Origin of the sequence: Reinekea marinisedimentorum, from assembly GCF_004341165.1 — a bacterium.
In the GTDB taxonomy this organism is placed as follows: domain Bacteria; phylum Pseudomonadota; class Gammaproteobacteria; order Pseudomonadales; family Natronospirillaceae; genus Reinekea; species Reinekea marinisedimentorum.
The window spans coordinates 1-44,963 of record NZ_SLZR01000024.1; the positions used below are offsets into that span (position 1 = coordinate 1).

Sequence of the window (44,963 nt, forward strand, 5' to 3'; positions counted from 1 at the left end):
TACCGCCAGCGTTCAATCTGAGCCATGATCAAACTCTTCAGTTTAAAAACTATATCTGCATTATTAAGACAACACAGAAAATCTGAGTTCGAACATTCGCTTCTTATCAAACCTAATGTTTTGACAGTCGCTTGTGTTCGATTATTTATCGACTCACAAGCGCCCACACGAATTACTTCTAAATTATTTGTTTTAAAGATCTCGACAGCGGCGCTTTAGGCTTGTCGTTTAAGAGGCGCGTATTCTACAGCGATTCTCCTCAGTGTCAACCGTTATTTTGAATTTTTTCTTTTAAAATCAGTCACTTACAAACTTTAAAAGGATCCAGAACTTCGGCCTTCCCTGCTACTGCGTGAGCAGCAAGGAGCGCGTATACTACGCTCTTTTTTAACTCTGTCAACCAATCTTTTTAGCTTTCTTATTCATAAAATCAACACCCGGTTCATTTTATGAAAAGCACCAATCGATTGGCCTACCCCATCTGCCCCAGCAGCGAGGAGCGCGCATATTAAGGATATTTCGAATCCCGTCAACACCTTTTTCAATAAAACCCGGAAGTATTATGTTGCGCTGCGCTTTTGTACCGGGTTCCGTGATGTCAACGATCTATAGATGCGTTCAGCCAATAACAAGAACAGCAGCGCGCCATAAACCAGGACTTCATCAATAGTCCCACGAGACTGCATCCAAAGGTGAACCAGAGCACCGAATGCCGCAACATAAACGAAGCGGTGTATCACCAACCACCATTTTTTAAGCCTTTTAATGACAGCCTTTGGCGATGTAATCGCCAAAACCATCAATACCAACCAAACCGCCATACCTATATAGATAAATGGACGACTGATCAGATCTTCCACCAGCAGTTGCCAATCAAACTGAATCCAACCCGATACATAGATCGCCAAATGCAGACTTGCATAGTAGAAGGAATAAAGCCCGAGCATCCGTCGGTACCGCGCAAGACGCTTAACCTTGAGCCGACGCAACGGCGAACAGGCCAGAGTGATAAGCAAAAACCTGAGAGACCACTCCCCAGTTTCAGCCAGCAAGACCTCAACAGGATCGATCCCCAAAGAGCGCGGATTGATAAAATACACTAACAGCAGATACAGGGATGGACTGGCACATGCAATAAACACCAGCCACCAGCTCAACTTTCTGTTCATGATCAAATATATTCAGACAGGTTCATATCTTTGTAGAGGTCGGCCACCTCTGTATAGCCGTTAAACATTTGCGTCGGGATACGTTCAATCTTACCACCGGCACCGATTCGGCGTTCTCTGGCCTGACTCCAGCGCGGGTGTGGCTGACCGGGGTTCACATTACTGTAGAAGCCATACTCCCTCGGATTTGCCAGATTCCAGGTAGTGGCGGGCTGCTCTTCGGTAAACCTGATACGAACGATGGATTTGATACTCTTAAAGCCATATTTCCAAGGCACCACCAACCTGATCGGCGCACCGTTTTGAGCAGGAACGGGTTCGCCGTACATGCCGACAGCCATAAAGGCTAAAGGATGCATGGCCTCATCGATACGTAAACCTTCGATATAAGGCCATTCGATCGTTGAAAATCGACCTTTCTGGCCACGGAGCTCTTCTGGCCGAACAATGGACTCAAAGGCGACATACTTTGCTTTACTGGTCGGCTGAAAGGATGCCAAAAGGGTCTTCAGTTCAATACCCGTCCAGGGAATGACCATCGACCAGGCTTCCACACAGCGCAGCCGATAGATTCGCTCTTCCAGTGAGCGGCTGCTGATCAGATCTTCAAGGGAGAGTTTACCCGGCTTTTCGCACTCGCCGCTTACTTCGATTTCCCAGGGGTACGGATTAAACTCGTGCGCATAGCGGGATGGGTCTTCTTTGGCGGTACCGAACTCGTAAAAGTTGTTGTAGCTCTTGGCATCGTAGGCGTCGGTAATCGGGTCATCTGCCTTCACACTGCGATAGACAGTAGAGCGAACCTTCTTATCCAGCCAGGCCGGCGGTGGCACATTCTGATCTGCAGAGAATGCCACCTTTGGAGCCGATGCCGCGATGGCAGCAAGCCCCAAGCCTTTCATTATTTGCCTTCGGTTCAGAAAGGCTTCTTTAGGTGTAACGTTCTGTTCTTTTTCTGAAAATCGGTAAGACATTTTGGCCGGCTCCAAGCAATTCGGTTGTACCAGCTCTGACCATCCAATCAGGCAGAAGTTTCTGTTTTTTGTTTTTTGAGTTTAACGAAACGCCACAACTCCATAACCGGACCATGCAGCGCGTAGGTAAAGGCAAAGCCGAACAGAACCCGTGCAGGGTCCAGCGCGACCAATGCAAAAACCAAGACAATGGCCAATAATGCAAAGAACGGAACCCGCCGCTGAGCACTGATATCCTTAAAGGAAAAGTAGCGCACCGGGCTGACCATCATAATCCCGATCAAAGGAGTCAGTATAACCATCAGCCAGGAAAGCTGATCACCACTGATACCGAACTTCTCCATCGACCAGATGGTTGACCAAATAACAGCGGCACCGGCCGGGCTGGCCAGGCCAATAAAGTACTTCTTATCGACCTTGCCTATTTGGGTATTAAAACGCGCCAACCGCAATGCCGCACCAGCCACGTAGATGAAGGCCGCGATCCAACCGACCTTATCGAGCCCCTGCAATGACCATTGAAATGCCAGCAAAGCCGGAGCCAGACCAAAGGCCATAACATCCGACATGCTGTCGTACTGGGCTCCGAATTCTGACTGAGTATGAGTCATACGAGCGACGCGCCCATCGGCACCGTCCAGCAATTGGGCAACAAAAATGGCGACACAGGCGGAAATGAAATTTCCATTCATTGACGCAATTATCGAGAAAAAACCGGCAAATAAGGCACTGGTCGTCAGCAGATTAGGAATCAGATAAACGCCACGTCGGGTAGAGCTTTCTATCGGTTCAGCACTAGCGGGTTCACTTTTGTGCAGCGGTTCAATACTCATTGAGATGCTTCCTGATGAAGGGCTTGCGCCGTTTTCCAAAATGCATTGACTAACGGATCCTGAAGGCGGCGGTTCAATACGCATATGCCGACATCGAAGGGCTGTAACGGTCTTTCGACATCCAGAACCCGGATTTTATCTTTCAGCGGGCTGTTTTCGATCACCAGGCGTGGTACCACACCCACACCTAAGCCCAGCCCCACCATGGCAACTATAGCCTCATGGCCGGCAACCTGTGCGTAAATATTCGGTTTAATGCTCTGACTGCGGAACCACTGATCCAGACGCTTTCTCGCCAGGCCGAATTCAGCCATTACAAAGGGCACCTGCCCCCAGGGCACCGGTGCCTGCGTCAACAACGCATCAACCGGGCCATCGCTGTTTGGTACGATAAATTCCAGCGGCGTATGCACCAGTGATTTAAACAAGAGCGGGTTGGGCAGTTGATCCGGCAATGGGGCAACGGCCAAGTCGGCCTCATCGTCCATTACCTTTTGAATGGCCTGAGCGGCATCTCCGGTTTCCAGGATTACCTCAATATTCGGGAACTCACGTCGAAAGATGGTGAGCAGATCCGACATAAAGGAATAGGTCGCTGTCACTGAACAATACAGGCGAATCTGGCCGGTTAATTCGACAGGGTTATTCTTAAGGCGGTGCTTTAGATCCTGCCAGTGGGCCAACGTCGCCTCGGCAAATTCACGGAACTGCCGGCCTGCCTGAGTGAGTACAACGGTGCGGTTGTCACGCTCGAACAGTGTCGCTCCCAGTTCATCTTCCAGGCGCGCAATGCTGCGGCTCAAAGTCGACGGGCTCACATGCATGGCTTCGGATGTTTTGCCGTAATGCAGCGTCTGAGATAGATGTATAAACTGGCGTAAAGCTCGTAGATCCATAAGAGTCCTCCTGAAGGCCCCAGATTATGGCACGATCGCCTTAATGTTGCAGCATTTGCAACGCTATTTCCCCTTTTAATCAAATCAGGTTGAAAACACGAAACTGCGCCAGAGCCCGCAACGGCAGGGGTGTAATCCAAACGTTACGCTTACTCACTTTTCGCAACACTTGGTTGCCAACAATTCATTTTAAGCAATAAGGCTCATTCGCTAGACTGCACTCCAACCGTGGCAGGTGCCACTCCCTTATTTTGAAAGGTAACGACATGAGCAACTATTTCAACACCCTGAATTTACGTGAGCAACTGGCTCAATTAGGACAATGCCGCTTTATGGATCGCAGCGAATTCGCTGATGAATGTGAAGCACTGAAAGGCAAGAAAGTTGTCATCGTAGGTTGTGGCGCTCAGGGCCTGAACCAGGGTCTGAATATGCGCGACTCCGGTCTGGATGTTTCATACGCTCTGCGTCAGGCGGCGATTGATGAAAAGCGTCAGTCTTTCAAAAATGCTTCAGAGAACGGCTTTAACGTTGGTTCTTATGAAGACCTAATTCCAACTGCTGACCTGGTTGTTAACCTGACACCGGACAAGCAGCACACTAACGTCGTCAGCACGGTTATGCCGCTGATGAAAGAAGGCGCGGCTCTGGGTTACTCACACGGCTTCAACATTGTTGAAGAAGGCCTGCAGGTTCGTAAAGACCTGACCGTTGTTATGGTTGCACCGAAGTGCCCGGGTACTGAGGTTCGTGAAGAGTACAAGCGTGGCTTCGGCGTTCCGACTCTGATTGCTGTTCACCCTGAAAACGATCCACAAGGCGAAGGTCTGGCCATTGCTAAAGCCTGGGCGGCAGCGACTGGCGGTCACCGTGCCGGCTGCCTGCAGAGCTCATTCGTTGCTGAAGTTAAATCGGATCTGATGGGCGAGCAAACCATTCTGTGTGGCATGCTGCAGGCCGGTTCTATTCTGTGCTTCGACAAGATGGTTGCTGATGGTATTGATGCAACCTATGCAGCTAAGCTGGTTCAGTACGGATGGGAAACCATCACCGAAGCGCTGAAGCTGGGCGGCATCACCAACATGATGGATCGTCTGGACAACCCTTCCAAGCTGCGTGCATTCGAACTTTCAGAAGAACTGAAAGTCATCATGCGTCCACTGTTCCGCAAGCACCAGGATGACATCATCAGCGGTCACTTCTCTGCAACTATGATGGCTGACTGGGCAGCAAATGATAAAGACCTGCTGGGCTGGCGTGAAGAAACCGGCGAAACGGCCTTTGAAAAAGCCGCTCCGGTTGAGAACGACCTGGATGAGCAGGAATACTTCGATAACGGTATCCTGATGGTTGCCATGGTTAAATCCGGTGTTGAACTGGCATTCGAAACCATGGTTGAGAGCGGCATTATCGAAGAGAGTGCTTATTACGAGTCTCTGCATGAGCTGCCATTGATTGCCAACACCATTGCCCGTAAGAAGCTGTACGAAATGAACGTGGTCATCAGTGACACCGCAGAATACGGCAACTACCTGTTCGCCAACGCTGCTGTGCCTCTGCTGGCTGAAACCATAATGCCTAAAGTCACTACCGAGGTGATTGGTAAAGGCCTGGATGTTAAATCTAATTCTGTGGATAACGTAGCACTGGTGAGTGCCAATGAAGCCATCCGTAACCACCCGATTGAATACATCGGTGAAGAGCTGCGCGGCTACATGACTGACATGAAGCGTATCGTTGAAGTGTCTTAATTAAGCGCTCCGCAAGCGCAATAGAGCCCGCCAGAGTGCGGGCTTTTTAATGCCTGAAGCTTTCGCTACTTATTCAGCAAACGCTCATTGGCTCGGGAAAGCTGCTGCGCCATGGTTTCCATCGTGGCGATGACCAGATCTGGACGGGTTTCAATTAACGAGCGGAAATTTTCGTAAGATACCTTAACTGCCGTGCAAGGCCCATCTGCAACAACCGTTGCAGTGCGGTGCGTTTTCAACAGCATGGCCTGCAAACCGAGAATCTCGTTTTCCCGCGCGACACCAACCACCTTTCCATCGACCAGCACCCTGGCTCGACCCTCGATCAGGGTATAGACCGAATCAGCAATCACGCCCTGCGAGATAATGGCCTCGCCATCCTGAAAGAATTCGAATCCGGGCACCGGGTCTGCGCTTAAGCCGGCACTGAATGCGGCCAGCTCGAGCATGAGATCACTAAACCCAAAGATAAACTCAGGCTGGTTTGCAGCGGGTATATCCGACCAGAGCCAGACCTCCAGCTCCAATGGTGACTCCTGAACCCAGCGGAACAGACTGCCGGGGTAGGCCAGCCAGCAATCGCCGGGTTCAAGCGCCAGCAGGCATTCATCCCCCCGGAATAACGACAGGCTGCCACCCAATACCCGCACCAGAGCCCACTGCTCAATCGGCAACGCTTCCAGAGAATTCTCGGCCACCGAATAGGATTGCGAAGCGATACCGTCAAGGCCGTTCAATGCAAAAAGCTGGCGTGCCTGCGCTCGCAGCAGCCAATTCTCGGGGAGCTGGGTATCTAAAATCATGTTACTGCCTTTCTAAAAAAACGGATCTGAGCCGGTTACAGTATGGATTGCCGCAACTAATCTCAAACCTATTGATCAAATAATTCTAATCTTGATTATGGTTCAGTTACGGGTAATTACCATGCATATTCAAATTGGCTTGCCGTGCACCGCGGAGCCCTGGTGTGACATTGCCGCCTGGGCCATTCTGATAATCGCCGTGGTGTTAATAGCCGGCCTGATCGTGGCGGTGATTCGGGAAGTGAGAGCAAACAGAAAATAAAAAAGGGCTCAACATGAGCCCTTGATAGCGGTCACCTTCAGGTGGGTTTTAAAGGCTTAACACCTTATCACCGCGGGCAACACCGGAAACACCGGTGCGGGCCACTTCCAGAATGGTCGTGCCGGCCAGCGCTTCAATAAAGGCGTCCAGCTTGCCTTCATCGCCGGTCACCATAATGGTGTAGGTCAGCGGCGAAACATCGATAATTTGTGCGCGGAAAATATCTGCGCTGCGTTTCACCTCTTCGCGCTGGGCGCCGGTTGCCCGAACCTTCACCAGCATCAGGCCGCGCTCAACGTGCTCGCCATCGGAAAGATCAACCACCTTAACCACCTCAACCAGCTTATTCAGCTGTTTGGTGATTTGCTCGATGACCTGCTCATCGCCGCGGGTAACCAGCGTTAATCGCGACAGTGATTCATCATCGGTAGGGGCAACGTTCAAAGAGTCGATGTTGTAGCCACGCTGAGCGAACAGACCCACCAAACGGGCAAGTGCACCAGACTCATTTTCCATTAGAACTGAAAGAATATGTCTCATTAGGTACGCTCCGTTTTGCTCAAGAACATGTCACACATAGAACCATTAGGCACCTGCATCGGGTACACGTGTTCTTCCGGATCAATCCGTACGTCAATGAATACAACGCGATCTCTGATCTCCATTGCTTCCTTCAGTTTGTCTTCCAGCTCTTCAGCCTTATTCACCACAATACCGACGTGGCCATAGCTTTCAGCCAGTTTGGCGAAATCTGGCAGGGAGTCGAGATAGGAGTGCGAATAACGCGATTCGTAGTTCATGTCCTGCCACTGGCGAACCATGCCCAGGTAGCCGTTGTTCAGACACAGAATCTTCACCGGCAAACCATACTGCTTACAGGTGGACAGCTCCTGAATATTCATCTGAATAGAGCCTTCACCGGTCACACAGAAAACGTGATCCTCCGGAAAGTTCAGCTGCACGCCCATGGCCGCCGGCAAACCGAAGCCCATAGTCCCCAGGCCACCGGAGTTAATCCAGCGGTTTGGCTTATCGAACTTGTAGTACTGAGCGGCGAACATCTGATGCTGGCCAACATCGGAACAAACGTAAGCGTCACCCTGAGTGACCTTATGCAGCGTTTCGATGACATATTGAGGCTTCATCTTTTCAGAATCATCGGTACGGTAACGGCCACCGTGGCGCGCGCGCCACTGTTCAATCTGCTGCCACCACTGGTCGATCGCTTCATCATCCATCGACTGGCTGGACTGCTCTATCTGCTCAATCATTTCAGTCAAAACAGAACGGACCGGGCCTACGATCGGCAGATCGGCCATCACGGTTTTGGAGATTGACGTTGGGTCGATATCGATGTGAATCAGCTTGGCGTCCGGGCAGAACTTGCTGGTGTTGTTGGTGCAGCGGTCGTCCAGGCGTGCGCCGATACAAACAATGACATCGGCATTGTGCATCGCCATGTTGGATTCATAGCTGCCGTGCATACCCAGCATACCGATGAACTGCGGGTCGGTACCCGGAAAGCCACCCAAGCCCATCAGGGTGTTGGTGACCGGCAAGTTCAGCGCTTTCGCAAACTTGGTGAGTTGCTCAGAGGCCTTACCAAGAATGACCCCGCCACCGGCATAAACCACCGGCTTCTTGGCTTGCATGATCATGTTCACGGCTTTTCGGATCTGACCGCTGTGCCCTTTCTTAACCGGGTTGTAAGAACGCATCTTGACGCGATCCGGATAAGCGTAAGGGAATTTTTCGTTCGGCATGGTCATGTCTTTGGGTATATCGATCACAACCGGACCGGGACGACCACTTTCAGCGATGTAGAACGCCTTTTTGATCATCGCGGGGATGTCTGCTGGGTTTTTAACCTGCATGTTGTGCTTAACCACCGGACGTGACAGACCCACCATGTCGGTTTCCTGGAAGGCATCACCGCCGATCAGGTGGCTCATTACCTGGCCAGTAATACAGACCATTGGAATTGAATCCATGTACGCCGTTGCAATGCCGGTAATGGCGTTGGTGGCACCCGGGCCGGAGGTCACCAGGACAACACCGGCTTTGCCGGTCGCTCGCGCGTAAGCATCGGCCATGTGCGTTGCAGCCTGCTCGTGACGAACAAGAATATGTTTGATTTTCGATTGTTGATGCAATGCATCGTAGATATGCAGTACCGAACCGCCGGGGTAGCCGTAGACGTACTCAACACCTTCGTCGTGTAAAGCACGACACAACATTTCGCCACCAGACAGCATTTCTGGCTGTTGCGCAGATTTAGACATTTTTATAAGACCTTTGCTTGAGTTCAGGAACGCGTCGCTTTAAAAGCTTATCTTCAGCCTGTATTCGAATGTTTGGCCCGGTAAGGCCAGACACCAACACAACCGACCGTTCAGGGGATTCTCCCGCTGACTCCGACGCCGATATTGCTGCCCGAGACTACTTAGTTGCATGGACTGGTCGAAAAGACCAGAGTTCATCAGGCATTTTACGCTCTGGTTAAAGAATGTCCAGTTGTTATCCAGTGTTTTATTTTTTGATATGAGGTTTTTTAAATGCTGTGGCAAAACCCGGCTTACAATTGGGTAGTTTCATTATTTCTGTTCGAGAACTCGCGGTGCTCAGACACCCTCACAGAAATAATGAAACTACCCAATCGCAATCCTGACCGCCTGAAATCCCTTATATACTGCCGGTAATATTGGATAGATTTACGACTGAACTAAAGAAGCCCTGTAGGTCGGCCTTTAGGCCGACATTGTCGGGCTAAAGCCCGACCTACACTACCCGATTCAAGCCTTGCGGAAATCAATCTGCTCCCCATCCATATAAGCCTCAATCTTATCGCCGTGCGCAAAGTCACCGCGCAACAGGGCTTCAGCCAACGGATTTTCGAGCTTGCGCTGAATGGCCCGCTTTAACGGGCGCGCACCGTAAACAGGGTCAAAGCCAGCTTCACTGATGCTATCCATCACCGCCGAGCTGATCTCCAGCCCCATATCCATCTCTTCAAGCCGCTCATGCAGCTGCCCCATCTGGATTTCCGCAATGCCACGAATTTGATCGGAAGCCAGTGGGTGGAAGACAACCACCTCATCCAGGCGGTTGATAAATTCCGGGCGGAAGAATGAGCTGACGACATCCATCACCGCCAGCTTCATTTCATCATAATCGTCCTGGCCGGCCTGGGTTTGTATCTGGTCGGAGCCGAGGTTGGATGTCATGACAATGACGGTATTGCGGAAATCAACTGTTCTGCCCTGGCCATCGGTCAGGCGTCCGTCTTCCAGCACCTGCAGCAAAATATTGAAGACATCGGCGTGGGCCTTTTCCACCTCATCGAGCAGCACCACCGAATAAGGGCGGCGACGCACGGCTTCGGTCAGATAACCGCCCTCTTCATAACCAACATAACCCGGAGGCGCGCCGATCAGGCGGGCAACCGAGTGCTTTTCCATAAACTCTGACATATCAATACGCACCATGGCATCGACAGTATCAAACAGAAAGTGCGCCAGCGTTTTACACAACTCGGTCTTACCCACACCGGTTGGGCCAAGGAACAGAAATGAGCCGTTCGGCCGTTTGGGGTCAGACAGGCCCGATCGCGAGCGGCGAATCGCATTGGACACAGCGGCTACGGCCTCGTTCTGACCGATCAGCCGGGCATGCAGTACCGTTTCCATAGCCAATAGTTTTTCACGCTCACCCTCGAGCATTTTTTCAATCGGGATACCGGTCCAGCGGGAAATGACTCTGGCAATGGATTCATCCGTCACTTTATTCTGCAACAGCTTCATGTCCATCATTTCAGCCTGACTGGCCATATCGAGCTGGCGTTCCAGTTCCGGAATTTTGCCGTACTGCAGCTCAGACATGCCGGTTAAATCACCGGCGCGACGGGCCGCTTCCAGCTCAACCCGGGCCTGTTCGAGCTGCTCTTTGACATGCTGCGAGCCCTGCACGGCAGCCTTTTCACTGACCCAGACCTCTTCAAGATCGGTATATTCACGCTCTGCCAGATCGATGGCTTGTTCAAGCTTGGAGAGTGTCGCGTTCGCGGATGCGCTGTTTTCTTTCTTCAGTGCTTCAGCCTCTATCTTCAGCTGAATTAGGCGCCGTTCAAGAATATCCATCGACTCGGGCTTGGAATCGATCTCCATGCGAATGCGGCTGGCGGCTTCATCGATCAGGTCGATGGCTTTATCCGGCAGCTTACGGTCAGAAATGTAGCGCTGTGAAAACTTAACCGCCGCAATAATGGCACCATCGGTAATCATAACCCCGTGATGCACTTCATAGCGCTCTTTCAGCCCCCGCAGGATAGCAACACTGTCTTCTTCGTTCGGCTCGGAAACAAACACCTTCTGGAAGCGGCGCTCCAGCGCACCGTCTTTTTCAATGTACTGGCGGTATTCATCCAGTGTGGTCGCGCCGACGCAGTGCAGTTCGCCGCGCGCCAGCGCCGGCTTGAGCATGTTACCGGCGTCCATTGCGCCATCGGTTTTGCCGGCGCCGACCATGGTATGCAGCTCATCGATAAACAGTATGATCTGCCCTTCCTGCTTGGCCAGCTCATTGAGCACCGCTTTCAGGCGCTCTTCAAATTCACCGCGATACTTGGCTCCGGCCAGTAATGCACCCAAATCCAACGAAAGCACACGCTTGTTCTTCAGCCCTTCAGGCACCTCGCCATTGATGATGCGCTGGGCCAGCCCCTCAACAATGGCTGTTTTACCGACGCCGGGCTCACCAATGAGCACCGGGTTGTTCTTGCGACGGCGCTGCAGAACCTGAATGGTGCGGCGAATTTCATCATCACGCCCAATCACCGGGTCGAGCTTGCCCAGCTCGGCACGCTCGGTGAGATCCACGGTGTATTTATCGAGTGACTGACGGGTTTCTTCCGCCTCGGCGCTGCTGACCGGCTGGCCGTTGCGCACCAGATCAATGGCGGCCAGCAGGGTTTCTTCAGTTACACCGCACTGGGTCAGTAAACTGCCCACTCTGGAACGGTCTTTGAGCATGGCGAGCAGCACCAGCTCGCTGGAAATAAACTGATCTTTGCGCTGCTGTGAAAGCTTATCCGCGCGGTTGAGCACACGACCCAGATCGTTGGACATATGCACATCGTCATCAGCACCGCTGATCTTGGGTACGGCATTGAGCAGTTTTTCAGCGCTGTCACGCAGTTCAAACAGGCGCGCGCCGGCATTTTGCAACAGTGTAGCGACGGAGGCGTTCTTTTGGTTTAGAAGTGCCAGCAGCAGGTGAACCGGCTCAATAAAGCTGTTGTCATTCCCTAACGCGACGGATTGAGCATCGGAAAGCGCCAATTGCAGGCTACTGGTTAATCGATCAATACGCATGTTACTACCTCGAAATCTGATCTTTTACTGAGAAAAATCGGGATATGCCCGGTGAATCAAGTTCCTTTTATTTCACTGTTTGCTGCGACCCTCTTTATCCACGTCAGATTTAAAGTACCCGTCGCCTATTCAGTCAACCAAATAAGATTGGCCATGCGACCGGTTTGACCATCACGCCGATACGAGTAAAAACGCTCAGCCTGAGCATACGAGCATAGCCCGGATAAATGAACCGTCCGCACACCCAAATGTGTCAGCTGAGCCAGGGCCAAGCCGGGCAAATCACAGGAATACTTACCCGGCACCTGGCGCGGTATAAAGAATGTCTGATGATCGACCCAACCGGCGAAGGCATTGTAGACGTCTTCACCGACTTCGAAATAAGGCTGAGAAATCGCCGGACCGATGCCACAACTGACGGACGACGGATCATCGAACCGCTTCAGCGTTTCCGCCAGAATACCATCCGCCAGGCCACGCCAGCCGGCATGAGCGATGGCAACCTTTTGACCATCCTGCTGCCAGAAAAACACCGGCAGGCAATCGGCAGTCATCACGCAGCAGGCCTGATTTGGCTCTGTGGAGTAGCTGCCATCCTGCCCGCAGCCAGGGTCGGCCTCGGCTACCGGCACAACCGTGGTGCTGTGGGTTTGATTCAGCCAACAAATGTTCGGCTGCCCCTTCAGCAGGGCGTTTAACCGCGCCCGGTTAGCCTCGACATTCTCTGCAGCATCGCCAGCATGACGGCCCAGGTTCATGCTGTTAAATGGCTCAGCACTGACGCCTTCAAGCCGGTCAGACCAACCGGCACAGACGCCCTCTGGCAATGGCCAGTCAGCGTACTGAAAACTCAAAAGTCGTCTCCGGAGCCGAACAGTTCAAGCTCATCCTGCATCACTTCCAGCAGCTGCTGAAAATCTTCGGGCAGGTCGACTTCCCAATCCATCATTTCCTGAGTGGCCGGATGAATCAGCTCCAGATAACCGGCATGCAGTGCCTGGCGTCTGAACCCCTTCAGGCACTCCATCACTTCCGGAGAAACCCCCTTCGGCAAACGCGAACGGCCGGCATACAGCGGGTCACCCACCAGCGGGTAGCCGATGTGCGAAAGGTGCACACGAATCTGATGGGTACGGCCGGTCTCCAGCTTACAGCGAACCAGCGTGTGATTACGGAAGCGCTGCTCAACCCGATAGTGCGTTACCGAATCGCGGCCCATACCTTCCGGCGCGACCGCCATCTTGGTGCGATGCTTGGGGTGCCGGTCAATGGGGGCATCGACCACACCGCCGCCGGTCATAATACCCATGCACACGGCCAGGTATTCCCGGCCCATGCTTCGGTCCTGCAACTGCGCAGACAAACTGGTCTGTGCCGGCAGGTTGCGAGCGACCACCATCAAACCGGTGGTGTCCTTATCAAGCCGGTGAACAATGCCGGCGCGCGGTACCGAGGCCAGCTCCGGGAAGCGGTACAGCAAGCCGTTAAGCACCGTTCCGGAAGGTGTGCCGGCGCCTGGATGAACCACCAGCCCGGCAGGCTTGTTGATGACGATGATGTCGTCATCCTGGTAGACCACATCGAGCTCAACAGGCTCGGCCTCCCATCGCTCTTCAGCCTGCAGAACGGCATCCAGCAGCAGTGTTTCCCCCCCAACGAGCTTATCTTTGGTTTTTTTGGTTTGACCATTGACGGTCAGGCTGCCGTCTTTAATCCAGCCCTGAATTCTGGAACGTGAATAATCACTGAACAGCTCAGCGGCGACCTGATCAAACCTCTTGTTGCCCATTTCAAATGGGACAATTTGCGTTTCCTTGATGGAATCGGATGCATCTGTCATTGGTGGTGGGAGTTTCCTGTGGTTACAATAGCGGCCATTTTACTGATTTAACGAGATTTCGCATGCCATCAATGTTGTTTGCCACTAAATATCGTCCACTTCTTACCTCCGTACTCGCACTGACGCTGCTGGCAGGCTGCGCGAACCTTAACAATAAACCGCTGGATACCGAGGAAGCCTACTACCAGTCGGCGCGAAATTATCTGGCTAAATCAAACAACACCATGGCGATTGAAAAGCTGAAAGAGCTGCAGGAGAAGTACCCGTTTGGCCAGTATGCGCGCGCGTCTTCACTTGATTTGATGTATGCCTATTACCAATCCGGCGATTACTCTACCGCCCTGATTGAAGCCGACCGCTTTACCCGCCTGAATCCGGATCACCCGGATGTTGATTACGCGGCCTTTATCCGCGCGCTGAGCTATTTTGAGCTGTACATGGAAAACCGCGGCTACTTCAAGCGTACCGACCCATCCATGCGCTCCCCAGCTCAGGGGCAGAAGGCATTTACCGCTCTGGATAACTTCCTCAGGCAATACCCGGGCAGTGAGCACCGCGAAGAGATCCTTTCAGCAATGGTCGTGCTGAAAGACTCTCTGGCCCGTCACGAACTGATTGCAGCCGATTACTATGTACGCAAGGGTGCCTGGATTGCAGCGGCGGAACGTGCCCGCGCCATTGTCGATCATTATCCGGGGGTCAGCTCCGCCGGCGATGCGCTGGTCATTCTGATAGAGGCTTACGATAAGCTCGACCAACCGGCGGATCATGAAATCGCCATGAGCCGGTTGCAGCAGCAGTTTCCGGAACACAGCGTTTTCGCCAGTGGTGAGTATGTTTCGCCAAAATGGCGGGAAGACCGCTGGTGGGTAAAATTCTTCACCCTCGGTCTGGCCAGCTAAAGGCCGGCTAAAGAAACCTGCGCTGCATCAGCAGGCGCAGGTCATGGCAGATTTAATAATCTCGTTCAGTTCATCCGGCTTATTCACACAATAGTGTGCGCCGCTTTCCTTCAGCTTCTGCTCCGTGCTGTAACCCCATAACACACCGATCGTAGTCATATTATGGTGTCGACCGGCTTCGATATCGTAGTGGGTATCACCAATCATGACCGAATTGCCCGGCTCAATGCCTTCTGCTTTGATCAGCTCCGCGAGCAGCTCATCTTTATTCGCCAGACGGCCATCCAGCATTGAGCCATATATGCCCGTGAAATAGGGCTTCAGACCCGACGCTACGATAATGTGCTCAGCAAAGCCCTGAAACTTGGCCGTCGCCAGATAATGCGTTGCACCCACCGACTTAAAATGCGCCAGTGCCTGCTCAATGCCATCAAACACCGGGCTCTCATGCATCATCTGTTTGTAGGCAGCACGGTAGTGCTCCACCGCCGAGGCGATCAGCTCTTTGTCGTCGGTATCCAGCAACACACCCATCGAGTAGCTCAGGCTGGGGCCGATAAACGGGTTCATCTCTTCCAGCGGTCTGGGCGGCAGACCAAAATGCTCAACGGTGCGGTTCATACAGGCGGCAACAATCGGCATTGAATCGACGACGGTACCGTCAAGGTCCCAAAGAATATTTATCAAAGATCAGACTCCTGGTTTCCATCCATGGGTAATTGGGTAGCGACGGTCGCGCCCAAAACCCCGTTTACTGATACGAACACCCTCCGGTGCCTGGCGGCGTTTGTATTCGTTGATATCAATCAAACGAATAACACGGCGGGCGACTTCTTCATCGAAACCGGCTGCAACAATGGTTTCCAGACTTTCATCATGCTCTACGTAGCGCTCAATTAACTCATCGAGGATATCGTAAGGCGGCAGGCTGTCTTCATCGAGCTGATCGGGTGCCAATTCGGCCGACGGCGGACGGGTAATGACCCGCTCCGGAATCACCAGACCCTGTTCATTACGCCAGCGCGATAGCCGATAAACCCAGGTTTTAGGAACATCTTTCAGGGCGTTATAGCCGCCACACATATCACCGTACAGGGTGGCATAGCCAACGGCCATCTCACTCTTGTTGCCGGTCGTCAGCACCATGTAACCCAATTTATTCGACAGCGCCATCAGGAACAGGCCACGCATCCGCGCCTGCATGTTTTGTTCAGTAACATCGGCGCCCTTGCCGTCAAAGGCAGGCGTCAGCACACTCAACGCTGATTCAAAGGGCTCGCCGATGGGCAGTAACTGGTAGCGAATACCCAGATTGGCAGCCTCTGCTTCGGCATCTTCAATCGACATCTTGGCGGTGTACTGGTAAGGCATCATCACGCCCATTACACGATCAGCACCCAGCGCATCCACGGCTATCGCGGCACTTAACGCCGAGTCGATACCGCCTGACATGCCCAATATGACACCGGGGAACCCATTGCGGTTGACGTAATCGGCCAGACCCACCTTCAGCGCCTCATAAAGGGCGGCTTCAATACTCGGCTCTTCAGCAAACTGCCCATCCTGAACCAGCCACTGGCCATCGACCTGCTGTAATTCGACGGTTTGCGTGGCTTCCTCGAATAACGGCAGGGTAGCCGCCAGGCTGGCATCCGGGTTTACGACGAATGAACCGCCATCGAATACCAGTTCATCCTGGCCCCCGATATGATTGACATAGAGCGTGGTCATCGGCCATTGCTTAACGATGTGTTCAACCTGCGCGTGACGCTCTTTGCTGCGGTCGATGGAATAGGGGCTGCCATTAATATTCAGGTTAATCTGGGCACCGGCTTCATAGGCGCGGCGTGCCGGGCCGTCGTACCAGATATCCTCACAGATGCTCAAAGCTATCTGCGCACCCTTGAATTCAAAGACGCAGGTTTCAGCGCCCTTCTGAAAATAGCGCTTTTCATCAAATACCTGATAGTTGGGCAGGTGTTGCTTGCGGTAATCGGCTATGACCTGACCGTGATCCACAACCATGGCTTTGTTATACAGCTTGCCATCTTCCCGCTGCGGATAACCAAAGACGATCGCGATGGGCAGTTTAGCTGCGAAAATTTGCCTAAGCGCATCACTGACACGCTTTCCCAGGCTGGGGCGTAACAGCAAATCTTCAGGCGGATAGCCGGTTAAGGTTAATTCAGGGAATACAACGATATCGGCGTTTGTATCGATTGCTTGCTGTGCAAACTGCAGAATTTTTTGAACGTTGCCATCAATATCACCGACTGGAAACCGGTGCTGAACGAGGCTGACCCGAATACTCATAAGTTACCTTTCCATACACATTAGCGCTATTGTGAGGGCGATAGGCATGCATAACAAGCCTTGCCCCATTAACAGCCCTACATCCAATGTTTATACTGTAAAAACTTCTCAAATTGACCGGACATTATGCCTTTTAACTTCACCAACGTGACGCATCGCGCTGAACAGCTGCTTTTTTGGTTTGGCATCTATCGACTGATATTAGCATCTGGTCTGTTGGTTCTGGCATTAATACCTGATGCTGCGATGGATGTATTCCCATGGGTACATCAGGAATCGCTGCAGCTGGCGACAGTTTCTTACTTGGTTCTGGCCATTCTCGGGCTGCTCTTCTCTGTTAATGAGCAAATAGCCAAGTCCTCCGTCACCACATTGCTGATCACCGATATTCTGGTGATGGCCTTTATTCTGCGCTATTGCGGTGGTGTCGACAGCGGACTGGGCAGCCTGATTTTAATCACCGTCGGTATCGGTGGCATGCTGCTGCCTGCCCGGCAGAGCTTTATGACCGCATCCGCCGCCGCCATTGCGGTGGTCTACACCGAGCTGCTGCCAATGCCTCAGCACCTCGGCAAAGACCTGGTACAGGCTGCCTTGCTCGGCGTGGCCTATTTCGTTGTCACCGCCCTGCTGCAGTACGTTGGCCACCGGGTGAAAACCTCTGAACAGCTGGCCCGGGCGCAGGCCGACACCATTTTAGACCTGCGCCATCTGAACGAGCTGATTGTGCAGCGCATGCGCACCGGCATTATCGTGATCACCTACGATGGCGCTATACGTCTGCTGAATGACTCCGCACGCTACCTGCTCAATATCGAAGAAAAACGCCCCTTCTGGCTGAACAAGGAAATGCACCAGAGGCTGGAAGACTGGAAGATCAACAACGACATGATGGTCCCCCCTTATCAGGCCAGCAATGAGCTGCCAGTGGTCTCAATAAACTTTGCAAAACTGCAACCGACGGAGTTCGCCGACATCATCCTCTTCCTCGAAGACAACGGGAAAATGACCCAGCAGGTTCAGCAGCTTAAACTGGCATCTTTGGGCCGTCTGACGGCCTCCATTGCCCATGAAATCCGCAACCCGCTTGGGGCCATCTCTCATGCATCCCAGTTACTGGAAGAAGCTCCGGGCCTCGATCCAGCCGATAAAAGGCTGCTATCCATTATTAATAACCATTCGCAGCGGGTAAACTCGATCATTCAAACCATTCTGGATCTTTCGCGAAAACGTCAGCCCTGTGTGGACAATATACGGTTAAGCGAATTTGTATCCCTATGCTTAAATGAACGCGAACTTCAAATTGAGCAGAACAACGAAAAGATTGAAGTCAACCTGATCAAAGACTGCTCTGCCGAGTTCGATATCAATCAGATCAAGCAGGTTCTGCACAACCTGATCGAAAATGGCCTGCGCTACAGCGAACTGAAAACCGGAGAACGGACGCTGCATATTGAGATCAATCAACACGACGACAACAAGCAATACTATATCGATATACTGGATGACGGCCCCGGCGTCGCGGAAGATCAGATTAAAAACCTGTTTGAACCCTTTTACACCACAGAAAACAGCGGCACCGGGTTAGGCCTTTATATTGCCAAAGAACTGTGTGACGCCAACCGTCTGTTACTGTCTTATGTTTCCAATAGATCCGGCGGTTGCTTCCGGATGCTGATGTCTCATGCGATTAGCCATCCTATAGATGAATAACGAAATAAAGGAATGAGTTTTCATGTCTAATGCACAGAAAGTTTTAATTATTGATGACGAACCGGACATTCGGGAGCTGCTGGAAATAACACTGATGCGAATGGGTGTTGAAAGCTTCAGTGCCTATGATGTGCAATCGGCCCTCAAGTCGCTCAACAAAAACGATGTCGATTTAATCTTAACCGACATGCGCTTACCGGATGGAGACGGCTTGCAGATTGTTCGCCATGTTGCAGAGAAAAAACCGGACACCCCCATAGCCGTGATAACGGCACACGGCAGCATGGACCTTGCCATTGAATCGCTGAAAGCCGGTGCCTTTGACTTCGTCTCTAAGCCCATCGACATCCACAAGCTAAGAGATCTGATCAACCAGGCTCTGAAAGTTAAGCAGGAATCTACCCAGCCCGAAGCCAGTGAATCCGAGCAAAGCAAACCGCTGATCCTCGGCAAATCTGAACCGATGATCATGCTGGAAAAGAAAATTCGGAAATTGGCGGTCAGCCAGGCGCCGGTCTTTATTCATGGTGAATCCGGTACGGGTAAAGAGCTTGTCGCCCGGCAGATACACAAACTCGGCCCGCGCCGGAGCTTCCCGTTTGTGCCGGTAAACTGCGGTGCTATTCCTTCAGAACTGATGGAAAGCGAATTCTTTGGTCACAAAAAAGGCTCATTCACCGGAGCCAGTGAAGACAAACAGGGCTTTTTTCAAGCAGCCGATGGCGGAACGCTGTTCCTTGATGAAGTAGCAGATTTACCGTTGGCAATGCAGGTAAAACTGCTGCGCGCCATACAGGAAAAAAAGGTTCGGCCGATCGGTTCGCAACATGAAATCAATGTTGACGTGCGTATTTTAAGCGCCACCCATAAAAATCTGGAAAACTTGGTTGAGGAAGGGCTGTTCCGGCAAGACCTTTTCTATCGAATCAATGTGATCAGCCTGCTTATTCCACCGCTGCGCAACCGTAACTCCGACATCCCGCTGTTGTGCGGCCGAATTTTGAGCCGCATCGCAGATACCTATCAGCTTCCCGCCGCTAAGCTCGATGCTAAAGCCAAAAAGGCTTTAGACCTGTATGCATTCCCCGGCAATGTTCGCGAGCTTGAAAACATTCTTGAACGCGCATTTGCCATGTGCGAAGAAGACACCATCACTGAAGAAGACTTAAACCTGAACGAAAGCTCCAGCTCCAGTATCTCTCCACTGCCGAGCACCAATATTTCTTCCCGGCCTGAGGGCGTCTCTCTGGAAGACTACCTGATGGATATTGAACGAAACGTAGTTGAACAGGCACTGGAAGAAACCCGCTGGAACCGAACCGCCGCAGCTAAAAAACTGGGGATCACCTTCCGCGCTTTGCGTTATCGGCTTAAAAAGCTCGGGCTGGACTGATGTATTTTTAAAATTATGTGATGCAGGTCTTAAAACCCGATAGACCTAATAGTGATTAAAATTTAAATTAAAGGTGAATTCACTGTGCAAAGGATTGCATATGAAATACCTGAAGGGATTTACCCTCACCGAACTTGTGTTCACTCTTGCCGCACTGGCCATTGTTGCCACGGCTGCGGCACCGGCATTTTCTGACATGAAACGATTAATAGAGGCCGACTCTGAAAAGAACCGTTGGGTACGGCTGTTAAACTATGGCCGCTCGGTTTCCCGAACAGAGAATACACGAGTCATTCTGTGCCCGATGATTAATGACAGCTGCGTGTCCGATACCTCAGCAACCTGGGTGCTATTTACCGACCCGGATAAATCAAAATCTCTGGAGATTGCAGATGGCGAGGTTGTATTACGGGAGTACGAACCGAAGGAAGAGTCAACATTCGGGTATTACTCTGCAGGCGTACCTTACTTCCGGTTTGGCAGTGAAAACAGCGAAATTTATCAGGGGATGATGGAGAGTTTTACTATCTGTACCTTTGGCGAGCTGGATGAAACGGCCTGGCATATGACGGTCAATATTATTGGTCGGGTAAAAGTCTACAACGAACGTGATAGCTCGGGTGCACCATTAAGGTTAAGTAACGGGGCTTGGGTGAATGCTACTTGCGATGCATGAAAGAAGGCTGGGCTGCGTCTGCAGCCCTAGGCATATGCTCTGCTTTACCAGCAACTTCCACCGTCATCATCACCTTTTGCACCTGTACTCGAATAGGTAAACGTACCACAGGTGTCACCATCCATATAGCCACCGGTAACGGGTGTGGCGCTCACTGTAAAAAATGATGAGGACAAGTTAGTCGATTCTATCGCCAGCGTATAAATGGCAGTGCCTCCTTCCAGAGGCACCTGATCCGAAAAGTTAACCGGGGTTCCAGCATCCGGGGTTGACGTCCCACAGTCAGTTACAGCTGTTTCGCCAGTGTCAGCTAAATCACAATAACTGTTATTTATTGAATACATTCTTTCCATATTTTGCGCAAAGGCTATGAGCGCTCCTTTTGCGTCAGCACGATGCGCTTTTCTGACATGGTTGGTGTAAGCGGGTATCGCCGTCGCTGCTAAAATACCCAATATGGCGATTACAATAACCACTTCAACCAGGGTGAATCCACTTCCAAGTTTTTTCATAATAGTTCTTCTGTTGTCACTTCTATTCGTGAATTAGCTCGTTAACTTCATCTGCTTTCGATTCATCTTCAAGTATCTCGATCTTTGATACTATCCATTGCTTCTCAGCACCGACAACATCATATGTTAACAACAACCAATCACCTTCCCTTAAGCCACCAATAAATAGTCGCTCATCTTCATTTCCATAGGTCTGTACAACTGTGTAGGTTGTCGTCATAAACTCCATATCGTCTGCAACAAACGTATTATCGTACGTAAAACTATAGAACTGAACAACCAGCTGATCAGCCAGAGAAAAACTGCTCACTAGTGCAGCGCTGAGCAAAATAGCAGTACTAAATAATTTCATATTATAACCCTCAATTAACCGATACCTTAAAGCTCACGCCACATCCAGCGTCCCGTTGGTACATCAGGGCTTCGAGCAAAAACACTGGAACCATCTGGATCCGGATAACATATCTCAGAACCATCAGCTAATTGCAGGCAAGGCGGAGCAGCTAGCATATCGAAGTTTGATCGCCCGCTACTCACCGTAATCCCATAACTGTCGGTAAGCAGGTAATCTTTGTCATCAACGACGTTATCGCCATTAACATCAATAACAGGAGTAACATGACGCGAGCCTGTATTTGCCACTACCTCCATATACCAGCTGTCACCGCCATCTTTACATGGATCATCACTAGGTATTGTAGAAATGAACAGCACACTGTCATCCCGTAGAATTGGATTAGCCACAACACGCTCACCGTAAAGCGTCGTGCTTCCTCCTTCCGTGTTGTACAAGTCCATATACCATCCCAGATGTGTATCTGGCAGTCCGTCATTATCTGCATCTTCCGGTAAATCAGTACCGCTATGCCATTCGATAGCGTAATTTGTTGAGACTCGCTGTTTATCAACTATCAATTCGCCATTGGCGGTATAGTCCACACCGTCCTCTTTTTCCTCAATAATCTTTTGTTGCAATAAATGCTCACGATCGAAAACTTCAAAGTCAGCGTTACTAAGCATCCTGTCCCATACGGAATAAAATGTTTGCATACTCTTATTATTATTATCACTGTCTAAGAAATAAGTTCCGGTACCGAAATAGATTTGGTATTCCGTTGCAGCATCATTAAAGCCTACCGCTGGCTTAACGGTTATGGGCTGACGGTTTGTCGTATCACAGTCATCCTCGCTACAGGCAGTAAACAATGGTGTGTTTACGCTTCCTGTTGTATAGGCAACATCCCAATTAATAGGATCATCATCAGTAAGATCGAACTTCCACAGGTTACCTTCAAGATCACCTGCATACACGTAATCGGCTATATAATCACCATCAACATCCAATGTACTGGGGCTGGATAATCCATTAGGCGTAGCTAAATCATTTACACCGGTATCTATCTTCTTAATCAAAACACCCGTTTCAAGCTCGACTATATATAAAACAGGCGTACCGCCACCTATGGTTCCGTCCGGCTGTGTGTTGTTATATCCATTGCCGAAAATAGCCACCCACTTATCGTTGTTGAGCTTAGCGATGGTGGGCTGGCTATATGTATAGCCAAGATCATCATCACCTAACTTATTGCCACTAGAATCAACAACACTACTGTCATCACCAAATTCCCAGAGCACCGTTGTCGCGGCTGTTGATTCTGTTCCTTTAAACTTATCCGGGTCGGTTATGTCAATTGCGTAGATACCCTGCCCACCAGCTCTTAACCCACCGACTAAAACGGTATGCCACTCACTATCAAAATAGGCATCGCCAATATAGGGGGTTCCATCAACAAAGTAAGCATGGCTATAGGTGGTATCGTCGGATAAATACTCCAAATTCTCATGAACCATAGAAGGCACATAAGCGAACAGTTCTTTACCAAAATTCGCTGAGTCGGTTGAATCTACATTAAATGCATGCAACATACCGTCGTTTGCGCCAACATACAGCATTGGGGTTCGATAGAAGTTAATACCTGCGGCATCTGTCGTATTGTTAGTTGCATCACCGTCCGGGTCTAAACGAAATGCACTGTAGTTGCTACCTTCGAAACCATCCGGATACAGAAATTGAGGGTTTGCTACGTACTGAACTGCAGAGTGCACAATATCTCCCAGGTAATTTCCTGTATCAATGCCCTCCAGCGAAATTTCTGCCGTTCTTGAGCGATAGGTACCGTTAGTTTCACCGGTTGTATCACCGCGAATGTATTCAACTAAACCTTCGCTACCCAAAGTGGTTTGCTGAGCAGTGCTTAAATCACTCCACTTAAAAGGCGTACCAGCGAGGTTTGAATCATGCCAGGTGACGATATTTCGCTGGGTGTGCGAAGGGATTATTGAAGCCGTCACTGCATTAGTTGTATCCAAAGTGCCGTCTGAGTTAATAGGAAAACCCTTAACTCCTCCGTTCCAGTTTGCGCTGTTGAATAGCGCTGTATACAAGTAAGTTGTGGTGGTAATCGAGCCAGTACTCACACTTGCTGAGGATAGGGCTTCATCACGACTTTCCGCATCGGCGACTGCATCTTTCAGCGTATCGATTAACTCATCTGGATCCTGCGCATTAAGATATAGACCGCGACCATTGACTGCGGTATGGAACATATCGTCGATTTTCGTAGCATCACTGCTTGGATTTGGCCACCCAGTGAAACTTGGGTTTGTATCATTGGTAGCGTCAGCATCTGTATTGACCGTTTTTAAATGATCCAAATAACCGCCAAAATCTCCGTACGACTCTTTATCGTTTGATGTTCCATCATCTTCTGGTAAGGCATCCCATGCTGCATACAGTGCGGTAGAGTCCACTGTACCAGTGACACCAAACGCTACTGTATAGGTAACCATATGCTGGTTGTCATTCTCATCTATATATTCAAATGTATCTACTTCATCGTCTAAATTGCTATCTAGGTCTGTTTCATAATAATACATGGCAATATCTGCTAACGTATCGTCGTAAGTATCAGCATACCCCCCTCCATCAAAGTTAGTATCGCCGTTACCATCCTCATTATCATTCCAGCCGGTACCTACTGTTGAAGGCATACTGCCGTTTCGATAACCGTCAGTCATTAAAATAGTGAAATTCTGTTGGCAACTCCCACCGTCTGCGTCGCTTAAAATTGGGCTCGAATATCCACTTAACGTCCCTTTATAGTACTGCCCTGCACGATTTAACGCTTTCCTCAAGGGAGTGCTACTACTAGACTGAATCTTGAATACAGCTTCCATTAGAGCATCTTTATTATCGTCAGCATCCGAATTAATAGGTGTAGAGATATTATCAACATCAGCTATTTCTGTTAGCTGACCACTGTTTCTATTAATCGTGTCCAGCCCCATACGAGCAGTAGAATCTTCAATAATCTCGGAAAGTGCCTTTTTAGTAATTAGCTCACGGCTACGGTAATAAGAGTACCAGTTGGCATAATTGGTTTGGGTGTTTGTCTCGGTAGTACTGGTAACCGGCAAGTCCTTTACTTTGACCATCCAGATTCGTAAAAAATCATTCTCAGAAATTGAATTACCACCACCTAAATTAACTGTGCTGTTAATTTCTCCTCTATCTGGACATTCAAGCTCACTTTCAAATTCAAACTCGCCGGTGTCATATGAGCCATTGCCATTCAGGTCAACCCAACCGTCATATTCCCCATTACCATTCAAGTCGATGAAGCCATCAAATATATTATCACCGTCCTGATCGAGAAAGGTATCGATGTTGCCATCACCATCTATATCGTAATAAAGATCAGCATAACCATCCTGGTTGTGGTCATACCATGGAAAATACCCAACAACTTTGTCTGACCCATTATCATAAGTCAGATTCCTTCTCCCTACAGAAGTAGATGAGTAATAAGGGTCATAACGAGCACTTGTCGGGGTCTGATTACCATAGGCAACGTCGGCATCATCCTCTCCCGCCCAGGGCGTATAAGTCTTATCAGGGTTATAGGCTAAAGTATTAACACCTCGGCAAGCCATTAGCACTTGGTTATTCGCGTCTATATCTACGTAACTGTTATCACCCGTAGATAACGAAGATAAATTATAATCACTGCTACTGGCGCCACCCTCAGATATAACCCATTTCCAAGCCATAGACCCAGAGTCATCAATCACAAAATAGAAATTAGACTGCACACTACTCTGCAGTGACAGCGGAATATCAGAAATGCTTAATGTTGCGCCTGCAGCAACACCGCTGAGCGACGCAAATGCGGTCACCTTAAGCAATCGCAATAACATTTGAGCTTTACCAGGCTTAAATACAGTGTTCATAATTTAATACCTTCTTGAATAAAGTGATTGCAAAAGCACACTAGTATTGCGGCCACCCTTTGCAATTGATGTCACCCTGTAAACAATTTTACAGTCGCTAATTGTTGGGTCTGCAACTTCATCGCAGACCTGTTCATATTCTTCTATGACGTAATAAGGCTGTGAGTCGACGGTGGTCAGGCTTGTTGAAGCCAGTGTTCCGCCGTTACTGGAAAACCATGAATAGTTTTTACCATCCCACCAGGTTGGCGACCCACTACTGATGGTATCGACATTAACAATGGAGCCAGATGATAGAGAGGAGACTGGCGTTGGATAAGCAACCAGAGCGGCAATCGCTGCTTCTCCTGCACGCAACCCGGCTTCAGCCGCCTGAAAGGTTACGTTTCTGTCTAACAGGTTACCGGCCATTCTCTCCTCAACAACAGAAGACTCCATTACCGCGACACCCAATATCGTGAGAATGACGAGGATAACCAGAGCAACGATAAGTACCGCACCCTTCTGCTTTTTTTGAACTGAATAACTTAGTTGCTTCATCATCAATTCATCCTGTTACGTAATACAACGGTCGATTCAAATACTGCGCGGTAACGCCCGTCACCCAAGGTAATACTGGTATTATCGAAGTTAACACTTTGAGAGTTGGCATCCATATTCAGTGCAGCGCCTTCTGTCGTTGTTCCGGAAACCGCAAGTACACTAATCTTCACCGCAGTGATGTCTGCCTCGTCACCTGCTGTAACAATTGATGCAATATCAGCGTAATAATCTGGGACCATATCTGTTCCCGTATCAACACCGTACTCAAACTGTATACTTTCAATACCTCCTATAACCGTTTGAGCGCCGTTACCATTTACCTGAACGGTAAGGTTGTCATTTGCTTCATCCACGGTAAACGAAAGGTGTTGAAGCTTTGCAATCGTGCTTCTGACGTCCGTTCTCTTAAATGTTGTATCTCGCATCGTATCGTTTAAAGTTACCGTATTCGTTGATGAATCGATGCTGGATACATAACCAATATCTGCGACTTCGCAATTGCTCACCATCACATAATCTGGGCTGCTTGTACTCACTGAAAAATCGTTAGTTGTCGAAGTTACCAAGCTCGATGTTGTAGGAACACTGGAAACAACATATTCGTCTGTCGTCAAATGCAAAAGTGAAAGCCTGTCTGTGCTACCTACCGACGTTGAAGTTGAAGCAGTTGCGCCGTTAGAGCTGGCTACCCAGTTTGGGGCAGTGGTCCCGGTAGTAAAGGCGGCCGTTTGAATCGCATTGAAATCAGAGAAGCCACTCATAAGTGACTGAACATCCTCTGTTTCAGTACTAGCGGATGGTAAACACCCGTAACTTCCGGAACTTCGAATAGCCTCAGAAATAAACTCAAGCGCAAATCGACCTGATTCTTGTACCCGAATCATAGACTCCGACAAATTGTAAGCTTGCCTGTTAGCAGTAAAAACCTGAATAATCCCACCGATAATTACCAGTGATAAAGCTACCGCAACGAGCAGCTCAACAAGACTCAATCCTTTTTGCTTAGACATAATTAAATCCTGAAATCTGTAAATAAGATTGCGTCATCACCATCATCAACGCTATCTCCATCCACATCGATTGACGCGTCAATTCGATCCTGGTTAGTTCTGAAATCCGGCCATTTTATAATCAACTGAAAATTCACTTCATCTGAGCTTGTCAAGGTAGCACGACTGCCAGTTAGCACATTTCCCAACCTTGTTTCCCAGGCAGACATTTGCATGTTTGCCATTTCAGTTGTAGTGCAGGCGGAGGCGGTAGTATCGCATGCGTTAGTTGCCGTAAAGGATGCGGTTGAATCTGTATCTATACTTATGGCACTGAAGAAAGCATTCTCAGCCTCTTCCGGGTTAGAACGAACGATATCAATCAATTCATAAGAGAGCTGTGCAGCATAAGAGCGATGCATTGCACTTTGGGTAGTCGTTAACCCCATCGTCTGGGTCGTAGCGATACCCAGCAAACCAACAGAAAAGATGAGTATTGAGACCAGCACTTCGATCATCGTAGCGCCGCTCTGAACAGATGCCCGGGGTAAGTTTAAAAAATATTTATTCATGGGCAAGTACCTGTTGTAGTCGATGTTCCACCAAATGCACTAACAACAGAAAATTCTCTTATCAAGCTCTCCCCGGTTGGGCAGGAGTCTGGCGTCAGTGTTAACTTCATCGATGTGAAACTAGATGTACTGTAAGGGTCTTCGACTGCGGCACCGTTATCATAAAATGTGTAGCCGGAAGCTGATCCAGTCAAACTAAAGTCATCGGACACCCCTTCCCAAATGCGAAGAAGCGTATCGCCATCGGATGTTTCATACACGATGTCATTATCTGTATCAGTAAAGACAATCCAACCACCCGACCAGTCAGTACCTGTTGCACAGTCATCCAGCGATGAATTAGCAACACATATGCTCACGCCTTCCTGCCGGGTTCCAGCCTCGGTTCGCGCAAAACTATAACCTGCTCGAATTTTTGATAAGTTACTGTCAATCCTTGAACTGCGAATCACATTATTAAAAGACGGTGCCGCAGCCATGGTAATGATGGCCAGAATCACCAGCGTCACCATAAGCTCAACAATGGTAAAACCACGAACGCTTTTCATATAAGCCTCACGAAATTTCGTATTACTAATTGTATGCGAGTAAAAATGAGAAGAATGACCGTTAGGATAAACGGTCAGGAGGGGATGACAAAAGGCTTACATTGCCAACAGAACGAGAAGTGGGTCAAAGTTCAGCCCACATCTGTCAGACGAAGCTCTTTAGGAATAGAGAAAGTGATGTTTTCCTGAACACCGTCCAACTCTATCAGTTGATTGGCACCCATTGCGCGCAGGCCCTGAATAACCTGCTGAACCAGTTCGTCCGGTGCAGATGCGCCTGCGGTCAGACCGATGCTTTTGGCATTCTTAAACCACTGTTTTTCCAGCTGGTCGACATGATCCACCAAATAAGCACTGCAGCCCATGCGTTCAGAAAGCTCACGCAGGCGATTGCTGTTCGAAGAATTTGGCGATCCGACAACGATGACCACATCACATTCAACCGCCAGCTTTTTCACTGCATCCTGTCGGTTTTGCGTGGCGTAGCAGATGTCGTTTTTCTTCGGTCCCTGTATGTCAGGGAACTTCTCTCTCAGTGCATCGATGATGCGCGAGGTGTCGTCCATGGACAGCGTCGTCTGAGTCACGTAAGCCAACTGAGAAGGATCAACCGGCGCCAGCGCGTCAACATCGGCTTCATCTTCAACGAGGTAGATCGCGCCGCCATTGCTGCTGTCGTACTGCCCCATGGTACCTTCAACCTCTGGATGGCCGCGATGACCAATCAGTACGCATTCCATACCGTCTTTGGAATAGCGGGCCACCTCCAGGTGCACCTTGGTCACCAGCGGGCAGGTTGCGTCGTAAACATTGAGACCACGGTCGGCTGCTTCTTTGCGCACCGCCTGGGAAACACCATGTGCAGAAAAGATCACCCAGTTGTTATCCGGCACCTCATCGAGCTCGTCGACAAAGATAGCGCCACGACTTTTTAAATCTTCAACCACGAACTTATTGTGAACCACCTCATGACGCACATACAGCGGCGCGCCATGGACTTCCAGTGCGCGGTTGACGATATCAATCGCCCGGTCAACACCGGCACAAAAGCCTCGCGGGTTAGCCAGCTTAATGTCCATTGCTTGCGGCCTCTACGGAAATAATTTCCACTTCAAAATCCAGGTGCTTACCGGCCAGCGGATGATTGAAATCGACGACGACCTCTTCACCTGCAATCTCGGTGATAACGCCCGGCAGTTCAGAGCCGCTGGCATCCTGAAACGAAACGACCGTACCCGGCTCAACCTGACCGGCCTGAGCAAACTGCGCGGCCTTAAACTTCTGCCGGTTAGACGGATTTACCTGACCAAAGGCATCTTCCGGCGGCACCCGAACTGTGCGCTTATCACCGGCAGACAAGCCCAGCAGATGCTTTTCAAAACCTTCCGGCAGGTTGCCATCACCTATCGATAAAACGGCCGGCGATTTTTCAAAGTTGCTGTCGACTTCCTGCCCGTCTTCCAGCCTTAACGCAAAATGCAGTGTAACTTTTGAATTTTCATGGATATGCATCATTGCTGTTCCTTCCTATAGTAAAAAGCCCGCTGACGCGGGCTTTCAATTAAGCTAACGCGGCTTAGGCATACTCGCGTGTTTCACCGTCACCGGCAACGTTTTCTACGCAGCGACCACACAGTTCAGGATGCTCTTCATGGGTACCGACATCTTCACGCTGATGCCAGCAGCGCGCACATTTGGCATGCTCAGACTTTTTAACCAGCACTTTCAGGCCGGCCAGATCGGTCGCCACAGACTGCTCCGGTGCCTCGGCAATATCAGCCAGATCAGCACTGCTGGTAATGGTGACAAAGCGCAATTCATCACCCAGCTTGGTCAGCAGACTCTTGAGCTCGGCATCGCAATACAGCGTCACTTCCGCGGTTAAAGCACCGCCAACCTTGCCGTCATTACGCGCCTGTTCCAGCACCTTATTAACGCCGTCTTTGGCTTTCTGAACCATCAGCCAATAGTCGGCATTCATCGCTTCGCCGTCACCAAAGCCTTGCAGGCCCTGATACCAGGTTTCAGTGAAGACGGTTTCCTGCTTCTGGCCCGGTACATACTGCCACAGCTCATCGGCAGTGAAGCTCAGAATTGGCGCAATCCAGCGAACCAACGCCTGCAGCACATGGTACAGCGCGGTCTGTGCGGAACGGCGTGCCAATGAATCTTCCTGCGTGGTGTACTGACGGTCTTTGATGATATCCAGATAGAAGCCGCCCATATCCAACGCGCAGAAGTGGTGAATCTTCTGAACCGCCTGTACGAAGTGGTAGTTATCAAACAGGTCGGAGATTTCGTTCTGCACCACCAGTGCGCGGTCTACTGCCCAGCGGTCGAGCGCCAGCATGTCGCTGTTGGCGACCATGTTCTCAGCCGGGTCGAAGCCATTCAGGTTAGAGACCATGAAACGCGCCGTATTACGGATGCGACGGTAAGAGTCCGCCGTACGCTTAAGAATATCTTTCGAGAAGGCCATGTCGCCGGAGTAATCCGTACTCGCCACCCATAAACGCAGAATATCCGCGCCAAACTGGTTGAACACTTCCTGCGGCTCCATACCGTTGCCCAGCGATTTGGACATCTTGTAGCCTTTCTCGTCGACTACGAAGCCATGAGTCAGTACTTGCTTATAGGGTGCAGTACCGTTCATCGCCACGGCAGTCTTCAATGACGACTGGAACCAGCCACGGTGCTGGTCTGAGCCTTCCAGGTACATATCGGCCGGGTACTGACCCAGCTCTTCGCGCTTGCGCAGAACGGTGGCGTGGGTGGTACCGGAGTCAAACCAAACATCTAAAGTGTCGTTGGTTTTCTCGTAGTCATCGGCATCGTCAATCACGGTGGAAAGATCGAAGTCGTACCACGCATCCATACCGGATTTTTCAACTTCCAGCGCGACCGCTTCGATGATCTTCGGCAATTCCGGGTGCAGCTCACCGGTCTCTTTATGCACAACAAAGGTGATTGGCGTGCCCCAGGTACGCTGACGGGAAATACACCAGTCTGGCGACTGACCAACCATCGCTTCGATGCGGTTTTGGCCCCAGCCCGGCACCCAGCGAACGCCCTGTATGGCTTCCATCGCCTGAGCTTTCAGGCCCTTTTCTTCCATGCTGATAAACCATTGCGGTGTAGCGCGGTAAATCAGCGGTGTTTTGGTACGCCAGCAGTGCGCATAGGAGTGCGTCAGTTTGCCTTCGCTGAGCAGGTTGCCATGCTCTTTCACCACTGCGATCACCTTCGGATCGACCTTATACACATGCTCACCAGCGAACAGCTCGACATTATTGCGGAACACGCCCTTATCGTTCAGCGGGTTCAGCGTTTCGATGCCGTATTTGTTACAGACGATAAAGTCGTCCATACCGTGGTCGGGCGCGGTGTGCACACAGCCGGTACCGGCATCCAGTGTGACGTGATCGCCATTCAGTACCGGGATTTCACGCTCATAGAACGGATGCGAGAACTTCAGGTTTTCGAGCACAGAGCCCGGGAATTCAGCCAGCGTTTCACCCAGCACTATACCGGAGCGCTCTGCGAAGCTTTCAGCCAGTTCTTCGGCAATAATGATGCGCTTTTTCGTGCCTTCATGGTCGACCTGCTTCAGCACGTAGTTGATCTCTGCGCCCACAGTAATCGCCATCGATGATGGCAGCGTCCACGGCGTTGTTGTCCAGATAACTGCATGAACCGCGCCTTCACCGGCATCGGCCCCCAGTGCACTCAGCACGGCTGCATCATCGATGGTCGGGTAGGCAACGTCGATGCTGAACGAGGTTTTATCCTGATACTCAACCTCAGCTTCGGCCAAAGCAGAACCACCCACCACACTCCAGTAAACCGGCTTAAAGCCACGCACCAGATGGCCGGATTCGGCAATTTTACCTAAGGCGCGGATGGTATCGGCCTCGGTCTGATATTCCATAGTCAGGTAAGGATGTTCCCAGTCGCCAAACACGCCCATGCGCAGAAACTCTTCGCGCTGACCTTCAACCTGCTTGTGCGCATATTCGCGGCACTTGGCGCGGAACTCTTTGAAGTCGACCTTATCACCGGCGCGGCCGATCATGGTTTCAACCTTGTGCTCAATCGGCAGGCCGTGGCAATCCCAACCGGGGATATAGGGCGCATCGTAGCCGATGAAGCTTTTCGACTTCATGATGATGTCTTTAAGGATTTTGTTGACGGCATGGCCTAAGTGCAACGAGCCGTTCGCATACGGCGGGCCATCGTGCAGAATGAACTTGTCACGACCCTGACTTGCTTCGCGAATCTTCTTGTAAATACCGTTTTCCTGCCATTGCTGCAGCATTTTCGGTTCACGTTTTGCCAGGTCCCCGCGCATCGGGAACTCGGTATGAGGCAGATTCAGAGTAGATTTATAATCAGTCATCGAGTCAGTTCACTTCCGTCGTTTGCTCAAACCATTGGTTTGCCGCATTAATGTCACGCTGAATTTGGTCTTTCAGCGCGTCAAGGTTATCAAATGTTTGTATACCACGCAGCCGCTTGTGCAGGCGGATACAGAGGCGCTGCCCATACAGAACAGCATTAAAATCAAAAAAATTCACTTCCAGCCAAAAGCGGTAATCCTGCACCGTGGGTTTCGGCCCCAAATTCGCCACGCCATACAGGGTGCGGCCATTCACCTCTGAAGACACTGCAAAGACACCATCAATCGGCAGCTTTTTATGCGGCAGTAAAAAATTTGCCGTTGGCACACCGATATTCCGGCCCAGCTGGCGGCCATAGATCACTCTGCCGGTCAGGCTGTATGGCTCCCCGAGGAATTGCTCGGCCGCGGCAAAGTCTTCGCTTTCCAACAGCTGACGAATATGAGTACTGCTGACCCGAACCTGGCCAATGCAGTGCGAGGGCATGTCGGCAACCTCAAAGGCATACTGACGTAAAAAGCCGATATTGCCCTTACGGTCGGCACCAAAACGGAAGTCATCACCTACCTGAATCCAACGGGCATTAAGGGCATCGATCAGAACTTTCTGAACAAATTCGCTCGCAGTTAACGAGCGAATGCGGTCATTAAAGGGCAGTACAACGAGGTGATCGACACCCAGCGCTTCCAGACGGCGGGCTTTGTCCGCCAGCGACGACAAGCGCGCCGGGGCCTCACCGGGTGCCAGGAACTCTCTGGGTTGCGGCTCAAATGTCACCACAACCGAGCACAGGCCTTCTTTTCTGGCCTTTGCTGTCAGCTGCTGAATAATCTGCTGGTGGCCGACATGCACGCCATCAAAGCTGCCAATAGTGACAGCCGAAGCCGGCAATTTCGCTGAAGGTAACCGAGAAACGTACATATAAAGGGTGATGTATTAAATTGGCCGCGCAGTATACAAAAAAGCAAATGCGCTGTCCTGTAAAAGCTGGCGCCCTGCTATGGATGCCTCAGCTCATTCAACCGGGTACGCACCGCGATCAATGCCAGGCCGTAACTCAGAATACCGGCAGCAACCAGCACCGTCACCACACGCACCCGCCCTAACACCTGGTTAGGCATTTGCAGCCACGCAAGCTGCATCAGCAACTCCAGCGAAACTGCCATCACGGCACAGGCAAACACCGCCTTCAGTGCCGGCCGCAACCACAGGCCCGCGGCCGGGAAGCAACCTTGCTTGCGCAGTGAAAGCGCCAGCAGGCAGGCATTGAACCAGGCCGACAGTGAGGTCGCCAGCGCCAGTCCGACGTGCGCCAGCGGATAAATAAGGATCAGGTTGAGCAGCATGTTCCAGACCATCGCCTGAATACCGATCTTGACCGGTGTTTTGGTATCCTGACGGGAGAAAAACGCCGGCGCCATTATCTTAATCAGCATAAAGGCCGGTAAACCCAATGCATAAGCAGCCAGACTGGCGGCACTTTTACTGACATCCGCCGCCGTAAACTGATAGTTCTGAAACAACAGAGTCAACAACACCTCCGGCAGAATCATCAGCGCCACCATGGCCGGCAAGCCGATCAACAATACGATGCGAATCGCCCAGGCCAGGGTGCGTTCAAACTTGTGAGTGTCATCCTCAACATGCAGCGCGGAAAGCCTCGGCAGCAAAACGGTCGCTATGGCAATCCCGATAACACCCAAGGGCAACTCAGTAAGCCGGTCGGAGTAATACAGCCAGCTGACCGAGCCATCTTCCAGCAATGAAGCCAGCACCGTATCCAGCAGCAGATTGATTTGGCTAACCGACACACCAAACAGCCCGGGCAGCATTAGGGTAAAGATCTTTTTTACACCCGCGTGCTGCGCAATGGCGGGCACCGGCGACCAGACACCGGTTTTCAGCAGCGCAGGCCACAGGAACAGCCACTGCAACATGCCGGCAACCAGCACACCAATGGCCAGGCCCGTTTGCGGCACCTGAAAATGCGGTGTTAAAAACAGCGCCGAACTGATCAGGCAAAGGTTCAGGATAACCGGCGTCAGCGCCGGGGCGGCAAAGCGGCCGTAGCTATTCAAAACCGAGGTGGCCAGTGCCGTCAGCGAAATAAACCAGAGGTAGGGAAAGGTCAGGCGCAGAAAATCACTCACCTGCACCAGCTTTTCGCCGTCATCATGAAAGCCGGGCGCAAACAGCCAGGCCAGTAGCGGCGAGCCGAGTACCGCTACCAGAGTGATCAGGCCAACGATCCCCGACAGATAAATCTGCACCGCACTGACCAGCCGGGCCACACTGCGGTCCCCCTCGCTTTGGCGGAATTCGGTCAGAACCGGAATAAAAGCCTGATTGAAGGCGCCCTCGGCAAACAGACGACGCAGAAAATTGGGGATTTTAAAGGCAACAACGAAGGCATCCTGCGCACCGCCGGTGCCAAACATAGAGGCAAACACTATATCGCGGATCAGGCCCAGCACCCGCGAAAACATCGTGGCAGCAGAAACCACCAGCGAGCTTCTCAAAATAGATCTTCTTTCTTTTCCCTGATTCAACGCAGCGCCCTATTTTCTGCCCCTGAAAAATCGAGACGCGAGTGTACCTTCATGCCGTAAATTGCAGAAGCAATAAATCGACGACAAATCGAAGATAACTTTCACTTTTTGATTGACAGTATCTGGCCAACTCAATAGAATCGCGCCCTCGAAATTTACCCACACCAGTTTTTAAGGAGCATCCTGTGGCAAATTCTGCTGGTTCTCGTAAGCGCGCTCGTCAGGCCCTGGTCCGTCGTAGTCGCAATGCAAGCATGCGTTCAATGGTTCGCACATACGTTAAGAAAGTCGTTGCCCAAATTGAAGGCGGTAACTACGACGAAGCGAACAAAGCACTGTTAACTGCGCAGCCTGTTTTAGACAGCATGGCACGCAAAGGCATCATCAGTAAGGCGAAAGCTGGCCGTACTGTTAGCCGTTTGAACGCAAAAGTTAAAGCGCTTAAAGCTTAATCTTTTGCTTTCTTTAAAGAGCCGGCCTTGCCGGCTTTTTTTATGCCTGAAAAACCTTCAGACCACCTCGATCAACACCTCACCGTGCTGCTCACGCAATTGACCGATCGGCTGAGCATACAAGCCCTGAGCTTCAAGCAGACCTTCCACTTCACCCTTCGCTTCAGGCGCCACCGCCACCAATAAGCCACCGCTGGTTTGCGGGTCACACAGCAAATGCTGAACCGGCTCATCCATCTTGCCGAGCAGATGGCCGTAGCTGGCGTAATTGCGTAAGGTGCCGCCCGGTATACAACCCTGGGCCAAATAATCTGCGACATGCGGCAACACCGGCACTCGGGCATACTGCACTTGCGCGGCCAAACCAGAACCCTGACATACCTCACTGAGGTGCCCCATCAGACCAAAGCCGGTCACATCGGTCATGGCATTCACGCCCGCCAACTTACTGAGCTCACCACCCACCTTGTTGAGCTTACACATATTCTCGATGGCAATGCTTTCATGGTCTGCCGCCAACTTTTTCTGCTTTTGTGCTGTTGTCAGAATACCCACGCCGAGTGGCTTGGTAAGATACAGTAAATCACCCGCCTGCGCGGTACTGTTCTGCTTAAGGTTTTTGATTTCCACGCGGCCGGTAACCGCCAGGCCAAAGATCGGCTCAGGGCTGTCAATGGAGTGCCCGCCCGCCAGCAGAATACCAGCTTCACGGCATAAATCCCGACCGCCATCCACAACCTGCTGGGCCACCTCTGGTGCCAGTTTGGAAACAGGCCAGCCCAGAATAGCAATCGCCATCAGCGGAGTACCGCCCATTGCGTAGATATCGCTAATGGCATTGGCAGCGGCGATGCGGCCGAAGGTGAAGGGGTCGTCTGCAATCGGCATGAAGAAATCGGTCGTGCTGATAACAGCGCTGCCATCGCCCAAATCATAAACAGCCGCATCATCTTTGCTGCTGTTGCCCACCAGCAGGTTAGCATCTTCAGCCTGCACAACCTGACTCTTCAGAATGGTATCGAGCACCTGTGGCGCGATCTTACAACCGCAGCCGGCTCCGTGACTGTACTCAGTTAATTTAATGGCAGACATAGCGTTCCCGGATTATCAGTGAAACCACCATGTTACAAAAGAACGCCCAGCTTGTGTTCCAGCGGAACGAAAATACCAAAAAAAAGCCGGAAACTCCGACCTTCAATCACTGTACCTGTGCTCAACGCCGGGCTGTCAGACCACCGCCAACTCAGCCAACAGCGCCTGCAGCATCTTCCAGAACGGTTCAACCGTCGCAATCTCCAAACGCTCTGTCGGGCTGTGCGCCCCCAGAATGGTCGGGCCGAAACTGACGACATCCATATCCGGCTTTTTGCTGGTCAGGATGCCGCACTCCAGACCCGCATGTATCGCCCTCAGCTTGGCCGGCTTACCGGTGATCTTTTGCGAGATAATGGCGGTTCGCCCAACCAGCGGGCTGTTGAAATCCGGGTTCCAGCTCGGGTAATCAAGAACGATATCGACATCCATGCCAAACAGTTTGAACACAGATTCAATCTTGTTTTTCAGGCCAATGGTTTCATGCTCATTAAAGAAGCGCAGACTGGTCTGAACCTTGAGCTCACCCGCCTGTAAGTTAACCACCGCCAGGTTGCAGCTTAAATTCACCAGATCGGCCGGCTGCGCGAAACTATAGGTTTGCGCGCCATGCGGCAATACAGATACCAGGCTCAGCAGCAAATCGCGGTCCGATGCCGAAAGAACACTGCTTGAGGCGTCGTCGACCGATTTAAACTGCCATGCCAGTTGGTTATCGGCATCTGGCAGGAAGGTTCGCCAGCGCTGGGTGGCCTGCTCCATTCTGAAACGCCACTTGCCTTCCTGAGCTGGGTCAATGTAAACCACGACACTGGCGACACGGGCAATCACATTATGAGCCACACCGCCTTTAAATTCTGCCAGCGCCCAGATCAGATCAGAGTTTTCTGTCAGGAATTCTGCCAGCAACTTATTGGCGTTCCCCAGCTGTTCATGAATCTGCACACCGGAATGGCCACCAGCCAAGCCCTTCAGCTTAATCAGGTAGGGCTTCAGCGTCGGGTCCACCGGTTCAGAGCGGAAGTCCCGCACTGCCTCATAGCCATAACCGCCGGCACAACCAACGAAAATCTCACCCCAATCTTCGGTATCCAGGTTAATCATACGGGTCGCAGATAACTTGCTGGCATCCAAACCCTGAGCACCATAAAGCCCGGTTTCTTCCTCGACGGTAAATACCAGCTCCAGGCGCGGATGCACCGTGGTGGTATCGGTCAGCACGGCCAATGCAGCTGCAACACCAATACCGTTGTCCGCACCGAGCGTGGTTCGGTCTGCGGTCAGCCAGCGGCCGATGACCTGAAGCTCAATAGGGTCGGTATCGAAGTTGTGCTCTTTATCTTCCGTTTTAACCGCGACCATATCCAGATGGTTCTGTATGGCGACTGTTTGCGCGTTTTCGTAACCCGGCGATGCAGGCACATACACAATAAGATTGCCCGCAGCATCGATGACATAGTCCAGATTCCGGGACTTGGCTAGTTCAACGATATATTCCCTGACCGCCTGCTCTTTACCGGACGGGCGCGGAATTTTTGCTATTTCACTGAAGTGCTGCCATAGGTGGGCTGGCGTATCGGGAAGTGCACTGGATTTCATTACATTCTACCTCTGCTTTTCATAACCGTAGCTTACTTTGCACATAGCAACAGGGGCAAGCCGTTATGTAACCGCTATCAGCGGAAATATCTGTTTATTGCATGAGAAGTTGGCAAAAACTGTGTTTTAATAGCCGTACATCATTAGATACACAACGCGTATTGTCTGAATGGAGTTAGGCAGGTGTCACGCTCTTATGAACTCAAATTCTTCGTTAAAAACCGATTACAATAACCGCTTTAACCGGCGTGTCTGGTTGAACGACCGGCGCTCAGATCTGATACTTTACCTGCAGTCGAGGGGTATTCAGCACCTGCCTGTTATTGCCGAGCCACACTGGTCGGTTATTCCCCGCTCATCAATCTGGATTATACAGCCGTCTGCATCGTCGCAGCCCGGAGGCTGGTATGGCATCGCCGGCGACCACCCCACCGATATCGTGGCGGTTAACGGGGTTTCCAGAAACCCTCGCGACATCCTGACGCATTTCACCCAGAAATGGCTGGCTGCGGCTGAAACGCTGATGAACGGTGAAGACTGCCGCGAGTTTCGCATTAAGGATGCCGATCAGCGTGAAACTATTGGCGAGCTCATTCACGACCGTGCAAGCCGGATACAGCGCTGGACAGAAGACGATTACCTATGGATTGGCTCTAACTTCGAGTTCTCTACCGGCTCAGGTTTAAAAAACATTGATCCGTTTGCATAACTATCTAACCAGTTGAGCAAGATTTGTACAGACAAATGAAAATCACATCTGTATACTCCGCGCCGCCAAGGTGACCCAGCCTGCAAATGTGCCGCTCAATGATGAGCATTTTGTTTTTCAAGAAAGATCGACAGGGTTTGCAACAACGCTTCCAGTGCTATGAAAGCCATTGCAACACAGGGCGCAGCCTAATCTCACCTTCGCGCGGTTGATACACCGCCCCGGCACTCCTGCCGGACACGACCCGACTGGCCGAAAGCCACTGGACTCCTCCGTACACATTGGATGTGCGGCTTTACTTATTTTGAGAACATTTAATGTCTGAAAACATCACCTTTGCTGACTTAGGTTTAACTCCTGCTATTCAGGAAACCCTGGACTCTCTCGGTTACGAGACCCCAACCCCCATTCAAAGCCAGGCCATTGGCTGCCTGCTGGAAGGAAAAGACGTACTGGGCCTGGCACAGACCGGTACCGGTAAAACAGCGGCTTTTTCTTTGCCATTGCTGTGCAAAATCGACGTCAACAAGAACCAGCCACAGGCGCTGGTACTCTGCCCAACGCGTGAGCTGGCCATTCAGGTGGCTGAAGCCTTTCAAACCTACGCCCGTGGCGTGAAAAATTTCCACGTACTGCCAATCTATGGCGGTGCCGATATGCGCAACCAGCTGCGCGCATTGAAACAAAACCCTCAAGTTATTGTCGGTACGCCGGGCCGGGTTATGGACCACCTGCGCCGTGGCACTCTGGATCTTTCCGACCTGAAACATATGGTACTCGACGAAGCCGACGAAATGTTGCGCATGGGCTTTATTGAAGATATCGACTGGATTCTGGAACACACCCCGAAGGACAAGCAAACCGCTCTGTTCTCGGCCACCATGCCGCATCAGATCAAGCGCATTACCGATCAGTACCAGAAAGACCCGGTCAAAATTGAAATTAAAGCCAGTACTCAGGAACTCAGCCGTATTGAGCAGTTCCATTGGCGCGTTCAGGGTATCGATAAACTCGAAGCCCTGACCCGTGTATTGGAAGTTGAAGAGTGGAACGCCATCATCATCTTCGTGCGTACCCGTATTGAGTGTACCTACCTGTCTGAAAAGCTGGCCGCCCGTGGCTACGCCGCAACCGCACTGAGTGGTGAAGTAGCGCAAAAGCAGCGTGAAGACATACTTAACGCCATGCGCAGCGGCAAGCTGGATATCGTTATCGCAACCGACGTTGCTGCCCGCGGCATCGACATTGATCGCATCAGCCATGTGATCAACTGGGATATCCCGGGCGATGTGCAAACCTACACCCACCGTATTGGCCGTACCGGTCGTGCCGGCCGTCACGGTAAGGCCCTGGTGTTTGTTAAACCTCGTGAACAGCGCTTTATTCGCGATGCCGAGCGTGCAACCAAATCGGAGTTGAAAGAATACCCGATGCCAACCGCCGAGACGCTTGGCGAATACCGTACTGAACAATTCAAAAACACCGTTTTTGAACATGTTGAGCAAGATAAGCTGGATTACTTCAAGGCTATGCTGACCAGCTGGGTGGAAGATACCGATACCGATGCCGACCTCGTCGATATCGCCGCAGCGTTAGCGCTGATGGCACAGGAAGATAAGCCGCTGCAACTACCAAAAGACCCAGAGTTCAAACCGCGCAAACGCGACCGTGAGAGAAGCCGCGATGAAGGCCGTGGCCGACCTGACCGCGATCGTGGTGAACGAGGAGATCGTGGAGATCGCGGAGAGCGTGGCGGTCGACGTCGCGAGCTGAATTACGATGCACAAACCTACCGCTTGGATGTCGGTCGTCGTGATAACGTAGACCCGGGCTCCATCGTGGGCGCGATTGCCAATGAAGGCGGTATTGAAGGCCGTTTCATCAACAACATTGCAATCCGTGACAACTACACCCTGGTAGATCTGCCGGCCGGCATGCCGAAGGATATCTTCAACCACCTACAAAAAACCCGTGTTAAAGGGCGCCCTATTAACCTGCGCGAATGGCAGGATGAAGCCCCTAAAGGCGGCAGTAAAGGCAAAGTCGAGCGCAAGCCACGTAAAGCACGTGATGGCGAAGAGCGTAAGCCGCGTCGCCGCGCTGAATAAGCTTTAAGTTCTGCTGTTAAAAAACAAAAAAGGCGACCCAATGGTCGCCTTTTTTACAGATGCTTTCAGCTTACCCAGTGCAAGCCTTAACCACCATTGCGACCATCATTACGATAATCAAGATGCGGATAATCTTTGAAAATTTTTGAGCCTGCTCTTCACTCACCTGCGTTGGGTTACGCGAGGTAATAAACAGTACCGCGACAATAGCTAACGCTAATACCAGCAATATAGTCACAATAGGTGGCATCAGTTTTCTCCAAACAATTGAGCCAGTTTTTCACCGGGGTTTTCAGCGCGCATAAACGCCTCACCCACCAAAAAGGCGTTGACGTCGTTTTCACGCATCAGCTGCACATCCTCCGGTACCAGAATGCCACTCTCAGTTACGAACATACGGTCAGCCGGCAGCATTCGCTTCAGGTTCAGGGTGGTTTGCAGAGAAACCTCAAAGGTATGCAGGTTACGGTTGTTCACACCGATCAGGTAGTTATCCACACGCAGTGCCGATTCCATTTCAGCTTCGTCGTGCACCTCAATTAAAACATCCATGCCATATTCTGTTGCCTGTGCATGCAGATCTTTCAGCTCGGCATCACCCAGTGCGGCAACAATCAGCAGCACGCAGTCGGCTCCGATCGCCTTCGCCTCGGCGATTTGGTAAGCATCGATCAGAAAGTCTTTGCGGATCACCGGCAAGCTGACGGCTTCACGCACCTGAATCAGGTAATCCTCATGACCCTGAAAAAAATCCTGATCCGTTAAAACGGACAGGCAAGCAGCACCGCCCTGCTGGTAACTTCGGGCGATTTCGGCCGGGACGAAATTCTCACGCAACACCCCCTTGCTGGGAGAAGCCTTCTTAACCTCAGCAATAACTGCGGATTGACCGGCTTCAACCTTCGCCTTCATAGCGGCGGCAAAACCGCGCGGCGCCGGATAATGATCGAACTCGGCTTCCAGGTCGCTAAAACTGACTTTCTTGCTGCGCTCGGCAACCTCTTCAAATTTTCGATCGATAATTTTCTTCAGAATAGTGGGCGTATTTTTCATGAACAATGAACCAGAATTATAACGGGGATCAGCCGGCAGGCGAGCTGCCGGCAGTTTATGGAGTTAGCCGACGCTTTGCGTGAATTGCGCAAATTCTTTCAGCTTTTCAGCAGCCAGGCCGGTAGAGATAGCGTCTTCTGCCATGGCAACGCCAGCGGCGAAAGAACCGGCTACGCCAGAGGCATAAATAGCAGCTCCGGCGTTCAGTGCAATCAGGTCGGCGGCTCGGGCGGTTTCTTCGGTACTCTCACCGGAAAAGACAGCCTTAATAAGAGCCAAACTGCTAACAGCATCGCGGGCATTCAAACCCGCCAGGCTTTGTGTTGCCAGGCCAAAGTCTTCCGGCTCCACCTTGTAGGTTTTAATTTCACCATCCTTCAGCTCCGCCACCTGAGTTGGCGCGGCAATGCTAAACTCATCCAGGCCATCATCAGAATGCACCACCAACACATGCTGACTGCCTAATTCCTTAAGGGCATTCGCCAACGGCTCACACAACTCTGCACTGAATACACCAATCACCTGATTGGTAACCCCGGCCGGGTTGGTCAAAGGCCCCAGCATATTAAAAATGGTGCGAATGCCCATCTCCTTACGCGGGCCGATCGCGTGGCGCATAGCGCTGTGGTGTTTCTGCGCGAACATGAAGCCAACACCCACCGTTTCAATGGCTCGGGCAATGGCATCGGGCAGAATATCCAGATTCACACCCGCCGCTTCAAGCAGATCCGCACTGCCAAATCCGGATGACACACCGCGGTTGCCGTGTTTGGCAACATGCGCTCCAGCCGCGGCTACAACAAAGGCGCTGGCGGTAGAAACATTAAACAGCTTTTGCCCTGAGCCGCCGGTGCCACAGGTATCGACCAGATGATCAGCCTGAATGGTGACCTTGGTGGATAACTCACGCATAACCGAGGCCGCGCCGACAATTTCGTCGACCGTTTCACCCTTCATACGCAAGCCCATCAGAAAGGCGCCGATTTGAGAATCTGCCGCGTCGCCAAGCATGATCTGACGCATAACCTGCTGCATTTCCTGCTGATTGAGGTGCCCATGCCCGGCTAACCGAGCCAAAGCCTGTTTAATATCCATAATGCCTCTCTATTCTTTTTCTGTTTGTCTGCGAGCACTGTGCACAAAGTTAGTCAGTAACGCCATGCCATGCTCCGTCAGTACCGATTCAGGATGAAACTGCACCCCCTCAATCGCATATTCTTTATGCCGGACCGCCATAATTTCATCCAGGCTGCCGTCATCGTTTTCAGTCCAGGCCGTCACGTCCAGACACTCTGGCAAAGAGGCCTGATCCAGCACCAGTGAATGATAGCGGGTCGCCGTGTACGGGCTAGGCAGGTTTCTGAACACACCTTCGCCACGGTGATGCACCGGTGAGGTTTTACCGTGCATCACCTGCTTCGCCTTAACCACCTTCGCCCCGAAAGCCTGACCGATCGCCTCATGCCCCAAGCATACACCCAGAATAGGCAGCTTACCGGCAAAGTGACTGATCGCCTGCAACGTAATGCCTGCATCAGCGGGCGTACAGGGGCCGGGAGATAAAAACAGCATCTCCGGGTTCAGCGCTTCAATGCCGGCAATATCAATTTCGTCATTTTGCTTAACCACCACGTCTATCTCCAGACACTGCAGGTAGTTCACCAGCATATGGGTAAAGGAGTCGTAGTTATCTATCATCAACAGCAAAACGGCTTTCCACCTTCTTTTAAAGGAGCCGAATGGTAGCACGAGATAAATGTTGATTTCGGCATAAAACTGAACAATAGCGCCTCTCTAGGCCGCATTCTACCGTATATTGAGAAAATACTCTGAACAGAATTTGAAACAATATATTGAACAAACTGGTAAGTAGTCACTAACACAAGTAGGTAACCACTAACCCCAGTAATTATCGATGTTATTTTGAGAGGTCTAAACGCATTATTGGACATTTCCGAGTTTTGCCGAACAATGGTAGAAATGCCGAATTATTAATCCGGAACGCCGCCAACACAGGCGCGCGCTAGCGCGTCCAGACCGCGACCTTTTGCGGGCGATTGTGATTGGCTTGTTATGTACATTTCGGTTGGCACCCTGGGTAAATAAAATTGAGAATTTCACCAATGTACGCAATGCCAAGGAGCATCAGTGTGAGTGCGACGAAGCTGGCTACTTGAACCCAATGAATACCTGGAACTATCACCGATTGTTGGGGGGCTCTCGGGTTTACATGTATTGTTATGTTGCTTCCTTCAGGGTGGTTTTTTGATATTTTAATAGCCGTCTTTTTTGTAGTGCTGAATGCCCCAAGATGGGTGTACGTATCATTGTCGTATTGCATGCCATTGATACTATATCTATATATGATTTTTGGTTCATAAAGTGATTGAGTTCGGTCAAAGCTGCTTAATACAACCTTTGCTGTAGTGGAAGGCCACTCTTTACTTGATAATGATCTGACAATATTTCCATAGGATCGATATACCATAATTAACCACAAACCTAGCATAAGCAATTTTAGCTGCAATCCTGAGTCCATCTTATCTATTCCAATTTATACAGTCATGATAGGACGGCCAGTTACCCGAACCGCCCCCATACAGATCCCGGCGTGCGGAACTACCGCACCGGGCTCCTCAGTTATACATTTGCTCGT

The 44,963-nt window shown here is 51.0% G+C and carries 40 protein-coding genes; 9 read left to right on the plus strand and 31 right to left on the minus strand.

Features of this window, described 5'->3' with window-relative positions; all coding sequences use genetic code 11:
* Positions 1-560: 560 nt before the first annotated feature.
* From BCF53_RS17525 to ilvY, 4 genes are read right to left on the minus strand one after another with little or no spacing between them, the layout of a single operon-like run.
* Positions 561-1,169: a protein-methionine-sulfoxide reductase heme-binding subunit MsrQ gene (locus BCF53_RS17525; RefSeq protein ID WP_132703777.1), complete on the minus strand. Its 609-nt coding sequence runs from the start codon at positions 1,167-1,169 to the stop codon at positions 561-563.
* A 2-nt stretch (positions 1,170-1,171) separates the two neighbouring features.
* Positions 1,172-2,143: a protein-methionine-sulfoxide reductase catalytic subunit MsrP gene (gene msrP / locus BCF53_RS17530; protein ID WP_132703779.1), complete on the minus strand. Its 972-nt coding sequence runs from the start codon at positions 2,141-2,143 to the stop codon at positions 1,172-1,174.
* Between the two features lie 47 nt (positions 2,144-2,190).
* Positions 2,191-2,976, minus strand: a complete 786-nt coding sequence (gene pssA / locus BCF53_RS17535; protein WP_132703781.1) for a CDP-diacylglycerol--serine O-phosphatidyltransferase — start codon at positions 2,974-2,976, stop codon at positions 2,191-2,193.
* Positions 2,973-3,872 carry an HTH-type transcriptional activator IlvY gene (gene ilvY, locus BCF53_RS17540; protein ID WP_132703783.1) on the minus strand — a complete coding sequence of 300 codons (900 nt, stop codon included), beginning with the start codon at positions 3,870-3,872 and terminating at the stop codon, positions 2,973-2,975. The genes pssA and ilvY overlap by 4 nt, the downstream gene beginning before the upstream one ends.
* 266 nt (positions 3,873-4,138) lie before the next feature.
* On the opposite strand from ilvY, the gene ilvC reads away from it, so the two are divergent.
* Positions 4,139-5,623, plus strand: coding sequence for a ketol-acid reductoisomerase (ilvC, locus tag BCF53_RS17545; RefSeq protein ID WP_132703785.1), 1,485 nt, complete (start codon positions 4,139-4,141; stop codon positions 5,621-5,623).
* 65 nt (positions 5,624-5,688) lie between these two features.
* On the opposite strand, the gene BCF53_RS17550 is transcribed toward ilvC, so the two are convergent.
* Positions 5,689-6,426 (minus strand): Crp/Fnr family transcriptional regulator, encoded by a 738-nt coding sequence (locus BCF53_RS17550; protein WP_132703787.1) that lies wholly within the window; start codon positions 6,424-6,426, stop codon positions 5,689-5,691.
* A 121-nt stretch (positions 6,427-6,547) separates the two neighbouring features.
* Between BCF53_RS17550 and BCF53_RS19250 the strand changes: the two genes are divergently transcribed.
* The gene (locus tag BCF53_RS19250) at positions 6,548-6,688 is read left to right on the plus strand and encodes a hypothetical protein (protein ID WP_165901975.1); all 141 of its coding nucleotides are present in this window, start codon (positions 6,548-6,550) and stop codon (positions 6,686-6,688) included.
* A 48-nt stretch (positions 6,689-6,736) separates the two neighbouring features.
* Here the strand turns inward: BCF53_RS19250 and ilvN are convergent, their stop codons facing one another.
* The 5 genes from ilvN to rluD form a co-directional block, all read right to left on the minus strand.
* Positions 6,737-7,228: an acetolactate synthase small subunit gene (ilvN, locus tag BCF53_RS17555; protein ID WP_132703789.1), complete on the minus strand. Its 492-nt coding sequence runs from the start codon at positions 7,226-7,228 to the stop codon at positions 6,737-6,739.
* Positions 7,228-8,970 carry an acetolactate synthase 3 large subunit gene (locus tag BCF53_RS17560; RefSeq protein WP_132703791.1) on the minus strand — a complete coding sequence of 581 codons (1,743 nt, stop codon included), beginning with the start codon at positions 8,968-8,970 and terminating at the stop codon, positions 7,228-7,230. The genes ilvN and BCF53_RS17560 overlap by 1 nt, the downstream gene beginning before the upstream one ends.
* A 510-nt stretch (positions 8,971-9,480) precedes the next feature.
* Complete coding sequence (gene clpB, locus BCF53_RS17565; protein ID WP_132703793.1) at positions 9,481-12,057, minus strand: ATP-dependent chaperone ClpB; 2,577 nt, start codon at positions 12,055-12,057, stop codon at positions 9,481-9,483.
* Between the two features lie 125 nt (positions 12,058-12,182).
* Positions 12,183-12,911, minus strand: a complete 729-nt coding sequence (gene pgeF / locus BCF53_RS17570; protein ID WP_207902777.1) for a peptidoglycan editing factor PgeF — start codon at positions 12,909-12,911, stop codon at positions 12,183-12,185.
* Entirely contained in the window at positions 12,908-13,897 is a 990-nt protein-coding gene (gene rluD, locus BCF53_RS17575) for a 23S rRNA pseudouridine(1911/1915/1917) synthase RluD (RefSeq protein ID WP_132703795.1), read from the minus strand. Before rluD ends, pgeF begins: the two co-directional genes overlap by 4 nt.
* A gap of 62 nt (positions 13,898-13,959) precedes the next feature.
* Between rluD and BCF53_RS17580 the strand changes: the two genes are divergently transcribed.
* Positions 13,960-14,799: an outer membrane protein assembly factor BamD gene (locus BCF53_RS17580; RefSeq protein WP_165901976.1), complete on the plus strand. Its 840-nt coding sequence runs from the start codon at positions 13,960-13,962 to the stop codon at positions 14,797-14,799.
* Between the two features lie 27 nt (positions 14,800-14,826).
* On the opposite strand, the gene BCF53_RS17585 is transcribed toward BCF53_RS17580, so the two are convergent.
* Together BCF53_RS17585 and BCF53_RS17590 are read right to left on the minus strand one after the other, a co-directional pair.
* A complete protein-coding gene (locus BCF53_RS17585) occupies positions 14,827-15,486 on the minus strand; it encodes an HAD hydrolase-like protein (protein WP_132703799.1) in 660 nt (219 codons plus the stop codon).
* A gap of 3 nt (positions 15,487-15,489) precedes the next feature.
* Entirely contained in the window at positions 15,490-17,112 is a 1,623-nt protein-coding gene (locus BCF53_RS17590) for an NAD+ synthase (protein WP_132703801.1), read from the minus strand.
* A 126-nt stretch (positions 17,113-17,238) separates the two neighbouring features.
* Here BCF53_RS17590 and BCF53_RS17595 point away from each other — a divergent pair, with 126 nt between their 5' ends.
* The 3 genes from BCF53_RS17595 (at position 17,239) to BCF53_RS17605 (ending at position 20,894) form a co-directional block, all read left to right on the plus strand.
* Complete coding sequence (locus BCF53_RS17595; protein ID WP_132703803.1) at positions 17,239-18,825, plus strand: sensor histidine kinase; 1,587 nt, start codon at positions 17,239-17,241, stop codon at positions 18,823-18,825.
* 22 nt (positions 18,826-18,847) lie between these two features.
* Entirely contained in the window at positions 18,848-20,218 is a 1,371-nt protein-coding gene (locus tag BCF53_RS17600; protein ID WP_132703805.1) for a sigma-54-dependent transcriptional regulator, read from the plus strand.
* Positions 20,219-20,318: 100 nt separating this feature from the next.
* Positions 20,319-20,894: a GspH/FimT family protein gene (locus BCF53_RS17605; protein ID WP_132703849.1), complete on the plus strand. Its 576-nt coding sequence runs from the start codon at positions 20,319-20,321 to the stop codon at positions 20,892-20,894.
* Between the two features lie 44 nt (positions 20,895-20,938).
* Here BCF53_RS17605 and BCF53_RS17610 read toward each other — a convergent pair whose 3' ends face one another.
* The 12 genes from BCF53_RS17610 to murJ form a co-directional block, all read right to left on the minus strand.
* Positions 20,939-21,406, minus strand: coding sequence for a type IV pilin protein (locus BCF53_RS17610; RefSeq protein WP_132703807.1), 468 nt, complete (start codon positions 21,404-21,406; stop codon positions 20,939-20,941).
* 22 nt (positions 21,407-21,428) lie between these two features.
* A complete protein-coding gene (locus tag BCF53_RS17615) occupies positions 21,429-21,758 on the minus strand; it encodes a hypothetical protein (protein ID WP_132703809.1) in 330 nt (109 codons plus the stop codon).
* A gap of 26 nt (positions 21,759-21,784) precedes the next feature.
* On the minus strand, positions 21,785-25,696 hold the full coding sequence (locus tag BCF53_RS17620) for a pilus assembly protein (protein WP_132703811.1): 3,912 nt from the start codon (positions 25,694-25,696) through the stop codon (positions 21,785-21,787).
* A 3-nt stretch (positions 25,697-25,699) separates the two neighbouring features.
* A complete protein-coding gene (locus tag BCF53_RS17625; RefSeq protein WP_132703813.1) occupies positions 25,700-26,239 on the minus strand; it encodes a pilus assembly PilX family protein in 540 nt (179 codons plus the stop codon).
* Positions 26,239-27,249: a PilW family protein gene (locus BCF53_RS17630; protein WP_132703815.1), complete on the minus strand. Its 1,011-nt coding sequence runs from the start codon at positions 27,247-27,249 to the stop codon at positions 26,239-26,241. The genes BCF53_RS17625 and BCF53_RS17630 overlap by 1 nt, the downstream gene beginning before the upstream one ends.
* A 2-nt stretch (positions 27,250-27,251) precedes the next feature.
* Complete coding sequence (pilV, locus tag BCF53_RS17635) at positions 27,252-27,800, minus strand: type IV pilus modification protein PilV (protein ID WP_132703817.1); 549 nt, start codon at positions 27,798-27,800, stop codon at positions 27,252-27,254.
* Positions 27,797-28,348, minus strand: coding sequence for a GspH/FimT family pseudopilin (locus tag BCF53_RS17640; protein WP_132703819.1), 552 nt, complete (start codon positions 28,346-28,348; stop codon positions 27,797-27,799). The genes pilV and BCF53_RS17640 overlap by 4 nt, the downstream gene beginning before the upstream one ends.
* Before the next feature lie 131 nt (positions 28,349-28,479).
* Entirely contained in the window at positions 28,480-29,427 is a 948-nt protein-coding gene (gene ispH / locus BCF53_RS17645; RefSeq protein ID WP_132703821.1) for a 4-hydroxy-3-methylbut-2-enyl diphosphate reductase, read from the minus strand.
* Entirely contained in the window at positions 29,417-29,863 is a 447-nt protein-coding gene (gene fkpB, locus BCF53_RS17650; protein ID WP_132703823.1) for an FKBP-type peptidyl-prolyl cis-trans isomerase, read from the minus strand. Before fkpB ends, ispH begins: the two co-directional genes overlap by 11 nt.
* A gap of 61 nt (positions 29,864-29,924) precedes the next feature.
* Positions 29,925-32,744 carry an isoleucine--tRNA ligase gene (gene ileS, locus BCF53_RS17655; RefSeq protein WP_132703825.1) on the minus strand — a complete coding sequence of 940 codons (2,820 nt, stop codon included), beginning with the start codon at positions 32,742-32,744 and terminating at the stop codon, positions 29,925-29,927.
* Positions 32,745-32,748: 4 nt separating this feature from the next.
* Positions 32,749-33,666 carry a bifunctional riboflavin kinase/FAD synthetase gene (ribF, locus tag BCF53_RS17660; RefSeq protein WP_132703827.1) on the minus strand — a complete coding sequence of 306 codons (918 nt, stop codon included), beginning with the start codon at positions 33,664-33,666 and terminating at the stop codon, positions 32,749-32,751.
* Between the two features lie 77 nt (positions 33,667-33,743).
* A complete protein-coding gene (murJ, locus tag BCF53_RS17665) occupies positions 33,744-35,264 on the minus strand; it encodes a murein biosynthesis integral membrane protein MurJ (protein WP_243645860.1) in 1,521 nt (506 codons plus the stop codon).
* 215 nt (positions 35,265-35,479) lie between these two features.
* Between murJ and rpsT the strand changes: the two genes are divergently transcribed.
* Complete coding sequence (rpsT, locus tag BCF53_RS17670; RefSeq protein ID WP_132703829.1) at positions 35,480-35,746, plus strand: 30S ribosomal protein S20; 267 nt, start codon at positions 35,480-35,482, stop codon at positions 35,744-35,746.
* Between the two features lie 57 nt (positions 35,747-35,803).
* Here rpsT and selD read toward each other — a convergent pair whose 3' ends face one another.
* Entirely contained in the window at positions 35,804-36,838 is a 1,035-nt protein-coding gene (gene selD / locus BCF53_RS17675) for a selenide, water dikinase SelD (RefSeq protein WP_132703831.1), read from the minus strand.
* Positions 36,839-36,973: 135 nt separating this feature from the next.
* On the minus strand, positions 36,974-38,437 hold the full coding sequence (pepD, locus tag BCF53_RS17680; protein ID WP_132703833.1) for a beta-Ala-His dipeptidase: 1,464 nt from the start codon (positions 38,435-38,437) through the stop codon (positions 36,974-36,976).
* Between the two features lie 196 nt (positions 38,438-38,633).
* Here pepD and BCF53_RS17685 point away from each other — a divergent pair, with 196 nt between their 5' ends.
* Together BCF53_RS17685 and BCF53_RS17690 are read left to right on the plus strand one after the other, a co-directional pair.
* Positions 38,634-39,146 (plus strand): DUF4826 family protein, encoded by a 513-nt coding sequence (locus BCF53_RS17685; protein WP_165901977.1) that lies wholly within the window; start codon positions 38,634-38,636, stop codon positions 39,144-39,146.
* Between the two features lie 317 nt (positions 39,147-39,463).
* The gene (locus BCF53_RS17690; protein ID WP_132703837.1) at positions 39,464-41,254 is read left to right on the plus strand and encodes a DEAD/DEAH box helicase; all 1,791 of its coding nucleotides are present in this window, start codon (positions 39,464-39,466) and stop codon (positions 41,252-41,254) included.
* Between the two features lie 70 nt (positions 41,255-41,324).
* Here the strand turns inward: BCF53_RS17690 and BCF53_RS17695 are convergent, their stop codons facing one another.
* From BCF53_RS17695 to BCF53_RS19635, 5 genes are all read right to left on the minus strand, one after another.
* On the minus strand, positions 41,325-41,504 hold the full coding sequence (locus BCF53_RS17695) for a hypothetical protein (protein WP_132703839.1): 180 nt from the start codon (positions 41,502-41,504) through the stop codon (positions 41,325-41,327).
* Positions 41,504-42,307 carry an indole-3-glycerol phosphate synthase TrpC gene (trpC, locus tag BCF53_RS17700; RefSeq protein WP_132703841.1) on the minus strand — a complete coding sequence of 268 codons (804 nt, stop codon included), beginning with the start codon at positions 42,305-42,307 and terminating at the stop codon, positions 41,504-41,506. The genes BCF53_RS17695 and trpC overlap by 1 nt, the downstream gene beginning before the upstream one ends.
* Positions 42,308-42,370: 63 nt before the next feature.
* Positions 42,371-43,402 (minus strand): anthranilate phosphoribosyltransferase, encoded by a 1,032-nt coding sequence (trpD, locus tag BCF53_RS17705; protein ID WP_132703843.1) that lies wholly within the window; start codon positions 43,400-43,402, stop codon positions 42,371-42,373.
* A 9-nt stretch (positions 43,403-43,411) separates the two neighbouring features.
* Positions 43,412-44,014 carry an anthranilate synthase component II gene (locus tag BCF53_RS17710; protein WP_481404358.1) on the minus strand — a complete coding sequence of 201 codons (603 nt, stop codon included), beginning with the start codon at positions 44,012-44,014 and terminating at the stop codon, positions 43,412-43,414.
* 364 nt (positions 44,015-44,378) lie between these two features.
* Positions 44,379-44,846, minus strand: coding sequence for a DUF3592 domain-containing protein (locus BCF53_RS19635; protein WP_132703845.1), 468 nt, complete (start codon positions 44,844-44,846; stop codon positions 44,379-44,381).
* Between the last annotated feature and the right edge of the window lie 117 nt (positions 44,847-44,963).

Coding starts and splice junctions, on each gene's coding strand:
- BCF53_RS17620 (WP_132703811.1), bottom strand. CDS start 25,696: ATGAACACTGTATTTAAGCCTGGTAAAGCTCAAATGTTATTGCGATTG.
- BCF53_RS17550 (WP_132703787.1), bottom strand. CDS start 6,426: ATGATTTTAGATACCCAGCTCCCCGAGAATTGGCTGCTGCGAGCGCAG.
- ilvN (WP_132703789.1), bottom strand. CDS start 7,228: ATGAGACATATTCTTTCAGTTCTAATGGAAAATGAGTCTGGTGCACTT.
- fkpB (WP_132703823.1), bottom strand. CDS start 29,863: ATGATGCATATCCATGAAAATTCAAAAGTTACACTGCATTTTGCGTTA.
- BCF53_RS17525 (WP_132703777.1), bottom strand. CDS start 1,169: ATGAACAGAAAGTTGAGCTGGTGGCTGGTGTTTATTGCATGTGCCAGT.
- BCF53_RS17690 (WP_132703837.1), top strand. CDS start 39,464: ATGTCTGAAAACATCACCTTTGCTGACTTAGGTTTAACTCCTGCTATT.
- pilV (WP_132703817.1), bottom strand. CDS start 27,800: ATGAATAAATATTTTTTAAACTTACCCCGGGCATCTGTTCAGAGCGGC.
- BCF53_RS17695 (WP_132703839.1), bottom strand. CDS start 41,504: ATGCCACCTATTGTGACTATATTGCTGGTATTAGCGTTAGCTATTGTC.
- BCF53_RS17640 (WP_132703819.1), bottom strand. CDS start 28,348: ATGAAAAGCGTTCGTGGTTTTACCATTGTTGAGCTTATGGTGACGCTG.
- BCF53_RS17610 (WP_132703807.1), bottom strand. CDS start 21,406: ATGAAAAAACTTGGAAGTGGATTCACCCTGGTTGAAGTGGTTATTGTA.
- BCF53_RS17595 (WP_132703803.1), top strand. CDS start 17,239: ATGCCTTTTAACTTCACCAACGTGACGCATCGCGCTGAACAGCTGCTT.
- BCF53_RS19250 (WP_165901975.1), top strand. CDS start 6,548: ATGCATATTCAAATTGGCTTGCCGTGCACCGCGGAGCCCTGGTGTGAC.
- BCF53_RS17605 (WP_132703849.1), top strand. CDS start 20,319: ATGAAATACCTGAAGGGATTTACCCTCACCGAACTTGTGTTCACTCTT.
- ispH (WP_132703821.1), bottom strand. CDS start 29,427: ATGGACATTAAGCTGGCTAACCCGCGAGGCTTTTGTGCCGGTGTTGAC.
- BCF53_RS17590 (WP_132703801.1), bottom strand. CDS start 17,112: ATGAGTATTCGGGTCAGCCTCGTTCAGCACCGGTTTCCAGTCGGTGAT.
- rluD (WP_132703795.1), bottom strand. CDS start 13,897: ATGACAGATGCATCCGATTCCATCAAGGAAACGCAAATTGTCCCATTT.
- ileS (WP_132703825.1), bottom strand. CDS start 32,744: ATGACTGATTATAAATCTACTCTGAATCTGCCTCATACCGAGTTCCCG.
- pssA (WP_132703781.1), bottom strand. CDS start 2,976: ATGAGTATTGAACCGCTGCACAAAAGTGAACCCGCTAGTGCTGAACCG.
- BCF53_RS17580 (WP_165901976.1), top strand. CDS start 13,960: ATGCCATCAATGTTGTTTGCCACTAAATATCGTCCACTTCTTACCTCC.
- BCF53_RS17625 (WP_132703813.1), bottom strand. CDS start 26,239: ATGATGAAGCAACTAAGTTATTCAGTTCAAAAAAAGCAGAAGGGTGCG.
- msrP (WP_132703779.1), bottom strand. CDS start 2,143: ATGTCTTACCGATTTTCAGAAAAAGAACAGAACGTTACACCTAAAGAA.
- BCF53_RS19635 (WP_132703845.1), bottom strand. CDS start 44,846: ATGGACTCAGGATTGCAGCTAAAATTGCTTATGCTAGGTTTGTGGTTA.
- BCF53_RS17630 (WP_132703815.1), bottom strand. CDS start 27,249: ATGTCTAAGCAAAAAGGATTGAGTCTTGTTGAGCTGCTCGTTGCGGTA.
- BCF53_RS17560 (WP_132703791.1), bottom strand. CDS start 8,970: ATGTCTAAATCTGCGCAACAGCCAGAAATGCTGTCTGGTGGCGAAATG.
- selD (WP_132703831.1), bottom strand. CDS start 36,838: ATGTCTGCCATTAAATTAACTGAGTACAGTCACGGAGCCGGCTGCGGT.
- BCF53_RS17685 (WP_165901977.1), top strand. CDS start 38,634: ATGAACTCAAATTCTTCGTTAAAAACCGATTACAATAACCGCTTTAAC.
- clpB (WP_132703793.1), bottom strand. CDS start 12,057: ATGCGTATTGATCGATTAACCAGTAGCCTGCAATTGGCGCTTTCCGAT.
- BCF53_RS17600 (WP_132703805.1), top strand. CDS start 18,848: ATGTCTAATGCACAGAAAGTTTTAATTATTGATGACGAACCGGACATT.
- ilvC (WP_132703785.1), top strand. CDS start 4,139: ATGAGCAACTATTTCAACACCCTGAATTTACGTGAGCAACTGGCTCAA.
- BCF53_RS17615 (WP_132703809.1), bottom strand. CDS start 21,758: ATGAAATTATTTAGTACTGCTATTTTGCTCAGCGCTGCACTAGTGAGC.
- trpC (WP_132703841.1), bottom strand. CDS start 42,307: ATGAAAAATACGCCCACTATTCTGAAGAAAATTATCGATCGAAAATTT.
- ribF (WP_132703827.1), bottom strand. CDS start 33,666: ATGTACGTTTCTCGGTTACCTTCAGCGAAATTGCCGGCTTCGGCTGTC.
- pepD (WP_132703833.1), bottom strand. CDS start 38,437: ATGAAATCCAGTGCACTTCCCGATACGCCAGCCCACCTATGGCAGCAC.
- ilvY (WP_132703783.1), bottom strand. CDS start 3,872: ATGGATCTACGAGCTTTACGCCAGTTTATACATCTATCTCAGACGCTG.
- trpD (WP_132703843.1), bottom strand. CDS start 43,402: ATGGATATTAAACAGGCTTTGGCTCGGTTAGCCGGGCATGGGCACCTC.